The sequence below is a fragment of the Coleofasciculus sp. C1-SOL-03 genome, from assembly GCF_040220555.1.
In the GTDB taxonomy this organism is placed as follows: domain Bacteria; phylum Cyanobacteriota; class Cyanobacteriia; order Cyanobacteriales; family Coleofasciculaceae; genus Coleofasciculus.
The window spans coordinates 1-40,497 of sequence record NZ_JAVJUO010000029.1 but is presented as its reverse complement, the minus strand read 5'-3'; the positions used below and the strand labels follow the sequence as shown (position 1 = coordinate 40,497).

Below are 40,497 nucleotides of genomic sequence, written 5' to 3'. Positions count from 1 at the left end.
AAGGAAGGAAAGAAGACAAGGAGGAAAAACCGTACAAAATTAGGTTCGGTCAAACTCACTTCTAAAAGCCGAAACGCCCTATTTTCCGTTCTCACTCTTCCTTGTCTACTGGTCTACCTGTCTTCTAAGTCTTACCTAAACCCCCATTTTAAAAAACCTACCCTTGTGAGCCATCCCCCCCTCCTTGCTCAACGCCTGAATTTTTGAGAGAATTATAAGATAAATTAAGGGAACGTTTCCGCTTAATGCTGATCAACCAATTTTGCTGGCTTTGCTGAAAACCTTCCGAGAGATACTGGGACGATGGTGGTCGGAGTTTACTCTCCAGACCCGACTCATGGCGGCGGCGACCTTAGCCGTCTCCCTGATTATGAGTGGCTTGACCTTTTGGGCGGTCAACACGATTCAACAAGACGCCCGGGTGAACGACACTCGTTTTGGTCGGGATTTGGGTCTACTGCTGGCGGCGAATGTCGCCCCTCAGATTGCCGAAAATAATCTCACCGAAGTCGCTCGCTTTTCTCACCGTTTTTATAGCAGTACCTCTAGCGTGCGCTATATGATCTATGCGGATGAGGATGGCAGAATTTTCTTCGGCATCCCCTTTTCTGAATCGGAAGTCCACAATTCTCTCTCCATTCGACGCCGAATTCAGCTTCCCGAAGACTACGCCAAAAACTCCGACTTGCCGATGGTGCGGCAGCATGTCACCCCAGATGGAGAAGTGACGGATGTTTTTGTCCCCCTCACCCATGAAGGGAACTATCTTGGTGTTTTAGCCATTGGCATTAACCCCAATCCCACGGTTGTCGCCTCCTCGAATTTGACGCGGGATGTTACCATTGCTGTGTTTATCTCGATTTGGGTGATGGTGATTCTGGGCGCTGTATTTAATGCCTTGACCATTACCCAACCGATTAAAGAACTGCTCACGGGGGTGAAAAATATTGCCGCTGGCAACTTCAAGCAGCGCATTGACTTACCCCTCGGCGGAGAACTGGGAGAACTGATTTCCAGCTTCAACGATATGGCAGAACGCTTAGAGCGTTATGAGGAACAAAATATTGAGGAATTAACCGCAGAAAAAGCCAAACTGGAAACCTTGGTCTCTACCATCGCGGATGGTGCTGTATTGATTGATACCACATTGAACGTGATTTTGGTCAACCCAACAGCGCGGCGTATTTTTGGCTGGGATGGACATACCCTGGTTGGTGAAAATGTGCTGCATCATCTCCCCTCAGTGGTTACCTCTGAACTAACCCGCCCTCTGTATCAAATTGCTAGCGGCGAAACGGCGGCGGAACGGGAAGGCGAGGAGTTCCGCATTACGCTGAGTGAACCAACACCGCGTACTGTGCGGATTCTGCTGACACGGGTGTTTGACCAATATCGCGAGAGTATCAAAGGCATTGCCATGACGGTGCAGGATATTACCCGTGAGGTGGAACTGAATGAGGCAAAGAGCCAATTTATCAGTAATGTGTCTCACGAACTTAGAACGCCGTTATTTAATATCAAATCATTCATCGAAACCCTGCACGAATACGGCGAAGATTTAACTGAAGTCGAACGGCAAGAATTTCTAGAAACAGCGAATCGAGAAACTGACCGTTTAACTCGTCTGGTTAACGATGTTTTGGATTTATCCAGACTGGAAACATCCTGCCGCATTTATCATTTTGAACCCGTAGACATTTCTGGACCTGTAGAGCAAACCCTCCGCACTTACCAGCTTAATGCTAAGGATAAAGGGATTGAACTGGTGCAAGACATTGCCCCCCAATTGCCTCCTGTCTTCGGGCATTATGATTTACTGCTACAAGTCTTTGATAACTTGGTGGGCAACGCGCTAAAATTCACAGAATCCGGTGGACGAGTGGTAATTCGCGCTTATCTCCTAGAACCCAACCCTCATCATCCCGATGACGTTTCCCAAGTCCGGGTGGAAATCTCGGATACAGGGATTGGGATTGATTGGGAAGACCAAGAAAACATTTTTGACCGGTTTTTCCGCGTCGAAAACCGAGTGCATACTCTGGAAGGGACGGGTTTAGGACTTTCTATTGTCCGGAATATTGTTGAGAAACATCACAGCCGAGTCTATTTAGTCAGTGAAGTTGGGGTGGGTACAACCTTTTGGTTTAACTTGGATGTGTGTACCGACAAAGACCAATCAATTGAGCATGTCTCAGAAGACCACCTACTGACCCCAGAGACGGACGAAACCACCGCGACGGTGATGTAGGAGGTTGCTGAATAAGTAGGGGCTACTGAATAAGTCTGGTGGTGGGGTTAGAGAGCAGGGGAAGCAGGGGAAGCAGGGGAAGCAGGGGGAGCAATGGTACATTTTCGGTGATTCTATCGCCTTTTCCCGACACCCGAAACCCGAAACCCGAAACCCGAAACCCGAAACCCGACACCCGACACCCGACACCCGACACCCGAAACCCGACACCCGACACCCGAAACCCGACACCCGACACCCGACACCCAGTAGTACCCTCAAGTCCCTTGTTACCCCCTCAGTATTATACCCCTCATAAACCCAGAATTTCATAGGATTTTTCGACGACTTCATCAGGATCAAAGGGCTTCGTCATATACAAATCTGCTCCGGCTTGTTGCCCTTTCTCTTTATCAAACTCTTGCCCCTTTGCCGTTAGCATAATAATATAGACATCTTTAATGGCTAGATTATTTTTAACGGCACAACAGACATCAAAACCATTCATTTTCGGCATCATCACATCCAAAAACACCAAATCGGGTTTCTCCGTCTGAATGGTTTCAATTGCCTCTTCCCCATTTTCCGCAATTAAGACTTCTACGCCTTCGTCTTCCAGTTCCTCTAAGGTTTGTGCCATTAACAGGCGGATATGAGGTTCATCATCAACAATCAAGACTTTCTTATTCATCTTAATAGACCACTTCAAATACGTCTACGGGTTTTTTCTTGCCTTTAACTTGAACCGTGCCAACTTCCTTAAAGTCGAACAGATTATAGGTGACTTCATAAACACTGCGACACACCAGAATTTGTTCCCCTTTGGCAATGGATTGTAGACGAGAGGCAATATTGACCTTATCACCAATGGCAGTATAATCCATGTGCTGCGGAGAGCCAACATTTCCCACAATGACTTCCCCGGAACTGATACCAATTCCGGTAATAAAATTTTGTCGAATCCAAGGAACCGGAATTTCTTTGATCCGCCTTTGCATTTCAATCGCCGTTTTAATCGCACCTTGCTCACTGTAAACTAAGCGAGAGGGAGCGCCAAACATTGCCACAATCATATCACCTACAAACTTATTGACGGTTCCCCCATAGCTGAAGATTACATCAACCATGTGGGTAAAATACTCATTCAAGTATTCCACGATTAGTTCCGGAGGTAATTCCTCACATTTGGTCGTAAAATTTCTAATATCTGAAAATAAAATTGCAATATCTCGTTTAGCTGGCTCGAAAGAAAAATCATCTTTTTCTTCAAGGATGGCTTCAACGACTTTAGCAGAGACATAACGTTCTAGGTTACTTTTAATCCGCTCTTCTTTGAGCTTTTGTTCATGCAAAATTGCATTTTCAATGGCAGATGCCGCTTGAGAAGCTAGGGCAGTCAATAGCTTTAAGTCAGCCGCCGTATAATTAATTGGCTCTTGATGGCTAATATTAATCACCCCAATTATACCGTCCTTGGTTTGCAAGGGAGCGCAAATCAGAGAGTAAATTTGATTTTTACCTTCGACAAATCGCAGATCCGCTTGTACATTATTAATAATTTCAGCTTTACCTGTTAAAATTAAGTTTCCCGCAATTCCTTTCCCCAATGCCAAGGGCGCTTTCGGGTCATATTCTTGACCAATGGCGGCGATTAACTCAAACTCCCCCTTGTCTGGATTTAATAACATGAGTGAACCACTGGTCGCTTTAATTAATCGCGTGGCTTCATCAATGATTAGATTGGCGACTTGTTTGAGATCCAGGCAAGCGGTTAACCGTCCTGAGATATTATAAAGCATATTAATTTCTTTATATTTATCCAAGGTTTCCCGTGCCAACATTTTTTCCTGAAGTTCTTTATTGGCAATATAACTCAGGAGCGATGCCAACGATATTGCTTTTTTATTTCCTGTAATCCAACCAATGATATCATCAGCAAGCTTGACTGGATAATTTTCTAAACTGTCCAGTTCCTGTTGAGTGGCTTCACCAAAAAGGAAACGACCCTGGGTATCCTGAATCAGAATTGGTGTCTCCATGACCGCACTCATTTCCTTGATCAAAGATAAAACATCTTTTTTATTTAGTAATTTCTTCAGACTGATGGTAACCATCGGGCTTTTCATTCGCTAATAAGAGAAAAAATACATTTTCCAGCCCCTTCTCAAATCGCAGGGTTTTCACAATATTATACCGTTCTGACAGCTCAGAATTGACAATAATCATATCCGGTTTAACGGAAACGGCTTTTTCTTTAAAATCCTCCCCATCAAAGACCTCAATCACATTATATCCCCTGGCAGTTAAAACATCAGCCAGGGTTTTAACGGTGGATATATTTTCATCAACGACTAATATTTTCTTTTTGGAACTTCCTTGAGCAATCAACGAGTCAATTTCTTGAAGCAACTGTTCTGATTCAAAGGGTTTAGTGATATATTTATCAATTCCTAACCTATATCCACGTTCGTGATCTTCAATAATGGACAAGATAATAATCGGAATGTCCATGGTTGATGGGTCATTTTTTAAGACAGCAGCCACATCAAAACCATTCATTTCCGGCATCATCACATCTAGGGTGATTAGATCCGGTCGTTCTTGCTTGACGAGGGCGATCGCTTCTAAACCATCTTTAGCTTCCCGAACTTGGTATCCCCGTGACTCGAGTTCTTGTCGCAGCAGTTGGCGAATTAAGGCTTCATTATCGACAACGAGTACCGTTTTATTGGGAGTATTTTTAGGGGATGCGTTGGGGGTTTCTGTGACTTGAAGCTGCTTAACCAATGTGTCCATATCCATCATATTCACTTGAACAGGTATATGAGTATGGATGGGAAGCGTAAACGAAAATGTACTGCCTTTTTTTAGCTCGCTTTCGACCCAAATTCTGCCGCCATGATGTTCGACGATTTGCTTACATATTGGTAATCCTAGACCGGTTCCTTTCGGCTTGTCTGTTAGCGTATCCCCGACTTGCTTAAATTTCTCAAAGACTTGAGGCTGATCAGCGGGAGTAATCCCCATCCCCGTATCAATTACACTAATAATAATTTCGCTATGTCTTTTCGTCGCTCGGCAGGTTATCGAGCCTTTTTGCGTAAATTTAACCGCATTGGAAATTAAATTAATCAGGACTTGAATCAGTCGATCTTTATCGCCAGAGATTTCCGGAAGATCAGTTTCCACATCCTTAATAAACTTAACATCTTTATTATCAAACAGCGAAGAGGTCGCGGCGATTGCCTGTTCAATGAGTTCTTGCACCAACAACGGCTGCATGTTCCAATCAACTTTCCCAGCTTCCATTTTGGCAATATCGAGAACATCATTAATTAATGCTGTCAATCGTTCTCCTTCAGATACAATAATATTTACATTATCTTTGACTTGACGAACAGTCCGATTGATTTTCTTGTTCTCGGTCTGGATTTGGGGAAAAACGACATCTTCAAGTTTCTTCTTAATAATTTTTGTAAATCCCAATACAGAAGTCAGCGGAGTTCTCAGTTCATGGGAAACGGTAGAAATAAAATCTGTTTTCATCTGATCCACTTCTTTTTCTACGGTGATATCGCGAATCAGGATAACTGACCCCAGAAATTCCTCAACTGCCCCCTCAGCTAAAGCCACTTTATCAATGGCAGTGGCTACAGCTTTACCAATACGTCCCCCCGCTAGATCAATTTCTGCGGTAAAGACTTCCCGATGATGCTTTTGGGTTTGGGCGACTAATTCAACTAACTCATTATTTAATACGTCTTGACCATTTTTATCGGTGATATCCAGTTCCCCTAGACCTAGCATTCTCAAGAAAGCGGGATTAAACTGAGATATTTTTCCTTGGGTATCGGTAACCAGTAACCCATCAACTAAATTGTTAATAATAGCGGTTAAATGAGCGGTTCTTTCTTCCACTCGACCTTCAAGAACTTGATTAATACTTTCAACATGCTGGCGGGTATCAGCTTCGGTTTTTTGTAAACGCTTGGCTTCCGATTCGGCTTGTTTTAAAAATTGTTCACGGACGTAGACTTTAACCGCCATTGAGTTGAATAGATTTGCCAAACGCCCTAGTTCATCTTTGCGAGTATCATCCAATTGAATATTCAAATCCCCCGCCGCAATTCGTTCAGTTGCTCCCATCAACTCGAGTAAGGGATTCGTAATTTGGCGACGTAGGACAAAATAGAGAACTAAGAGTTCAAGCAGGAGGGCTACAATCCCTAACCCCAGAATAAATCCGGCTGTGTCCCGGGCGGGTTTGGCTAAGATTGACTGGGGGAAAACGGTGACTAAATACCAATCCGGTTCCTCAATTCTGGCGACGGCTAAGTATTCATTATCTTTAGTATTATCAATAATGGTTTGCTTAGCCGGTTTAGCTTTGACTAATTGAAAGATGCGCTGGAGGTGGGCGTCATCGGATTCGAGGATATTAAATTGTCCTTTTTTTTGTTTGATTTCCTCGATTTTATTGGGATGAACAATTAGACGACCATCCCCGCTAAAAAGAATATTGTAACCGCCCTCAAGGTGATCCTGAATCATCCGATCAATCAGTTGATTCAGAGTTAAATCATGTCCGATGGTGGCAATATGTTGACCGTCTAAATTAACGGGCGTTTTCACAGAGACAAGCCAATCTTTAGCCTGAGGGTCGTAGTAAAGCCCTGTCCATACCGTCTTTGACCCTGCATTGGATTGCGTTTTGCCACGATAGGCTTTTTTCTCGTTTTGCAGATTAAGTTCAGTAGACGCTCGTTGCACCCAGGGCGTTCCGGGCCAATAGATGGTGATAATATTGTCAGGGCTGGTAATGTAAGTATTGATAAAACGATGATGCCAGACTGAGCCATAGGTTGTGGTTAAGTTGTAAAAGGCGAGAACCCGCTGTCGAACCTCTGCATCAATGTCCAGGTTTTCATCAATATAAACTCCCGCCTGTTCGAGGGTATCGAATTTTTCCGGAGGCTGATCTTGGGGTCGATTGCGAATCACTCCATCAGACCACTCGACGAAGAGTTGATTAAATTGAGTGTAGGAATTAGAGTCCGGTTCTTGGAGGTGCTGGAGTAATTCTTGTTTGAGGAGAGTATGATTATCTACAGCAATAGAAAATAAAATCCGTTCCCGTTCACCTCGTTCATCTACATATTTCTTGACCCGCTCTAATGCTTCAGATTCAAAGAAGTATAACGTATGAAAGTAACTCCACGTCGTTAATACAACGATAACTCCAGCAATCCTCAAGGCTACATTAACCAGCGTTCGCCGTGTGATAGATTGTTGCCCAGAAAAGATAGGAAAAGCCATTTTAGCGTCGGTGAAGGTTTAAGACAGACGGTTTTAAGGTTGATGAGAGGGAAGGAGTGCAGGAAAGCAAGGGAGCAGAGGTGCAGGGGGCAGGGACGTAGAGGTGCAGGGGAGATTTAACCCGATGTTAGCAATTTTGAATACATTTTTATTTGAAGTTTCCCCTGACTCCCTAAGTTTTTCAGTTCCTGAATAAGATTCTGATGTTTCTTTAACAAGGATTTTTTAACAACGCAGAATCCGGCAAATTTATTAATATCTACATCATCTGGATCAGATATCCGGATGAGTAACCTGTTAAATCTATTTCACTCTCGTCCTCGCTAAAACCTGGACGCCTAGAAATTACGCATTGCCCGTTCCCTGTTCCCTGACAATCCCTGAGATAAGCTGAACAGAGGACGCGCCCCCCTGTTTTGGGTTAAATTAAGAAATAGAAAATTGGACGAGTGACAACGATTGCCGCCGCAGTGGGCGCAAGACTACGATGAAACGTTATTTATCCCGCCAAGTCTTACCTGTATTCCTCGCGATCGCAGGAATTATCTCATCTACCAGTATCTCTCATTCCCAGAGTGATTTGCCCTGCTACCTAGAAGACAGCAACGGCAATGTCATTGATCTGGGTCACCTTTGTGGTAGTGGTGACAGTACACCCTCAGTGATTCAAGTTCCTATCAAACGCCGATTGTCCGGAATTCCGGTCGTTGATGTTCAATTTAATGGCAACCGCCGCTTTGAAATGCTTTTCGATACAGGGGCGTCTGGAATTGCCATTACCCCTCCAATGGCACAAGCCTTAAACGTTGCACCCGAAGGCATCGTTACCACCTCCACGGCGGGTGGCAAAGTTGACGTTCCGCGAGGTCGGGTGAATTCTGTCGCCGTCGGCGGGATTGAAGTCACGAATCCGGAAGTTACGATTAATCAATACCTGGATATCGGACTATTAGGACAAGGATTTTTTGGTGTCTACGATGTGACGATTAAGGAAAATGTGATCGAACTTAGATATCGCTAGGGAGGAATGTTAAGGCAAGTAGGGGCGGGTTTAGGGACTTGTGTTTCGCTGTTGATCGTAACGTTGATTCAAAACCCGTCCCCATCAAGTGCGATAATTATGTGTTAAATGACCAATAACCAATGACCAATAACCAATGACAAAGGACAAAGGACAAAGGACAAATTACCAATGATGTGGCAATCTTTCTGGAGTCGTCGTGTCTGGATCGCTTTATTCAGCACATTAACCCTACTCAGCAATGCATGTAGTAATAGTGAGGCGGATACGGTTTCAAGTCCTACTCCGACTCAAGCCGCTAGTCCGGTTTCCACCCCTTCCGTTTCTCCCTCGCCAAAACCACAAGCCTCAAACCCCCAACCGTCGCCATCCCCTAAATCAGACAGTTACGCAGAAGCCATTGATGTGGCAACGAGTGCGGTGACGATTAGTCAATCGGCGGTGAGTCGAGAGGACTGGAAATTAGTGGCGAATCGTTGGCAAGAAGCCATTCAGTTATTAAAAGCTGTACCCGCTTCCAGTAAGCACCACTCAAACGCCCAACAGAAGTTATCTCAATACCAAAACCTGCTGGCGGATGCCAAACAGCGATCCACACCACCACCGCCGAAACCGACACAAGGGGATAGTAGTCCCCAGTTTTTCTCGATACCGATTAAAGGAAAGGTTCGAGGTATTCCCATTATCGAAGTCACCTTTAATGGTCAACGGGAATTTGAGATGCTGTTTGATACTGGGGCAACAAATACGCTAATCACCCAGACGATCGCGTCCTCACTAAACTTAAAACCGGTTGGGTTTAGTCAGATGAGTGTCGCCGATGGTGCGGTTGTGCAAATGCCAGTGGCAATCCTGGACTCCATAGAAGTTGATGGTCGTTTGAAACGGGATATCGAGGTGGCGATCGCACCACCATCCATGCCTGTTGGACTCTTGGGACATGACTTTTTTGACGGCTATGACATCACCATCAAAGATACTGTGATTGAATTTCGCAAACGTTCATAAGTGGGTTGTCCTTTGTCCTTTGTCATTTGTCCTTTGTAGATGACTATCGGATTGGCACAGGTCGTAACCGCTGGGGAGATTACAGCGCAACCACTATTGATCCGACTGATCCTTTTTCACCCAGCATCTGGGAGGCTCGGTTGCATATAGAAAAATTCAGTAAATCCTTTTTGGCTTCAGCTTCGTATTCCCTATGAACCGTTGTACTGATGAGGATTCTATGAGAGTTAAGTATCTGGCTACACTTGCTGCTGCTTCAATGCTGAGTCTGGGACTTGTTGCTGCTTGCTCTAACCCTTGCGCCGCCAAGACGAACGCTCCTGATGCACAGACGACCAACCAAGTCGATCCTTGTGCATCCAAAGCCAATCCTTGTGCTGCCAAAGAGAATCCCTGTGCGTCTAAAGCCAATCCTTGTGCTGCTAAAGCTCAATCGGTAGGAGGTCCCCTAGCTACAGAACTTCAGGGTAAACCCGTGGTAGTGGATGTGTTTGCGACCTGGTGTGCTGGCTGCAAGAATATTGCGCCCACTCTGACCCAATTGAAACAGGAATACAGCGATCAGGTTCACTTTGTCGTGCTAGACGTAACCGATAAAGCCACACTCGAAGAAACACAAGCCAAGGCGGAAAAATTAGGTCTGGGGAAATTCCTAGAAGATACTAAAAGTAAAACTAGCACCGTGGCAATTGTTGACCCAGCGACTGGCAACATTTTAGCGATGTTCAAAAATAATCCCAATCAGGATGACTACACCCAGATCCTCGACACGGCTCTAGCCGAAAATTAACTGAGGTAAGGAGAATGTCATGGCACAAATACCTCAGTCATCATCTATGAACAAGGCTTCTCGACGTTTTAAAGTTTCAAAACAATGGTTGATTTACGGGGGATTAGGATTACTCTCCCTAGCGTTGGTTATCACTCTAGGACCCGTCATCAGTCATCCAATCGAACGGGCGATATCCCTCGTTGAAAACCGCTATCAGCAGTGGTTCGACCAGCAAGATACTGCCAATCCCCTAGTGCTATTGCCCTTGGCATTTATTGGTGGATTGCTTGCCAGTGTATCTCCATGCATTCTGGCGCTGTTGCCCGTCAACCTCAGTTATATCGGCACGTTAAACATAAAATCCCGTTGGGATGCTTTTACCAAGGCTGGCTTATTTGTTTTGGGGGCTGTAACCATTTTGAGTCTGTTTGGCTTAGTCTCCTCCTTTGCGGGAGCCGTCATGGTGGAGTACCGAGGCTATATCAATGTAGTCGTGGGAGTGATTATGGCTGTGATGGGTTTGTGGTTGATGGGGGTAGTTACGTTACCCCTACCACAAATAGATGTGAATCTCCCCCAGGCTGGACCTTATGGGGTGGGGTTGACCTTTGCCTTGGTGAGTTCTCCCTGTGCCAGTCCGGTACTGTTTGCGGTGCTGGCAGCAGCGGCAGCTAGTGGCTCTCAACTCTTAGGCACGCTAACGATGGTTAGCTACGCTTTGGGTTACACCCTGCTGATTTTCCTGGCGAGTTTGTTTACCGGACTGGCAAAACAAAGCAAGCAGTTATTGAAACATTCCGAGGCAATTATTTACTTGGGCAGTGTGGCTCTGATTTTAACTGGAACGTACTACCTGTTTACTGGCACTCAATGGTTTTTGGGAAGCTAAGTTAGTGAGGGTAGAAAATCGGGTCATTATTGGCTCTGGCACGGGGACAACTGCCAAACAGTTGCATCGATTTATCAACCAACTAGGAGACAGAAAAATGTCAGATTCCACGAACAATATTTTTTGCGCTGGATACCAAGGACGAAACGCTCTTCAACAGTTGCAGCAAGACGTTGAAACACCGATTGTAGTTAAATTTGTTGCTCCTCACTGCCCTTCCTGCAAAACTCTTGCGCCCGTATTAGAAAAGTTGGTGACTGACCATCGTGGCAAGATTCATCTGGTCACAATCGATATGACAGAAGAACCCGATTTGGCAATGGAATTGGGTGTGCGGAGCGCCCCAACTGTTGTTTTATTGAAAGGAAAAACAGTCCTAGAACAGATTGCTGGATTAAAACCAAAGAAGTTGTATTCAGAAGCAATTCAGAAGGCTGTTTCAGCTAATGTACGTTAAAATTGCAAATTTTTGATTTTTCAGCGAGTCAATTTTCTCCGTTAACCTGCGGGCAGCGAGTGGTGCATCTGCAATCAAGAGCCAGCCACTTCAAACCCACTCCCAGAATATCTTAAAACAAGGTAGTCGTTATTGGGTTGGGAGATGAAACCTGTAAGAGAATTTTGTTTGTGTCTTTTCGATAAAGAGTTGATGCCGACAGCACTCAAGGTTTCTGTGGTGGTTGGTTCTATTTTGTTTGCAATTAATCACGGGTCAGCGCTAGTCAAAGGACAGATGAATCAACAACGATGGATTTCCGGCAGTTTGACCTACCTGGTTCCTTACGCTGTTAACATTCACGGTCAGTATATCAGTCGTACAAGGAAGCGCTGACAGACCTATTCGTCTCACAGGTTCAGCCACAATTCATCTGACTTTCAGCAAAAACTCATTTAGCTGATATTCAATACTGAAACAGCTTAGGTGATAAGTCTCGTGGACTGGGGCGATTCAGGAGCGCTTAGTCGGTTTGTTTAGCTGGCAAATTTTCACCAAGGGCTTTATTGACTCGATGATATGAACGATAATTCATATAAATCACCGTTCTATTCATCCCCAAGGGTGAAGTGAGTCATGAACTCGAAAAGCCTATCATCTCAATCCTTTTGCGCCCGTCGGCTGAAAGTTTTAGCAGACCCTACCCGTCTGGCTGTTTTAGAAATTCTCATGGAGGAGTCAAAACATGTTGGAGAACTCAACGCCCTTCTTGGTTTGGAACAGAGCCTGCTATCTCACCACCTTAAAGTCCTTCGCCAAGAGGGGTTCGTCAAAGCCACTCGTGACGGCAAAGCAGTCCTCTATTACCTCGCTCCAGGAATCGAGTCGAGTTCGGGTCGAGCTATCAACCTCGGCTGTTGTCTGCTCTCATTCGACGGACAAATCTGAAAAGAAATCAGTGCTTCTATGAAACCAATACCGTGCTATCTACTGGCGTTAGGCATCGGGTTAAGCCTATGCTCCTATGCCGTTGCTCAAGAAAATGATGACATCGACAGTCGTTTAGAGACGCGCCGCTTCGGGGAAAGCTCTCCTCAGAAACTTCCAGGGGAGCAAGCGTTTCTTCCATCCATAACACCAGAATCGTTAATTGAAAAAGAGAACATTTCCCTAACTCAGGAAAGTGATGAGGACATTCAGACTCAACTCCAAGACGCACCAGAACAATATATTGAGCGGGTGCAGGAGAACCTTAACCCGAAAGATGAGGGAAACATTCAAGTACAGCTTCAACCCTTACCCGAACAGCCAGTTCAACTGGCACAAGAAACCCTTTCTCAAATAGAAGAACAGGAAATTCGCCAACAACTACAGCAGTTACTCGAACGACAAGAGCAACTCGAAGCCGAAAATGCTCGCCTCAGAGAAGAGATACAACGCCTCAATCAGCGACTTAATGAATTAGCGCCTAGTGATGACATCGCCGACACGACTGAGGAACAGATTCAGCAAACCGTCGAAGACGTCATAACCGAACGCGAACAAAAACAACCCCAAGTTGGACTACGCCCAGGAGGAGGAGGTTTCTTCATCGCAGGCGAAAACTACGAGTTGCGTATCCTCGGATACGTGCAGGCTTTGGGGTCTTTATTTGACAGCGACTTGGAACGAGAAGATGGGAATGGGGATTTTTCCGTCCGTCGCGCCCGAATTGACTTTCTGGCTACACTCTTCGACGATTATCAAATCTTCATCGAGTTTGATGGCGCACCGGGTACAGCCCAATCGACTGACTCAGATTTTGCCTTAGTTGAAGCCCGTCTTAATTGGGAAATCACTGAGGAAGCCTTGCAAGTGCGAGCAGGCAAATTTACCACACCCTTTAGCACGGAAAACTTTCGCAGTTCCCGCAGCATTGACACCGTTGAGAGGTACTTGGCACTCAATAGTATGTTCTTGCTACCAGCGCTAGACGTGCAGTTTGGGGCAATGCTTCACGGCAAGCTAGGGGAGGAGCAACGGCTGGGATATTTCCTGGGATTGTTCAACGGCAATGGCAGCGCTAATGCTAACCTCTCAGACAATAATGATTCCAAAGAGTTTCAGACAAAACTCACCTATCGAGCAACGGATGAACTGAATCTGGGACTTGGTTTCGACTACAGCATTGAACGAGAGCAGACGTTGAGTCTAGTTGATTTGGGCTTTAACCGTTACGTGTCCGTGCCAATTGAAGGAGAGCGTTTTGGAGTCAGCAGCGATTTGTTTTGGGAAAAAGGACGCTGGAGTTTTCGGACTGAAGGATTGGCGTTTTGGTTTGATTCTCCCACAGGTAGCGATGTGGGTTTGTACGGTGGCTTCATTCAACCCGGGTATTTCCTTAGTGGCGATGCCAACGGCGGCGTACAGGCATTGTTGCGGGGAGAAGTCGCCCATCTTGATGCTGACACGGGTTCGGATGGCGATACCCTCTGGGCGCTTACCGCTGGCATCAATTGGTTTGTTAACCCGAATGTGAGGCTGCAAGTGAATGGCACGCTGCACTTTTTCAATGGTTCTTCCTCCATTCGGGGGTTTGATGACGACCAAGTTATTCCACAACTGCTCACAGAGCTTCAATTTAAGTTTTAAGGAGGATTTTATGCTAACTAATATCCGTTGGCTCAAGGCAATTTTTCTAGGAGTACTGACGTTAGTCACCATCGTTGCTTGTAATAGCCAGCCAGAGGTTGAGACGAACCAAAATGCCGCCAACGCACCTGCGTCAGACTTGACTGAATTGGAGTTTGGCGTTGGTCCCTATTTCCCAACTCCCAATGAGAATCGCAACCAGTTTGAGCCATTGTTTGAGGAATTGGCAGAGCAAGTAAATTTGCCAGCTAAGGTAACCGTTACGGAGGATTGGATTGGAATTTCTGAAGCCTTGCGATCGCGTACCTTAGATGTAGCCTGGTTGGGTCCGTGGGGATACGTGCTTGCCAATAACAATGAGCCGTCCATTGAGGCAATCGCTACGGTTAAGTATAAAGGCAAACCCACTTACTACTCTGTGTTAATGGCTCGCGCTGATGCCCCATTCGATACCCTGGAGGAGGTAATCGCTCAGAGTCAAGCAGGGGAAAAGCTGAAACTAAGTCTTGCTGATGTGGGTTCCACCTCTGGCTGGTTGATTCCTACCGCAGAATTTGAGCGTCGCGGCATCGATCCCAAAGAAGTCTTTGACTACAGTGAAGGAGCTAGCCATGCAGCGCAAGCGATCGCAGTCATTAGCGAACAGGTGGATATTGCCTCAGATTATGACCGCAACTTGGATGTGTTGGCAAGTGAGGGGCGGATTGATAAATCTAATCTCAAGATTATCTGGCAATCTGCGCCTTTACCCAATGACCCGATTGCGATTCGGGGTGGCTTACCAGAGGATATCAAAACTGAACTGCAAAATTCCTTGGTGAACCTATCCCCAGAGCAAGCGCAGGAATTATTACCAGAAAATTACACGGGTTTTGTGGCATCCGACGGCAGCAATTACGAACCGATTCGGGAAGCTGGTAAGTTGGTGGGCAAATTAGAATGACGAAACGAACACCATTAACTGTACACCAAAAGCATCACCCGTCTGACTACGAGGCGATTTGGCAAGCTGAACGTAACCGACGTGGCGGACTATGGCGCGTACTGCAACGCGGATTTTGGGGACTGCTAGCTATAGCAGTTCTAGTCGCCAGCCTCCAAACCGCCGAAGTCTCTGTTAAGGAATTCTGGGAGGGATTACCGCGCATGGGGGAATGGCTAACCAGGTTGTGGCCCCCCGATTTCTCGGAATTTCCGTCCTTTCTTGCAGCGACTTGGGAAACTTTAGCGATCGCAATTGTTGGTACAGGCGCAGCGATTATGGTTGCAGTTCCTTTAGCCATTTTAGTTGCCCGAAATATCACGCCCTTTCCATTACTCGCCACTCCACTGCGGTTTGTTTTAAATCTTTTGCGGGGAATTGATACGGCAATTTTTGCGCTATTCTTCGTTTCCATTGTCGGCTTGGGACCTTTTGCTGGTGTCTTGGGAGTTGCATTTCACACCACCGGTTCGATGGCAAAACTCTATGGGGAAGTGCTAGAAACCATTCCTGCTGAACCGATTGAAGCGATTGAAGCCACAGGAACTGACCGCATCCGCACCTTTGCCTTTGCTGTTTTACCTGAAGCCATGCCGGGACTGATTGGTATTAGCTTATATCTGTGGGAATTTAACGTTCGCTCCTCGGTAATTTTGGGCATTGTTGGTGCCGGAGGCATTGGTTACGAACTATTGGTTAGTTTGAAATTACTAGACTTTTCCCGCCTTGCCACTATTTTGATTTTGATTCTAGCGATGGTGAGTTTAATTGATGCCCTCAGTGCTTATTTGCGGAAACGATTGGCGTAAACAAGCAAAATTTATCGCTATACTGACAGAACCATGCCTGTTCAAACCTTGAATCTACAAGCCTTAAAAACGCAGCTAAACGCTCATTTGCAGCAAACTCACCCAGCCCTAGAGCCATGGGATTTGCAACTTTTAGCCCACGGAGAAGCCAATATTATCTATCGATTAAATCAAACCTCTCTGGTGCGAGTGGCAGTTAATACTCCCAACCAACGCTTTGAGGGAAAATTCAGCCATCTTACCCAATTCGAGCAGACAATTTTGCAGTACATTCAAGGCACGGGTATCGGTCACGAACTTCAAGGCGTGTTCCCAGAACCTAATGAATATTTTCCCTACAGTTATTTAATCACTAATTTCATCGAAGGCAGTCCTCTAAACTACAGTCGGGAACACTTAGAAAAATGCGCCCAGACGTTAGCAAAACTACACCGCCTACCACTTAATGCCGAGTATAGTATCGACCGCCTTACACCCAAAGTGCCTGTAATTAAGCAACCTCTAACCTTGTTTTACAATGAGTCAAAAACCTACGCTCAACCCTATTTGGACTCTCCCCAGGCAGAACCGGAAATCGTGGAAATGTTAGAGGCAGTTTTGGCGAAAGCGAAAGCGCGACTAAAGGCAGAAAAGCTGTTAGAAGACTATCCCTACCTCTGTCTCGTCCATAGCGACCATACTTATGATAACTGGGTAATGAATCAGCAAAACGCTCATTTGATTGATTGGGAGTGGGCAGAATTGAGTTCTCCAGCAGGCGATATTGGTCATTTTCTGTCTCCTGTGGTAATTCGGCGCACTCAAGGCTATAAGATGCCGCCATTAGACCGAGAATTTTTCCTGCGGACTTATTATAATGCTTTAGAAGATGAGCATTTAGCCACCACCATCGAGCGGCATTTTGCGGCATTTGGCGTTTACCCCGCCGTGCGATCGCTCTGTTGGACTGCTGGATACTGGATTACTGCTGTACGCTGGTATGAAGAGGATAGTCCTAGTGGTCACGATCGATTAGTTCGCTTTCAGGAAAGCCGCAACCAGTTCCCTGAGTTTTGGCAGGAAATCATGCAATGGCTGGATGCAGAACCCTAGTCATTTAAACTCCTGTATTCTTATGTTGTTCATAACTCCTCATTCAAATTATGGTTTTTAAAGAACGAAAATCCCGTGAAAAAGGTGTAATTGAAGAAGACAGACTGCTAGAACTGCACGTCTACCCTGGCAACTTTTGCAATCGGGACTGCTCATTTTGTACCGTTTTTGGCTCTCCTAAAGGTTGGTACACCGAATATACTATAGAGCATCTGGAAGCGACATTAAAAACGGTCTGTTTACATGAAAATGGCACCCTGAAGTTCTATGGTGGAGAACCAACGCTTAATCATGAAAATGTTATTTGGGCAATTCACTATCTCCGAGAAAAAGGATTTCGTGGTTCTGTGGTGATTTATTCCAATGGCATTCAAGCCGAACGGTTGCTGCAAATCTTGGACGCTGACCCCCTTGACAAAACAACGGCATCGTTGAATTATTCAATTGCCACCGGAGATGGCGCATCTCAAATGCCGAAGCGATCGCTCCAGATGCTCGAAGCCTACGAACTAGACCATCCTGGTACAATTGCGATCGGACATCCAGATATTGTGGATTCGGGTAGGGGTGTTAACCCTTTTACAGGAGAAGAAACACGCCCCGTCATTAATAGTAAATGTCCCCGTTGCTATCCCGTTTTAACCACTGAGGGGAAATTTCACGCCTGTCCTTTTGCCGTAGAAAACAAAGCGCCTCATTTTCAATTGGGTGACGCGATGGCAACTCCAGCGCAAATCTCGACAAACTTTAAAGCTTTTCTCAACTGGCTTGATACTGTCCACGAACCGTTTGCCGTGGAACATAATTTACCTGCTTGTACCGTTTGTCAGCAGCATCTTCATCAGCTTCCTGTCCCTAGTTTTGAGGGCAAGAAAGATTAATCTTTTCCTCCTCTTCTAGGGGATAATCCTCTACTGGAAAAGCCGACCATTCCCACATTGATCCAGCATAGTTTTTCACGGTGAACCCTAAATCCGTGAGAACTGAAGTTAACCATCCCGAACGAATCCCTCCGGTGCAATAGGCAATAATCTCAGCTTCTGATGTGACTTTATATTGTTGTAGAAGGGCAACAATTTCCCCACGGGGAAGTAGCTTGCCATCCTCACCTAGTAAGATTTTGTAATAGAGAGAGATAGCGCCCGGAATGTGACCACCTCGCTGTTCTCCATAAGGAGTTTCGCCAGCGTATTCACCAGGTTCCCTAGCGTCAACGATCGCTAAATTCTCACATCCCAGACAAGCTTTGAGTTCATCGCGCCCAATCTCCCCAGCCGTGGTGCGGCTGACGACAAAATCACCCCTAGTGGGTGGCTGATTGGCAACAGCCGTAACGGTAGGAATTCCCGCTTTGACCAAAGCTTGATCACCCCCATCGACGAGTACAGCGTTTTGATGACCAAGAGTGCGTAACATCCAGACAATCCGTCCGTCTTCACCACCCCCGTTCACTGGATCGCCAAAAACAATAACAGGTGTACCATTAAAAATACCAAAAGCCTGAAGCTTTTGAGTTAATAGCTGGTTATCCTCCAGCAATTTTCCTTGGAAGGGTGGAGATGCTTGAGAAAATTGCTCCCATCCTATTGGAACAGCTCCCTGTAGACACCCACTCTCCTGTAAAGCGGGTTCACGGGCATCAAGAAAGGTAGCGCCTTGGGCGAGTAATTGCTGGGCTTCATCTGCGCTTACCACCCATTTGCTGTAATGGATTTGGGGTTTAGAACTGTTGACCATTTCTTTAATTTTTGCTATAAAAATCATGCTTGCCATTGAAAACCTTACCAAGTCTTACAACCGTGGCGCACTCGCCCTCAAAGATATCAGCTTCTGTATCGAACCCCACACTTTTACCGCAATTTTGGGACCTTCTGGTGCAGGGAAAACGACATTGCTGCGGTGCATTCTCCAACTGGTGAAACTTGATGGGGGGCGAGTATGGTTTCAGGGACAGGATTTAACTAACTGTTCCGCCAAGGATTTGCGTAACAGCCGCACTCAAATTGCTACAGTCGCCCAGCAATTTAACTTAGTCCGCCGCCGCAGTGCTTTGGAAAATTGCCTTGGGGGACGCTTGCAGGAGTTACCCTTGTGGCGCTGTTTCCTGGGAGTTTTTCCCATCAGCTTGTTAAATGAAGCCATGGCAGCATTAGAGCGAGTGCAACTACTGGATGTCGCATTTCAACGCGCCGATCGCTTGTCGGGGGGACAGCAGCAGCGAGTCGCGATCGCTCGGGCTTTAACACAACGGGCGCGTTTAATTCTAGCAGACGAACCCATTGCTAGTCTTGACCCAGAAACGGCTCACATTGTTTTGGGTTTGTTGCGATCGCTGTGCACTCAGGAGGGACTTACCATTGTGTGCAATCTTCATCAAGTGGAACTGGCAAAACAGTATAGCGATCGCATTCTGGGTATTCAAGCCGGAGAACTCGTGCTAGATATGCCAACCCATCAGTTAAGTTCCTCGGATATCAACCGTATTTATCGGTCATGAAAGGACATCCTCTAACCTAAAAAGTCTTAGCAGTACAGTTAACTGGATCGAACTCAAATCGCTGTTCGTAGTTTGTTTCACCATACAGGTTGAAGCTAATTGTCGGTTCGTCACCAAGCGCTTCAACACGATGAATTACTCCACCTGAGTAAATCCTTTTGAGCGTCAGCCTCGTATCACTAATAAATTCAAGCTCAATAGGTTTGAGGTTTGAATCGAGCAAAAACGGCAGTCAATGACGCAAACTTATACTATGCTTCGGTTTTTAGGTCAAGACTAATGATTTTAAATGATGCTATCCAACCAAACGGATGCCGAGGTATTTCAAGCGTTGCGATCGGGGAACCTGTTAGCCTTGGGTATCCTTTACGAGCGCTATGGAGAGGTTGTTTACCGCACCGCTATGCGGATGTTAGGCAACCAACAAGAAGCTGAAGACCTAACCCAAGAAGTCTTTCTCGCCCTTAAGAGTAGGGGGACTTATGACTCAAAACGAGGTTCTATGCTCGTCTTTCTACTAACCTTAACCCGCTCAAAAGCAATTGACCGCCACCGTCAGATGCAAGCTCAGTGGCAGCGTCTTCAACGATGGACTCGCAGCCTTCCGCCTGAAAGTTGGAGTACATTGATGGATAAGGCTTCCTTTGAAGAAATGTCCTGCCGCATCCGCGAGGCACTTTCTGAACTGCCTTCCAATCATCGGCAGGTTCTGGAGATGGCTTACTATGACGGCTTAAGTCAATCAGAAATTGCCCAAGACTTGAATATGCCGATAGGAACCGTAAAAACTTACAAGCGCAAGGGCTTGTTAAAGCTCAGACAACTATTGCAAGATTTGGTGGAACAGCGATGGTAGACTTTCAAGACTCTGAAGAATTAAACGAACGATTAGCCAGCTACGTCCTTGGCGATTTGACTCCAGAAGAAGTGGCTTCAGTTAATCAGTTATTAGAATCTCATCCAGAATTAGCGACTGAAGTGAGCCACTTGCAGAAAACGTTGGCACTGCTTCCTTTATCTTTACCGGAAACTTCGCCTCCTGCAAGTTTAGGGTCTCAGATTTTGCAAGCGGCTAGAGATAGCGATACGAGTTTAACGGCAAAAGTATCAAAGCGAGTTCGCCCAAGACCAAACACTTGGCTTGGTGTTGCTGGAAGTGTGGCGGCTTCTGTTATAGTTGGACTCAGTATATACAGCTATCGCTTACATCAAGAGGTAATTGCTGCTCGTGCTGAACTATCGCGCTATGAAGAAGCGATCGCTTTACTTCGTCAGCCGAGTAACCGCTTGGTCTCGCTCAAAGGAACGAATGCAATCCCTCAAGCCTCTGGAAGTATGGTGGTTGTGCCAAGCTCTGAAGTTGCCGTATTAACGCTTCAAAATCTAGCTCCCCTACCCAAAGGGCAAATTTATCGATTGTGGGCATTTGCCAACGGGAAAAAAATTTACTGTGGTGAATTTAAGCCTGACCCTCAAGGAAAAGTATTCGTGGAACTCCCACTGGATAATGTCATGTCAGGTAACTCTTCAATTGTAGTGACTGTTGAGCCATCACAAAGATTCTCGCAGCCCACTGGAGAAACAGTAATGACCGGAGGCGGAGGTATGTCACTTTAATTTGGACTTTGGACAAACAAAAAATAAGCTTATCGCCTATCTAGGTGTCAAAACGAAAGCACTTTTTGTGGAAAAAATGGCTTGAAACTCTTGTAGTGTATAGTTTCCGCCTTTATGTGTCTTTACTCTCTGAAAATGCATTGGATTGTTCTACGTGAATATATGGATGTTTAGTTTCCGGCTCCGTTGAATTAGTCTAAACTCCAGAGTATTTGATGGACGATTTCTGTCCTGTTTCTTGACCAATGTCCTAGGCGCGATCGCAACCAGGTAACCAGTGAGAGAGCTAGCACGTTCCCTCAAAAAGAGCAAACATTGGGAGGACTGACTGGGCAAGTCGGCTGTGCGATGGGATTGTCGTCAAGGATAAGCCTCCTCAGATTGGTAAGTCCAGACAGAGGACGAACATCTGTTATTTGGTTATCGTTGAGGTAAAGCCAAGTCAAATTGGTAAGTCCAGTTAAACTTACATCTGTTATTTGGTTATCGCTGAGGTAAAGCCAATCCAGATTGGTAAGTCCAGACAGAGGACGAACATCTGTTATTTGGTTACCGCCGAGGCTAAGCCGCTCCAAATTGGTAAGTCCAGACAGAGGACGAACATCTATTATTTGGTTACCGCCGAGGCTAAGCCGCTCCAAATTGGTAAGTCCAGACAGAGGACGAACATCTGTTATTTGGTTATCGTTGAGGTCAAGTTCAGTCAAATTGGTAAGTCCAGACAGAGGACGAACATCTGTTATTTGGTTTTCGCCGAGGAAAAGATCAGTGAGATTGGTAAGTCCAGAAAGGGGACTAATATCTGTTATTTGGTTATCGTTGATCAAAAGCCAAGTCAGTGATGTAAGTCTAGAGAGAGGACTAATATCTGTTATTTGGTTTTCGCCGAGGAAAAGATTAGTGAGATTGGTAAGTCCAGAAAGGGGACTGAAATCTTTTATTTGGTTATCGATGAGACGAAGCGAAACCAGATTAGTAAGTCCAGAGAGAGGACTAATATCTGTTATTTGGTTATTGTTGATAAAAAGCACATTCAGATTGGTAAGTTCAGAAAGGGGACTAATATCTGTTATTTGGTTATTGTTGAGATTAAGCCACTCCAAATTGGTAAGTTTAGAGAGAGGACTAATATCTGTTATTTGGTTACCTCTGAGGTCAAGCCAAGTTAGATTGGTAAGTCCAGAAAGAGGACTAATGTCTGTTATTTGGTTATCGCTGAGGTAAAACTCAGTCAGACTGGAAAGTATTTCATCAGCTTGAGAACAATCACTTGTATCTGCTTCTACCAACAGCACCTCTACTGTTTTTCGCGTCTCGGCTGACAAACTGGATTTTTTCAGACACCACTCCCTAAAAGAACTCCCTAGACTGGGTGAGGCAGCTTGAGCTACCCCCCATCCCAATCCCCAGATACTTAAGAACAGTCCGGTAACACTAATCCATTTCATTGCTATCAACCTCTTTGAACTATCGCGATCATAAACTGGGAACCGTTGTCCGATATCGCCGAATCCTGCAATTGCCGTAATAATTAAAGCAGAACCAATTAATAAACGTGCTACCGAATTAGTAACAATAGGGTTGATACCTCCAGGGGTAATCATTATTCCACCTACCACAATGACAAATGCCCAAGTTAAGGCTCCCCACCGCATAATTCCTACCTCCTGATTACTAGGTGTGGGGTAAGCCGAGAAAACTTACCAGCTTGATTTTATTAGACTCGATGAGAAAATGTTCGACAATAGCTAATTCATTTTTGGGTAAACAAATAAACATCATCCTGCTGATAACTTAATTGAAATGTCGGTGTATTTTGTACCCGTTCTAACAAATGGTTGACCACCTCTGGACTACTTCCCCAACCCGGATGACGCTGATTCAATAGTACATAATCAAATTGCCCTAACTCAGTTGTTTCCGCACCGACGGTTACCAACTTAACCACAGGGCGGTGGGTTAAATGGGGAGCGACTTGGGCAGGAACTAAAACCCCACCTTTGGTTTGAATTTGAGCAATGGCTTCCCTTGTGGCTTGCCAAGTATCAATAGATTCCAAATATCTCGACCAAAAATAACCAAATTTGGCTAACGCTAAAAACGCAACCAATGACCAGATAATCATGCTTCGCGGGTGGCGTAACCATCCCTTTCCGGCGGCTAATGTAGAAATGACGGCTAATAAGAGAAAAGGCAGTGCTGGTAAAGAGTACTGATGAATTAAATCTTTTTGGGGTTGGTAGTCGGTGATTAAGTTTATTATCAAAGTAGGAACTGCTCCAACTAAAGGGGTGAGATGCTGGGGTGAAAGTCCCCAAATCAGAGGTGAGAACAGCAAAGCCAAATATTCTAGGTTAGGCAAGGTGAAAATTCTCCCCAATACTAACCCTGGTTTGAGGAACAGATTTTTGGCGATTTCTAGAACCGAGTCTCCTAAAAAAGCATAACGCCCGACAGCCTCAACACCATCGGGTCTAAATGTAGGAATAATCACCTGAGTAGCAATCAAAAACCAGGCAATTCCTGCCCCTAAAGCAATCCCACCACACCACCGCTTTTTCTCAAACACCAACAACCAAAACCCCATGGCGGCTACCGTCAGAGATAAAGCATCCCGACACGCCAAAATTAAAATAATTGCCCCACAAAACCAAATCTTACGATTCAGCCGCGCCGCCAAAACTGCACCTAAAAAAGCGGGTAAAGCGATAACTTCGGCATGGAAATCAAATAGATTGAGATTAAAAACTAATGGATACAGCAGATAGACGAGTGCCATTGCTGTTGCTTGGGACTCCTTTAACCCTGCTTGACGGGCAAGATAAAAGGTGGGTAAAGCACCGATAGCTAACGCAATGGCTTGCACCGCAAACAACCAATGGACATCGGGATGGATTTTGTACAGCAAGGCGAGTCCATAGAGAATCCAATCTGCGTGACCGCCCATAAAATGGTAACCCCAGAAGGAAACAATCGGGGTTTGTCCCTGGCTAATCAGGTAAGTCGCCTGGTCAAAATAGCCCAAATCCATAGCAGAGGATTGAAATAGGGCGTGTCGTAAGCTGCTGCATATCAATAAGATTAAAGCACTTACCGCGATCGCAGACCTAACCGTATTAAGAGACCGACTTGTTGCCATACTACTTGCAGGGAGTTAAAATTTACCTCACCACTATTCCCCTAGAAGGGCAGGTTTCGTCAAGTTATCGGACTTATCGGTCAAACCCGCCCCGATACAGCGCTTCCCGCTTTCCCCAACTCAAAATCCCCGAAATAGGATTAACCCAGTCTGAAATAAACCGATCACTACACCCAAAATCCCGCCTAAATTAACAATCGCTTGCAATTCATTTTTGACAATCACTTTAACGGCAACTTCTAAGGATTCTGGTGATGTACCTCTTACCCGCTCTACAATAAGCTGATCGATCGATAAAATGGGAATAACCTGCGTCACCAGTTTTTCTAAATCTTCTTCCAGATAACGCTCCAAAATTAATGCCAATTCTTGACTAATTAATTCCATTGAGCTGCTCATAATTGCCGACTCTCGCAATCGGTTTAAGATTAATACCGCGACCTTTTCCCAATCAATGGATTGACTTAAACCTTGCAAAAATTCACCGCCCTGCTCTCGGATATACGTGCGAACCGCATCCCGCATAGTTTTGCGTAACTGTCGCACCGTAGACACGGGCAAATTTTGTAGGGATAGAGTTTGCAGCCATAACTGTAACCGTTCACGGGCACCCAAGGCGGTCAATAATTCTTGCAGACGCGCATTGCTTTCCTCTTTCTCATCTAAGCAATAGGTTCGCAAACGGGTTAGCGTATTGCGTAGTCCAAATAAATTGGCGACAATCCAATAGGTGCCACTTGTCTTCTCGCGAAACCCTTCATCAATGATTTGGATATTGCGATCGGTTAAAAAATCAATAATCCCTTGACGCAGCACATCAGGCGGTAATGCCACTTGCAGAATCCACTGGGAAAGCTGTTGCGCTTGTTGCTCATTCAGTTGAAACTCCAGCAAAATTTGATCAAAAATTTGGTTAAGCTGGGCTTCTAAAAAATCCTCGCGACGGGCTAAAACTTTGAGTAAACGGGGCAATGATTCTCCTAATAAGTCGTGGAGAATAGCCGCAAGAATCTTCGCTGTTTTCTGTTCCTTATCTAACTGGACTTGTTGCAACGTCAGATTGAGCATCCACAGAATTGCCCCACGCACCCGTTCCCGATGCAGTAGACGCCGTGCTAGTCGTTGCATCTCCGACGGGGTTAACAAAGAACCCATGATGGTATCGGATACCCGTTTCGCTAAGCGTTCCTGGTTATCGGGAATTAAACCGGGTGTAAACGGTAACCGCCGCTTGCCAATGTAAATGGGGCGGTAGGGACGGAATAGCATTTTAATGGCTAAATCATTAGTGAAATAGCCAATAATTCCCCCCGCGATTGGAGGTAAGAATAGCAGCCACAGGTTCGATAAATTCAAAACAGCAACCGACGTAATACAGAATGGACAAGCAAGGATTGGTGGAAAGGGTTGACTTGGGCGTTTTATAATCCCCAATCCCTGATCCCCATTGTAGGCTCTACGGTTCAAGGGGCGTTTCATCCCTCGGATAAATCTCGAGGGCTTTCACCTTCGCTATTTTGTAAAAAAGCTAAACGACACCCGACACCCCCACACCCGACACCCGACACCCCTACACCCTGTCAATTCCTCAAGTCGTTTACCCACTCCGTCAAGACGCTACGGTTTCCGGACGACCAAAACGCCCATCATTCCCCCAGCGATGGGATAGTGCGTGGCGTGGCTAAATCCAGCCTGGTGAGCCAGTTCAACCTGCTGTTTTCCGGTGGGGAATCGCTCTAAGCTGGGAGTGATGTAGGCATATTCTTCCTCTAAGCCCAAGGATTTGGCACGGGGTACGACAATTGTGTCGAGATACCATTGCTGAAACTGACGTAGGGCTGGGTGTTGAGGACGATGAAAGTCTAGGATAGCCGCCTTTGCCCCCGGTTTGAGGACTCGGTACAGTTCTCGCAAACAACCGGGAATATCGGTAACATTCCGCAAACCATACCCCATGGTGGCACCGTGGAAAAAATTATCCTGGAAGGGTAAATCGAGAGCATCGGCTTCAATCCAGTGAAGGGTTAAGGGGGGATAATGATAAGTTGCCCTGGCTTTTGCGATCGCGAGTAGCCGAGGCGAAAAGTCAACTCCGTACACTTGACCCGTTGTGCCTACGTCTCGGGCGAGCAGTTCGGCTAAATCACCACTCCCGCAGCATAAATCTAAACCAATCTCACCTGGCTCTAAATCGCACCACTTCACCGCCATCTTTTTCCAGATCCGATGTTGACCTAAACTTAACCACTGGTTGAGTTGGTCGTAAACGGGGGCGATGCGGTCAAATAAATGGCGAATTTCTGAGGGGTCATGTGTCATTGGTTAGGGAACGGGGAACAGGGAACGGGGAACAGGGAACAGGGGAAGCTGGGGGAGATGAGGGCGGGTTTTGAATAAACGTTATCATCAACCGCGCCACAGAAATCCCTAAACCCGCCCCTACAGATTCAACCCTCAGCGACTGGTTGCGATCGCTAAACCAACCTGCTGGGCGGATAGGTGAATCAGTTTTAGCTCATCTTCACTCAGTTTACGCGCCTGTTGTTGCCATTGGAGGGAGAGTAGAGCTAGGAGTTCGCTGCGGTGGACAATTGGAATCAGCAGGTGGGCTTTTATGCCAATTTTCTGGTAATACTCTGTGGCATCTTGGGGAGTTGCACCGGGGGCGTTAATCCAGACTTGTAGTTGATGATTCGCGATCGCGTCTGGCAAGAGAGGATCAGAGTCTAGGGGGTTGACAAGGGATTCATCTTGGCTGTATTTACCTTTTACATCTATCAAATGATCGCCTTCTACTACTTGCAGGATACAGGTATCTGTGCCAAAGCTGTCACTAAATATTTTGGCGATTTGAGGCAAGCTAGTTTCTAGGCTGTCTGAATCTTGCGCCACTTGCACCAAGGTTTCCATGAGCGCCATTTGAGCATGGGCTCGCTGCAATTCTTCGGTGCGTTGCTTCAGGAGTTCGTAGGTTTGAACTGCCCGATCCACAACGGTTTTGAGTTCGTTTGGGTCCCAGGGCTTGGTAATATAGCGATAGACTTGTCCGGCGTTAATCGCTTCGACTAAGTCTTCCACATCCGTAAACCCGGTTAAGATAATCCGCATGGTATCCGGAAACTCGGGGACAGTTTTGCTCAAAAACTCCGTCCCTTTCATTTCTGGCATCCGCTGATCAGAAATAATCACGGCGACTTCTCCTTCATTGGAAAGGATAGAGAGGGCTTGAGCGCCACTTTCGGCTCTGAATACGTTAAACTGACGCCGGAAGGTGCGGTAGAGGAGATCCAGGTTATCGGGTTCATCATCTACCACAAGCATTTTCGGTTTTTGCGATCGCTCCAAACTCATGAACTGACGAGTGATAGTATCAAAATTAGGGTTCACCTTGTCCATAACACTACAACAAACTCCAAGCGAGTAAGTTTGAACTGGCGAGCCACAAGGGGAAGGCTATTTTGGTCTGTCCTGTTGCCCAATAGATGTAAACTGTCTTAACCTTAAGCTTTTTATCTAACCCTAGCGAGTTTTTGCTTAAATCTATTACTATTTAATCACGAGAAATTTGAGACATCTGATCACTCAAAAAATACGGCAAGCTTTTCTTCCCATTATGACGGAAATATCACCTGGAAATCCTCACCCTAATCCTCAAGCTCACTCAGAGACAGTAGATGCTGATGCACTAATTCAGTTGCTCAGGCGCAAAGAAAGTAACTGGGTGGAGTGGGGACAAGCGTGTCAACAACTCCAAAGTGCTGGCTATAGTTCCCAAGCCGTTTTTGAACAAACGGGGTTTGAGCCAATTCAACAGAATCAAGTCATTGTAGCATCTCAGGTCTATGAAACGTTAGTCAAAGTGGGCGTGTCGGAAGCCGTGCGATCGCGCTTTGATCGGACGGGGAGTGATATCCTCTATGAGTTGCGGATTCTCACCCAACCGGAACGAGCCGCCGCCGCTGAGTTTATTGTTGCCAGAAATCTGGATGCGGATGGTGCCCGTGAGGTGGCAAAAGCGATGAAAGAATTGTCGCGTCGCCGTACCCTACCGGAAGGATTTTCGGATCATCCAGGTGATGCTGTGGCGTACCAATACTGGAAACTTGCCCAACAACAGCAGAATTTACAAGAGCGATCGCGGTTAGTCGCACGAGGGTTAATGTTTGCTCATAGCCAATCGTCGCGAGAAGAAATTGAGCAGTTACTCACAGAACCTTTTGCAGGGAAACGCCGTCGAGCGCCCCGTTTGCCCTTCTATCGCGTGGAAGCGAGTGAACAATTACCGCGACTGATCCCAGTGGTGGGTGAGTTTCCGGTAACGACTGCTGAGTTCCAGCAAGTGGAGGCGGTGAAGACAAAGGGGGCGTTTCAGATTGTCGATTCTACCCATCAGCAACAGATTGTCGCCATTCCCGGTTGGCAAATCGTGGCAAAGGCACAAGAGCCTGTGGCAATTTTGGGTAATATTACTCAGCTTCCCAAACAAGAGAATGAAAAATCAGAAACGGTGTTGCTGATTGTTGACCGAAAAACACCAGAGTGGAATGCCGATAATTATTATATGGTTGATCAATCGGGAACATTAGCGATCCAGTGGTTTTCGGAACAACCCGATATACCGTTACTGGGACAGCTAATTCTGGTGTTGCGTCCCAAGAAAATTCTCGATGAACCGTTGAGTCGGGATCTATGGCAAATTGATGAGTAGGTTATTTGTCATTTGTCAGGGAATAGGCAATAGGTAATAGGCAATAGGCAACACCTCGGCTTCGCTCGGTGTGTCATAGGCAATAGTTAAGCAGGTAAGGTAGAGTTTTGAGTTAACTTACTCATCTTCTCCCATCTTCCCCATCTTCCCCATCTTCCCTCCCCCTGCTCCCAGACGTGCCATGGCACGTCTCTACATTGCTCCCCCATCTTCCCCTAAAAGTGATCGGTATCACTAAGCCGTCGGAGGGTTATCACTTTCTATTTGTAAAATTTGAGGAAAATTAACATAACTTGACTTGAGCGATGTTGTGCGGTAGCTGTCTATGCAATCACCTATTCTTCTTCCGGGCGCTCTCTCGGAACTCTTTGCACAAGCGACCAGTTCTGGTTACATGACGAAAGCTGACCGCTATGGACTGATGGCAGCGATTTTAGGCGAAGATCTCAGTACAGACGAGAAATGCGTTATCGATCGCCTACTGCGGGCGGTACGGCGAGGACGGCTGCATTTAGCAGATGAACTGTCTGCTGTGCTGACGGATTCCCATGTTTCTTTCTCAGCGATGGTTTTAGCGGGCGGACAAAGTTCTCGCATGGGTCAGGACAAAGCCTTGATTCCTATTCAAGGTATGCCGTTACTGAGACAGGTTTGTACCATTGCCCTTAAATGTACTCGTGAAGTGTTCGTCATCACCCCTTGGCCCGAACGATATCGAGATATTTTACCGAAAAATTGTCATCTTATCCAAGAGATGTTGCTGCTAGGAGAGGCTCAATCCCATGGTCCGTTGGTCGCATTTGCTCAAGGATTAACTCAAGTGAAACGGGATTGGGTGCTTTTACTCGCCTGTGACTTACCCCAACTTCAAGTTGAGGTTTTGCAAAATTGGGGTAGTCAGTTGACAAATACTCCCAAAGAGGTAATGGCTGTACTTCCCCGAAGTCCCAAAGGATGGGAACCCCTGTGTGGTTTTTACCGACGCCAATGCTTACCCCAATTAATCGATTATATTAATCAGGGAGGACGCTCCTTTCAAAAATGGCTGGCACAGCACCCTGTCCAGGAACTTCCAGTTCGCGATCGCCAGATTTTATTTAACTGTAATACCCCAGAAGATTTGAAAGTGATCAATTAGCCTCTGTCGGGCTGTCTGAGATAAGGGTCGCAGCGACTGCGATATGGTATTCAGTATTTATACGTATTGAGTTGATATCAAAACTACCCACTAAGTATCTACATATCAATTTTTCTGCTGTACTCATAAAGCTCAAGTACCCTCAACTTCCTACTGTTTCCCTTTTTCTTGGTTCTGTTCTCTTCACCTCAGTACACGACTTATTTCATTAATCCTTAACTGCGTGTTTATACGGAACTTTTTAAAATAGGTTGCCGTAGCTTTTTTTAGTGGACTATGCTGATACGCAAGCAAAACAAGAGGCTGTGTCACTAAAAAATAGAAAAGGACATGAAAAGATATTTATTTGCCAGTGTTATTATCGGGGCGTTAGCCTTGAGTGCAGGTGAGGCTAAAGCTGCCACGATTACAATTGACTCTTTTGAAGATGGGTTTCAACGGGTCTCGGCGGCTAGTGATACAACGTTTAATTCAACGATTCATTCCGCTAATCCAATCGTTAGGGGAAAACGCGATATCCGATTAACAATATTAGAAAATCCTTCCCCCAGTTGGCTAAATGCCGAAGTAGCCGTACTACCTTTACCGACTGAACCTGGAATTCTGACGATTAGCAATGATACAGGCGTTAAGAGTGAGACACTGATTACCTGGCATGGAGAGGATGAAAATGGTTTGAGTCTAGATGTAACCGGAGGAGGAATCAATAAATTCTTTCGTTTTAATGTACTCAGTGCTGATTTGGAAGCTGTCTTAACTCTTTCGGTGATGGATAATAACGGTACTGCCAGTCTAACCAGAACTCTATCTCCTAGTTTGAATCCTACCTCTGTTGTCTTCAAGTTCAATGAGTTTGATAATGTTGCAGCAATTGATTTGACCCAGGTTGATGCTATTTCCTTGGCAATTCGAGGAGAAGAAAATTTTGATTTTATGGCAACTTCTATTGTGGCGACTGTCCCTGAACCGCTTACCCTTTTAGGTTCAACTATAGCCCTGGGATTTTGGACAGTCCTGAAAAAAGAGTATGACAAAAAGCAGGCAAAAAGTCAGCCGAAACGTTAGGACATCGGTCAAGAAACCGGGTTTCTTTGGGTGAAAGCTTAATATTTCGTTGTCATCCTCACGAGAAACCCGGTTTCTCATAATACAGTACCGTTTTCTTTTGTCCGACTACTTACATACAGTCGTTTGGGGGAATCAAGCTGACTGATGGGTAAACTAACCGTCACTGTAGTGCCTTGATTCAGTGTGCTGTCTATGTGAATCTGACCATGATGATTGTCTACAATAGCTTTAGCGATCGCTAACCCTAATCCAGAACCTGCCGCCGCATCCTTAGTTCTGGCAGGATCGATACGGTAGAAGCGATCAAATATCAGGGGTAATGCGGTTTCAGGAATCCCAATACCATTGTCGCGAACTTGAACTTGAATCCAGGAAGAACCTTGTCGTCCACCTTTACTGGAACGATTGACCAATTCGAGTTTCACCTGCACCCATCCTTCCTCGTCTTTGTCTGTTTTCGGTGGCGTATATTGCACCGCATTACTGACAAGATTGGTAAATAAACGCGCTAACTGATTCCAGTCGCCCAGAATGGTAAACACCTCGTCGTCTAAGGGTTGTAGGGGGGGCTGGGAAGCGCTAAAGCGCTCACTACGAACGGTAGAATCAACAGATAATTCAGCCCTCGTATCGTTGTCGTCTCTATCAAAATCAGGGGTTTCTGGCAAATGCAGCGACAGAAAAATACCCTTTTGATCAGCAATTAATTGTTGTTCTTCAATCACTTCCATCAGCAACGCATCCAAGGGGACAGGTTGCCATTCGGGTTGTACCATACCACTATCAACCCGCGCCAAAAAGAGCAAATCATTCACCAATCGTCCCAAGCGCTGAGTTAATCGTTCCACTACCTTCAGTTGGTGGCGTTGCCATTGCGGTTCCATCTCTGGATCAGCTAGCGCCACTTGCACATTAGTTTGAATCGTGGCGATGGGATTTCTTAACTCGTGGGAAGCATCAGCAGTAAACTGTTTTAACCGTTGATAGGAATCGCGCACGGGTTTCATCGCGAGTTCGGAGAGTAACCAACCAATCGCGGCGGTGGAGAGAATCATTAGCGTTGTTCCCACCGTTAAATCGACGATTAACTGGCGGATAGGTTTGGTAACTTCAAACCAGGGATGACTCACCCGTAAATAGCCTAAAACATATCGTCCCAGTTCGACTCGCTTGGTAAACTGACGCAGCAGGTGATCCGGGGATAAATGGACAGTTTCCGCTGTTTGTCGGGGATGCAGGGGAATATCCAGGGGTTCTGATAGGGTTGACCAGAGTAACTCACCTGTGGGACTAAACCATTCTAAGTCAATGTGGTCATCTTCCACCGCTTCGGTATTGTCGCGAAAACTGGCTTCTACGTTAATCTGATAGGGAGTAACCGTCCCCTCACTGGGCTGAATCACTAGAGAGCGATCGACAACTTCTACCACATGCTTTAAGGTATCGTCCACTCGTTCGATTAAGGTGCTGCGGACATATAAATAAACCCCTGTCGCGAATAGTAATAATAAGACAGCCGTAACCGTTGTATACCAAAGTGCCAGACGGCGGCGAGTAGCTTGAAACATTGTATACAGCAGTTTGCTCTGCTATGCGGTACATTTTCGATCCCCCTAAATCCCCCTTAAAAAGGGGGACTTTGATCTACTGTACTTTATTACAGAATTCAGCGCTGTAAGTAGTGGCGTAGCACACCCAATTTGATGAATTAAAATCACGCCCCGAAACCGTAGGGGCGCAAAGACTTGCGCCCAATTCAATGGTAAAATCTATTCCACAATTTTAGCGGTGTCAGTCCAGTAGTGGCGTGGCAAACCTTATTTGATGAATTAGAATTATGCCCCGAAACTGTAGGGGCGCATGGCGTGCGCCCGATTCAATGGTATAGCACTACGCGCTAGGCTTTCTTGCAAGAGGCAATGGGCAATAGTGAAGAAAAACACTTACCTGACAAGGGATTGAGCGATTTAAATTTTTCTTATTTTGTCCTAACGTGTGTGCGTAGTGCTATAAAATCTATTCCACAATTTTAGTTTAACTCTTTGAACCCGTTTCAACGGGTTTTAGCTTTTAGCCCCAACTTTAGTTGAGGGCTTAAGTCTAGATGGACAATTTAATCTCTCAATCTCTCAATACCAAATGGCGCTGCGCGTCAAAGGCAATCTTCCCTTGCTGCTGTAACTGATTGAACAGTCGAGTAATCGTTACTCTAGTGGTGCAACAGGCGTTCGCAAAATCCTGATGCGTCAGGCGAACCGTTAAACGAATCCCATCTGATGTCGGTTGACCAAATTTCGCTTTCAACCAGTCTAGGAAACAGTGCAAACGGTCTGTTATTTGCCGCTTACCCGCCATGGCTAATAAAAAATCTGTCTGTTGTAACCGCTGATTAAGCAGAGGGAAAAGCCTCTGAGATAGTTGAGAAGAGGCGGCAATTTCAGTGCAAGAAATACTAATTAACTCTGCTGCTTCCGAGACAACAGTGGCTTCGTAAATCGGTAGAGAGGTCATGCTAGAACTGAAGGGCATGGATTCTCCGACTAATCCCACGATTATTTCATCACCACTTTCGCTAACTGTACTCAGTTTGATCACGCCTTGGCAGACGATCCAAATGATCTGGGGTTTGAGAGAAATTGTCTCGCCTTTATGATAGATATACCGAGGGCGATTTTGGTAAAGGTTGGTATTATTACAATAATTGTCTCCCCTCAGACCGGGCTGGCGATCGCGAATATCCTGTACTCTCCAGTGCAAACTGATCGGCTGATTGTCTAAATCACAGTAGGGACTTACCGTCAAAACCGCCTCCATGGGTTTACTGTGACGCGGCTGAATCTGAACGATCCATTCTTGTTGTAGGTTACGCTGCTGAATCTGGATGAGTTTAGCTGGAAACTTGCGGCGATCAGATTTAGGGAAGAAAATGTCTAGGGGTTTACCCACTAAAAACTGTTGCGATACATTCAGGAGGTTGGCAGTGGCTTGATTGGCGTCTATAATTTTCCCTTTGGTATCCGTCTCTAGGTAAGCATGGGGCAAAAACTGGAGTAGGTGTTGATAACGCTGGCGTTCGGCTGCTAATTCTACTTGCATCGCTGCCGATTCCTCCGCCTGTGCTAGAAGTTCCTCCATCGCCACTTGCAGTTCTTCTGAAGCCATGCCGAGTTCTTTAAAGGCTGAGGGTAGTAGGTGGGATTTTTCGTTTGCAGTATTGACACAGCGGTAAAGCCGATCTAAGCGTCCTTGTAATGCCTCAAGTTGCTGCATAAACCGCTTCAAGTCACTGTCAAACCTCCCAGCGCTCATTTTTCTGGATAAATATTCCCCCATAGATAGATTTTCAAGTGTCTTATTCAGTGTTTGGGAAGGATGAATTGATTCTGCCCTCCAAATACGTCTGTATTCACAGTAACAAAGCAACTTCATATAAGTCCCCATCTTTAGACAGACGTAAGAGTCTAGCAGGAATTGATATTCTACTAGATGTCAGTACAGTTAAGGATTTCAGCACCCTTCCAACTGACAGGAGGGATGAACAGGGTTCTAGGTTCATACCAGCTCAACTATTACCTGGCTAGGATTGCCAACCTCCCTGCTGACTCATCGCTACTTCAGACGCCCTTTACAGATAGATATGAATTCACCAACCACTTCTCATCAAACAACTTCCGCCGCTAAACCCAGCCAAACTATATCTAATAATCGCCAAAGTCTCTGTTGTTATACCAATCACACCAACTATATCCAAGTGATCCGACTGGTGAATCAATCCCATACCAATTGGCAACGGGTTATTTTTCCCGGTGAGCGTTTCCTGTTTGAAGCTGACTCCGAATCGAATTTAGAGATTATGGGAGATGAAGTCGTTTCTTCTCTAGTTAATTGTCAAAAGTTGCTAGTAAAACTCGAAGTCTGATTCTTTTGCAATTCATTTTTTCTGTTTGATTGGCACAGTAAACACTATTCCTCAACAAGAAGATCAGCATCATGCCGCAGAAAATCATCAATCTAACCTGTCTCCTTGTCATTCAAGAAGTAAAAGATATCTTGGCAACTTATCCAGAGACTCCTTATCAAGAGGCTTTTGCTGAGGCAGAATTATATAACCAGCTCATTAATCAGGTATTAAGTCGAATTCCGGATCAATCTTATACTATCCTGTACGAATCTGAAAAACTCCCCAAAAACCCTCGGCGCTTTTACGCTTCTATGGAAGAGCGAATGATGGTCGAAGAACTGATTCATCAGACTATTATTGCTCTACTGGAAACGCAGAGAAAAAAAACGTTACATTCCCCGGCGTCAGAAGATAACTGTTCTGCTAATGCAGCGATGACTTCCAACAAAAAAATCTATCGTTGGTTTGGCTATTAGGGTTTTGAGATCAGGATACAGTATCATCTCCTTTTGCCACGGCGATTGAAATCGCTGCTACACTTGCCAAAGTCCGCCTGCGCGGACTGGGTTATAAGGGGGGTAGTTCCGGTAGATCCCGGACTTCTGAATCCCATGCATTTAGGTAAGCAGGATTTCGACAAAGAAGTCGGGGATCTGGAGTGTAAGAGTACGATGAAAACGTTGGATGATACAATAGTCGCCAACGCCAAATCATGTCAGTTTTGGCTGAGTCAATCCAGGAGTCCCCCTTCACCTGATGTCCAGACGAATGGCGAACCCGGCTAATGTATTCAATCGAATTCCCGGACGCGCTTATCTGTTGATTGCGATTGTGATTTTCGCGTCAGCCAATGCGGTAATCCGGATGTTAACAAACTTGGGAGATCAAAATCTAATCGATGGCAGAAATCCCATCTCGTTCTGTAATGTTCTGTTTGCAGGAAATCTTTGTGCCTTAATCGCCCTCATCTTCATCTATGGCAAGCAGTGGAATGTTGAATCCTTAAAACGTCTCTCGTGGACAGATTGGCTGGGATTGACGGGGGTGGCAATATTATCTGGGGCATTGGCGCCGGCTTTAACATTTATGGCACTAGACTTAACAATGGTCAATAATGTTGTGCTAATTGGTCGCATTGAACCGCCCCTGATTCTGGCATTATCGATACTTTTGCTGGGAGAACGGGTGAATAAGTGGGTGATAGGGGGTGCGGTGGTTTCGTTCATTGGCGTTTCTCTGACTGTATTACTTCAGACTCCCGCCACGGATATGGTAAATATGGGGAGATTCCAGATTGGCACCGGGGAATTATTTGCCGCAGGTGGTGCTGTGGCGTTAGCCTTGTCCACGATTATTATTGACTTCTCCCCTGGTTAAAAACGCAGGGGATTCTAAGAGGATACTGCGGGACGGGCTAAAGCCGCGTCCCTCCGTTTCATCTTCTTAGAGTTCCAGAGTAAAAAGAAGTCACCCGCTCCCAGACGTAGCATGCTACGTCTCTACATTGCGCCCCATCTCCCCCTGCTCCCCCATACCCGACACCCGACACCCTACACCCCACACCCCACACCCAGTCTCTACCCATTACTCGGCGGTTGATATCCATTTTCATAAGCAAAACGAATAAGTTGAGCGCGGTTCCCCACCTTTAACTTATTGAGAATACTACTCAGGTGGGTTTGAACAGTACGTGGACTAATAAACAAGCGATTGCTGATTTGTTTATTCGTCAATCCTTGAATCACTTCCCAAAACACTCGTTCTTCTGCGGGTGTCAATGGTAAAGGTGTAGGAGTAACCGTTTCGTCGTTCTGAGGAGCTGAAACCTCATTCGCTTGAGCGGTTTTAGCTTGATCCGCTAAATCCTTGACGGCAGAACTGGCATTAAGCTGCATTAACTGAACAATCAGAGCATGGATGCGACGGGTTCTCTCTAGCTGAGCCTCGATTTTAGCCGCTAATTCTCTGGGATTAACGGGCTTAATCAAATAGTCATCTGCTCCAATGGAGTGACCGTGAATCCGGTCTTCTAGTTCTCCTTTGCCCGATAGAAAAATAAACGGCATCAGTTGACCAGATGGAGTTGCCCGCAGACGACGGCAAAATTCAATTCCATCCATCTCTGGCATCATCACGTCAGACACCACCAAGTCCGGTGGATTTTTGACACAAGCCTCCAAAGCCTCTGCCCCAGAACTCACCTGTTCAACCTGATATCCTATATTTTCCAGGGCGCGTGTCAAAGTAATGCGTAATGTTCTATCATCATCAACCACTAAAATTTTTTTCATCGTTGGTCATCAGTCATGGGTCAAAAGGTTGAAGGTTAGGGTGGTGAGACGCTTCCCCTCAGAACGTCCTTCCTTGGGCAAGAAGCGTCCAGGCAGGAGCAGGAATCAGGAACAAAAAATCAGTGTTGGTATTAGCCTAGCGACTTCAATAGCGTATTGCCACAACCCTTGAGCAGAAGCTAGCCAGAAGGCAGATGAACTAACCATCTGTCATCGGCTACCCTATCCCACAGTCAGGTTGACGCCGAGCTACGCTCTATCGAGTAACAGACTGCACCACGATAAGCCAACAGAGATGCTTTATTCCAGCATAATAGTTGAGTTCAGCGAGTGTCTAAACCCTAGACTATCGAGTCTAACCTTGTACCTGTACGGCTCAAGAGCGGGAGCAGGGGCGGAATGTAGAGACGTAGCCTGCTACGCCTGGGAGCAAAAGAGAAATTTTAGCCGATTTTTTGTAGCATAGGATACCTTTTCTGGGGAAGTCCGGCTTCCTCCATCAGCATGTCAGCAACTGAAGTGACACCTTTTATCAGGGGTAATGAGTAATGGGTAACTCATGAAATGTCCGTTATATTTGTTACCAATCTGTTGCCATTTTCGTCTTCATTTGACAACAATCTGCAAAAAAACTTAATAAAGTTTCCAGCCGCCAAGAGATCTGGTAACTTTTTCGGAGCATCAATAATCGTGATGCTGATTTTAACCTTAGCCAAAGAGTTTTATGTACGAAAAAATCACACCTCCAGATACCGGGTCTCGCATTACCTTCAAGGATGGCAAACCCATCGTTCCTGATGATCCGATTATTCCCTTCATTCGGGGAGACGGCACAGGGGTCGATATCTGGCCCGCCACCCAAAAGGTCATTGATGCAGCGGTGCAGACGGCGTATGGTGGGAAGCGGAACATTACCTGGTTTAAAATTTATGCCGGGGATGAAGCCTGCGACAAGTACGGAACGTATCAATATTTACCCGAAGACACCTTAACCGCGATTAAAGAATACGGCGTTGCGATTAAGGGACCGTTAACCACACCAATCGGCGGAGGTATTCGTTCTCTCAACGTCGCTTTACGCCAAATTAATGACCTCTATGCCTGCGTGCGTCCCTGCAAATATTACCCAGGAACACCTTCGCCCCACAAAGAACCCGAGAAACTCGATTTGATTATTTATCGGGAAAACACCGAAGACATCTACCTGGGAATTGAGTGGCGTCAGGGTTCCGAGATTGCCGACAAACTGATTTCTATTCTCAATCAGGATTTGATTCCAGCCACGCCAGAACATGGCACAAAGCAGATTCGCCTTGACTCAGGGATTGGGATTAAACCCATCAGTAAAACGGGTACTCAACGTTTGGTTCGTCGCGCCATTGAACGCGCCTTAAGCTTACCCAAAGCCAAGCAAAAGGTTACCTTGGTGCATAAGGGTAATATTATGAAATACACCGAAGGTGCGTTTCGAGACTGGGGGTATGAACTCGCGACCACAGAATTCCGGGCGCAATGTGTTACCGAACGCGAATCGTGGATTCTCAGTAATAAAGAACATAACCCAGATATCAGCCTCGAAGAGAATGCCCGGAAGGTTGAACCCGGTTATGATGCGCTGACACCGGAAAAACGGGCGGAAGCGAGGGCAGAAGTCGAAGGCGTTCTCAATGCCATCTGGGACACCCATGGTAATGGTCAGTGGAAAGAAAAAATCATGGTCAATGACCGGATTGCGGACAGTATTTTCCAACAAATCCAGACTCGCCCCGATGAATATTCGATTTTGGCGACGATGAACCTGAACGGGGATTATTTGTCCGACGCGGCGGCTGCCCTAGTGGGGGGTTTAGGCATGGGACCCGGTGCCAATATTGGTGACACCTGTGCCATTTTTGAAGCCACCCACGGCACAGCACCCAAGCACGCGGGTTTAGACCGTATTAATCCCGGTTCACTGATTCTATCTGCGGTGATGATGTTGGAATATATGGGCTGGCAAGAAGCGGCTGACCGGATTACACGGGGAATTGGTGGTGCTATTTCTAATCGCGAAGTCACCTACGACTTAGCCCGGATGATGACCCCACGGGTTGAGTCCCCGTTGAAGTGTTCTGAATTTGCCGACGCGATTATTAAACACTTCTAGCTCTATCAGGCAGGGCACGATGGTATCGTGCCCCTACCCAATCAATTAGGGTCTGCTGTAGGGAGTCTTGTGGTGGGGAGAGGCAATAGGCAATAGGCTTTCTGGCAATGGTTTCAACCCTCTGTCAAGGGATAATTGCCCCAATTATCCCTTCCGTTGTGGTAGGGGCACGGCAATGCCGTGCCCTATTATCAACATCGTAGTCTTGAGATTGGGGGCAAGGCGGGTTTCGTTGTCCAATTTGAGATCGGTCTCCTAATTTAATTCCTAAACCCGCCCCTACATGTTTGGGATGTACATTTAGAAGGTGCGATCGCGCTGGAAAACAGGGTTAACTAACAGTCCGTAAATATCTAGACAATTAGTGACATAACTGGTTTGATTGGATTGGTTAAATATAGTCGGATGTATGGACTATCCTCTGATGTGGCAGCGGCTCTGGCAATTGCCAGAAGAGGAATGCATTTGAGTGAAAGATTGCCGCGCTCTGTGTCCGCCTATCTCGGAGTGAATCCGAGAAAGCACGTATGGAGCGCTCTACATCAATTTAATAATTTTATTGGTCGATGCTCTGTAGTTAATCGTAGACACGATTACTACTGTGTCTCTAACTGGGAGCCATTGGTTAAGGCTGATATCGAGCAACAATGCCGGGTATCAGCCAAGCGTAAGCGTTAACGGTTATCGACCAAAAGTTACACCGTGGACTTATACCAAGGCAGAATTACTTGTGGGTAGGTTTGTCTAGGTTTTTAGAAGCGGTCAAAAACAAAGTAATCAGGGGTGCGGAAGATTTGCTCGTAGATATC

General features: G+C 45.9%; 36 protein-coding genes and 3 pseudogenes. 25 read left to right on the top strand and 14 right to left on the bottom strand.

Annotated elements, in window-relative coordinates; translation table 11 throughout:
- The first annotated feature begins 262 nt into the window (after positions 1-262).
- Positions 263-2,248: a two-component system sensor histidine kinase NblS gene (nblS, locus tag RIE73_RS04985; protein ID WP_446400141.1), complete on the top strand. Its 1,986-nt coding sequence runs from the start codon at positions 263-265 to the stop codon at positions 2,246-2,248.
- 22 nt (positions 2,249-2,270) lie between these two features.
- Here nblS and RIE73_RS04980 read toward each other — a convergent pair whose 3' ends face one another.
- Genes RIE73_RS04980 through RIE73_RS04965 form a run of 4 tightly spaced genes read right to left on the bottom strand, consistent with a single transcriptional unit; the run spans position 2,271 to position 7,543 of the window.
- Positions 2,271-2,486 (bottom strand): hypothetical protein, encoded by a 216-nt coding sequence (locus RIE73_RS04980; RefSeq protein ID WP_446400140.1) that lies wholly within the window; start codon positions 2,484-2,486, stop codon positions 2,271-2,273.
- A gap of 54 nt (positions 2,487-2,540) precedes the next feature.
- Positions 2,541-2,918 (bottom strand): response regulator transcription factor, encoded by a 378-nt coding sequence (locus RIE73_RS04975; protein ID WP_446400139.1) that lies wholly within the window; start codon positions 2,916-2,918, stop codon positions 2,541-2,543.
- Position 2,919: 1 nt separating this feature from the next.
- Positions 2,920-4,341, bottom strand: coding sequence for an adenylate/guanylate cyclase domain-containing protein (locus RIE73_RS04970; protein WP_446400138.1), 1,422 nt, complete (start codon positions 4,339-4,341; stop codon positions 2,920-2,922).
- Positions 4,307-7,543: a response regulator gene (locus tag RIE73_RS04965; RefSeq protein ID WP_446400137.1), complete on the bottom strand. Its 3,237-nt coding sequence runs from the start codon at positions 7,541-7,543 to the stop codon at positions 4,307-4,309. Before RIE73_RS04965 ends, RIE73_RS04970 begins: the two co-directional genes overlap by 35 nt.
- Positions 7,544-8,030: 487 nt before the next feature.
- Here RIE73_RS04965 and RIE73_RS04960 point away from each other — a divergent pair, with 487 nt between their 5' ends.
- The 12 genes from RIE73_RS04960 to RIE73_RS04905 all read left to right on the top strand — a co-directional run bounded on the left by RIE73_RS04960 (position 8,031) and on the right by RIE73_RS04905 (position 18,064).
- Complete coding sequence (locus RIE73_RS04960) at positions 8,031-8,564, top strand: retropepsin-like aspartic protease family protein (RefSeq protein WP_446400136.1); 534 nt, start codon at positions 8,031-8,033, stop codon at positions 8,562-8,564.
- A 171-nt stretch (positions 8,565-8,735) separates the two neighbouring features.
- On the top strand, positions 8,736-9,572 hold the full coding sequence (locus tag RIE73_RS04955; protein ID WP_446400135.1) for a retroviral-like aspartic protease family protein: 837 nt from the start codon (positions 8,736-8,738) through the stop codon (positions 9,570-9,572).
- Between the two features lie 220 nt (positions 9,573-9,792).
- Positions 9,793-10,362 carry a TlpA family protein disulfide reductase gene (locus tag RIE73_RS04950; protein WP_446400134.1) on the top strand — a complete coding sequence of 190 codons (570 nt, stop codon included), beginning with the start codon at positions 9,793-9,795 and terminating at the stop codon, positions 10,360-10,362.
- Positions 10,363-10,381: 19 nt separating this feature from the next.
- A complete protein-coding gene (locus tag RIE73_RS04945; protein ID WP_446400133.1) occupies positions 10,382-11,233 on the top strand; it encodes a cytochrome c biogenesis protein CcdA in 852 nt (283 codons plus the stop codon).
- Positions 11,234-11,237: 4 nt separating this feature from the next.
- A complete protein-coding gene (locus RIE73_RS04940; protein WP_446400132.1) occupies positions 11,238-11,690 on the top strand; it encodes a thioredoxin family protein in 453 nt (150 codons plus the stop codon).
- 144 nt (positions 11,691-11,834) lie between these two features.
- Positions 11,835-12,065, top strand: coding sequence for a nitrate/nitrite transporter NrtS (gene nrtS, locus RIE73_RS04935; protein ID WP_446400131.1), 231 nt, complete (start codon positions 11,835-11,837; stop codon positions 12,063-12,065).
- 240 nt (positions 12,066-12,305) lie between these two features.
- Positions 12,306-12,617, top strand: coding sequence for an ArsR/SmtB family transcription factor (locus tag RIE73_RS04930; protein ID WP_446396820.1), 312 nt, complete (start codon positions 12,306-12,308; stop codon positions 12,615-12,617).
- A gap of 18 nt (positions 12,618-12,635) precedes the next feature.
- Positions 12,636-14,300, top strand: coding sequence for a porin (locus RIE73_RS04925; protein ID WP_446400130.1), 1,665 nt, complete (start codon positions 12,636-12,638; stop codon positions 14,298-14,300).
- A 10-nt stretch (positions 14,301-14,310) separates the two neighbouring features.
- Positions 14,311-15,243 carry a phosphate/phosphite/phosphonate ABC transporter substrate-binding protein gene (locus RIE73_RS04920; protein WP_446400129.1) on the top strand — a complete coding sequence of 311 codons (933 nt, stop codon included), beginning with the start codon at positions 14,311-14,313 and terminating at the stop codon, positions 15,241-15,243.
- Positions 15,240-16,091 carry a phosphonate ABC transporter, permease protein PhnE gene (gene phnE / locus RIE73_RS04915; protein WP_446400128.1) on the top strand — a complete coding sequence of 284 codons (852 nt, stop codon included), beginning with the start codon at positions 15,240-15,242 and terminating at the stop codon, positions 16,089-16,091. Before RIE73_RS04920 ends, phnE begins: the two co-directional genes overlap by 4 nt.
- 33 nt (positions 16,092-16,124) lie before the next feature.
- Positions 16,125-17,183 carry a phosphotransferase gene (locus RIE73_RS04910; RefSeq protein ID WP_446400127.1) on the top strand — a complete coding sequence of 353 codons (1,059 nt, stop codon included), beginning with the start codon at positions 16,125-16,127 and terminating at the stop codon, positions 17,181-17,183.
- Between the two features lie 50 nt (positions 17,184-17,233).
- The gene (locus tag RIE73_RS04905) at positions 17,234-18,064 is read left to right on the top strand and encodes a radical SAM protein (RefSeq protein WP_446400126.1); all 831 of its coding nucleotides are present in this window, start codon (positions 17,234-17,236) and stop codon (positions 18,062-18,064) included.
- On the opposite strand, the gene RIE73_RS04900 is transcribed toward RIE73_RS04905, so the two are convergent.
- Complete coding sequence (locus RIE73_RS04900; RefSeq protein ID WP_446400125.1) at positions 18,039-18,956, bottom strand: sulfurtransferase; 918 nt, start codon at positions 18,954-18,956, stop codon at positions 18,039-18,041. The genes RIE73_RS04905 and RIE73_RS04900 overlap by 26 nt on opposite strands.
- On the opposite strand from RIE73_RS04900, the gene phnC reads away from it, so the two are divergent.
- Entirely contained in the window at positions 18,946-19,680 is a 735-nt protein-coding gene (phnC, locus tag RIE73_RS04895; protein ID WP_446400124.1) for a phosphonate ABC transporter ATP-binding protein, read from the top strand. The two genes, RIE73_RS04900 and phnC, sit on opposite strands and share 11 nt — an antisense overlap.
- Before the next feature lie 16 nt (positions 19,681-19,696).
- Here the strand turns inward: phnC and RIE73_RS04890 are convergent.
- Positions 19,697-19,816, bottom strand: a pseudogene (locus tag RIE73_RS04890) (cupin); the annotation flags it as partial.
- Positions 19,817-19,972: 156 nt separating this feature from the next.
- Between RIE73_RS04890 and RIE73_RS04885 the strand changes: the two are divergent.
- On the top strand, positions 19,973-20,536 hold the full coding sequence (locus tag RIE73_RS04885) for a sigma-70 family RNA polymerase sigma factor (RefSeq protein WP_446400143.1): 564 nt from the start codon (positions 19,973-19,975) through the stop codon (positions 20,534-20,536).
- On the top strand, positions 20,530-21,297 hold the full coding sequence (locus RIE73_RS04880; RefSeq protein WP_446400123.1) for an anti-sigma factor: 768 nt from the start codon (positions 20,530-20,532) through the stop codon (positions 21,295-21,297). Before RIE73_RS04885 ends, RIE73_RS04880 begins: the two co-directional genes overlap by 7 nt.
- Before the next feature lie 299 nt (positions 21,298-21,596).
- Here the strand turns inward: RIE73_RS04880 and RIE73_RS04875 are convergent, their stop codons facing one another.
- From RIE73_RS04875 to RIE73_RS04855, 5 genes are all read right to left on the bottom strand, one after another.
- Positions 21,597-22,952, bottom strand: coding sequence for a leucine-rich repeat domain-containing protein (locus tag RIE73_RS04875; protein ID WP_446400122.1), 1,356 nt, complete (start codon positions 22,950-22,952; stop codon positions 21,597-21,599).
- Between the two features lie 98 nt (positions 22,953-23,050).
- Positions 23,051-24,436 (bottom strand): DUF2079 domain-containing protein, encoded by a 1,386-nt coding sequence (locus RIE73_RS04870; RefSeq protein ID WP_446400121.1) that lies wholly within the window; start codon positions 24,434-24,436, stop codon positions 23,051-23,053.
- A gap of 120 nt (positions 24,437-24,556) precedes the next feature.
- On the bottom strand, positions 24,557-25,792 hold the full coding sequence (locus RIE73_RS04865; protein ID WP_446396846.1) for a DUF445 domain-containing protein: 1,236 nt from the start codon (positions 25,790-25,792) through the stop codon (positions 24,557-24,559).
- A gap of 261 nt (positions 25,793-26,053) precedes the next feature.
- Positions 26,054-26,755 carry a bifunctional demethylmenaquinone methyltransferase/2-methoxy-6-polyprenyl-1,4-benzoquinol methylase UbiE gene (gene ubiE / locus RIE73_RS04860; RefSeq protein WP_446400120.1) on the bottom strand — a complete coding sequence of 234 codons (702 nt, stop codon included), beginning with the start codon at positions 26,753-26,755 and terminating at the stop codon, positions 26,054-26,056.
- Positions 26,756-26,890: 135 nt separating this feature from the next.
- The gene (locus RIE73_RS04855; protein ID WP_446400119.1) at positions 26,891-27,832 is read right to left on the bottom strand and encodes a response regulator; all 942 of its coding nucleotides are present in this window, start codon (positions 27,830-27,832) and stop codon (positions 26,891-26,893) included.
- Positions 27,833-28,049: 217 nt separating this feature from the next.
- Between RIE73_RS04855 and RIE73_RS04850 the strand changes: the two genes are divergently transcribed.
- The 3 genes from RIE73_RS04850 (at position 28,050) to RIE73_RS04840 (ending at position 31,347) form a co-directional block, all read left to right on the top strand.
- Positions 28,050-29,144 carry a RuBisCO accumulation factor 1 gene (locus RIE73_RS04850; protein WP_446400118.1) on the top strand — a complete coding sequence of 365 codons (1,095 nt, stop codon included), beginning with the start codon at positions 28,050-28,052 and terminating at the stop codon, positions 29,142-29,144.
- Positions 29,145-29,679: 535 nt separating this feature from the next.
- The gene (locus RIE73_RS04845) at positions 29,680-30,282 is read left to right on the top strand and encodes a molybdenum cofactor guanylyltransferase (protein ID WP_446400142.1); all 603 of its coding nucleotides are present in this window, start codon (positions 29,680-29,682) and stop codon (positions 30,280-30,282) included.
- Between the two features lie 330 nt (positions 30,283-30,612).
- The gene (locus RIE73_RS04840; RefSeq protein WP_446400117.1) at positions 30,613-31,347 is read left to right on the top strand and encodes a PEP-CTERM sorting domain-containing protein; all 735 of its coding nucleotides are present in this window, start codon (positions 30,613-30,615) and stop codon (positions 31,345-31,347) included.
- A 77-nt stretch (positions 31,348-31,424) separates the two neighbouring features.
- Here the strand turns inward: RIE73_RS04840 and RIE73_RS04835 are convergent, their stop codons facing one another.
- Positions 31,425-32,918, bottom strand: a complete 1,494-nt coding sequence (locus RIE73_RS04835) for a sensor histidine kinase (protein ID WP_446400116.1) — start codon at positions 32,916-32,918, stop codon at positions 31,425-31,427.
- Between the two features lie 553 nt (positions 32,919-33,471).
- Entirely contained in the window at positions 33,472-34,683 is a 1,212-nt protein-coding gene (locus RIE73_RS04830) for a PAS domain-containing protein (RefSeq protein ID WP_446400115.1), read from the bottom strand.
- Positions 34,684-34,987: 304 nt separating this feature from the next.
- Here RIE73_RS04830 and RIE73_RS04825 point away from each other — a divergent pair, with 304 nt between their 5' ends.
- The 4 genes and pseudogenes from RIE73_RS04825 to RIE73_RS04810 form a co-directional block, all read left to right on the top strand.
- Positions 34,988-35,269: a DUF1830 domain-containing protein gene (locus tag RIE73_RS04825; RefSeq protein ID WP_446400114.1), complete on the top strand. Its 282-nt coding sequence runs from the start codon at positions 34,988-34,990 to the stop codon at positions 35,267-35,269.
- 71 nt (positions 35,270-35,340) lie between these two features.
- Entirely contained in the window at positions 35,341-35,727 is a 387-nt protein-coding gene (locus RIE73_RS04820; protein ID WP_446400113.1) for a hypothetical protein, read from the top strand.
- A 135-nt stretch (positions 35,728-35,862) separates the two neighbouring features.
- Positions 35,863-36,036 (top strand): hypothetical protein, encoded by a 174-nt coding sequence (locus RIE73_RS04815; RefSeq protein ID WP_446400112.1) that lies wholly within the window; start codon positions 35,863-35,865, stop codon positions 36,034-36,036.
- Positions 36,008-36,607 (top strand): annotated as a pseudogene (locus RIE73_RS04810) (EamA family transporter); the annotation flags it as partial. The gene RIE73_RS04815 and the pseudogene RIE73_RS04810, both read left to right, overlap by 29 nt.
- A gap of 221 nt (positions 36,608-36,828) precedes the next feature.
- On the opposite strand, the gene RIE73_RS04805 reads toward RIE73_RS04810, so the two are convergent.
- On the bottom strand, positions 36,829-37,542 hold the full coding sequence (locus RIE73_RS04805) for a response regulator transcription factor (protein ID WP_446400111.1): 714 nt from the start codon (positions 37,540-37,542) through the stop codon (positions 36,829-36,831).
- A 724-nt stretch (positions 37,543-38,266) separates the two neighbouring features.
- Here RIE73_RS04805 and RIE73_RS04800 point away from each other — a divergent pair.
- Together RIE73_RS04800 and RIE73_RS04795 are read left to right on the top strand one after the other, a co-directional pair.
- Positions 38,267-39,688: an NADP-dependent isocitrate dehydrogenase gene (locus tag RIE73_RS04800; protein ID WP_446400110.1), complete on the top strand. Its 1,422-nt coding sequence runs from the start codon at positions 38,267-38,269 to the stop codon at positions 39,686-39,688.
- A 372-nt stretch (positions 39,689-40,060) separates the two neighbouring features.
- Positions 40,061-40,366: pseudogene (locus RIE73_RS04795) on the top strand (hypothetical protein); the annotation flags it as partial.
- Positions 40,367-40,497: the final 131 nt, after the last annotated feature.

Excerpts from the sequence above, each read along its gene's own strand:
- nrtS (WP_446400131.1), top strand. The coding sequence starts at position 11,835 with ATGAAACCTGTAAGAGAATTTTGTTTGTGTCTTTTCGATAAAGAGTTG.
- RIE73_RS04825 (WP_446400114.1), top strand. The coding sequence starts at position 34,988 with ATGAATTCACCAACCACTTCTCATCAAACAACTTCCGCCGCTAAACCC.
- RIE73_RS04910 (WP_446400127.1), top strand. The coding sequence starts at position 16,125 with ATGCCTGTTCAAACCTTGAATCTACAAGCCTTAAAAACGCAGCTAAAC.
- ubiE (WP_446400120.1), bottom strand. The coding sequence starts at position 26,755 with ATGACACATGACCCCTCAGAAATTCGCCATTTATTTGACCGCATCGCC.
- RIE73_RS04870 (WP_446400121.1), bottom strand. The coding sequence starts at position 24,436 with ATGGCAACAAGTCGGTCTCTTAATACGGTTAGGTCTGCGATCGCGGTA.
- RIE73_RS04800 (WP_446400110.1), top strand. The coding sequence starts at position 38,267 with ATGTACGAAAAAATCACACCTCCAGATACCGGGTCTCGCATTACCTTC.
- RIE73_RS04960 (WP_446400136.1), top strand. The coding sequence starts at position 8,031 with ATGAAACGTTATTTATCCCGCCAAGTCTTACCTGTATTCCTCGCGATC.
- RIE73_RS04965 (WP_446400137.1), bottom strand. The coding sequence starts at position 7,543 with ATGGCTTTTCCTATCTTTTCTGGGCAACAATCTATCACACGGCGAACG.
- RIE73_RS04970 (WP_446400138.1), bottom strand. The coding sequence starts at position 4,341 with ATGGTTACCATCAGTCTGAAGAAATTACTAAATAAAAAAGATGTTTTA.
- RIE73_RS04885 (WP_446400143.1), top strand. The coding sequence starts at position 19,973 with ATGCTATCCAACCAAACGGATGCCGAGGTATTTCAAGCGTTGCGATCG.
- RIE73_RS04880 (WP_446400123.1), top strand. The coding sequence starts at position 20,530 with ATGGTAGACTTTCAAGACTCTGAAGAATTAAACGAACGATTAGCCAGC.
- RIE73_RS04875 (WP_446400122.1), bottom strand. The coding sequence starts at position 22,952 with ATGCGGTGGGGAGCCTTAACTTGGGCATTTGTCATTGTGGTAGGTGGA.
- RIE73_RS04930 (WP_446396820.1), top strand. The coding sequence starts at position 12,306 with ATGAACTCGAAAAGCCTATCATCTCAATCCTTTTGCGCCCGTCGGCTG.
- RIE73_RS04830 (WP_446400115.1), bottom strand. The coding sequence starts at position 34,683 with ATGGGGGAATATTTATCCAGAAAAATGAGCGCTGGGAGGTTTGACAGT.
- RIE73_RS04815 (WP_446400112.1), top strand. The coding sequence starts at position 35,863 with ATGCATTTAGGTAAGCAGGATTTCGACAAAGAAGTCGGGGATCTGGAG.
- phnC (WP_446400124.1), top strand. The coding sequence starts at position 18,946 with ATGCTTGCCATTGAAAACCTTACCAAGTCTTACAACCGTGGCGCACTC.
- RIE73_RS04850 (WP_446400118.1), top strand. The coding sequence starts at position 28,050 with ATGACGGAAATATCACCTGGAAATCCTCACCCTAATCCTCAAGCTCAC.
- RIE73_RS04805 (WP_446400111.1), bottom strand. The coding sequence starts at position 37,542 with ATGAAAAAAATTTTAGTGGTTGATGATGATAGAACATTACGCATTACT.
- RIE73_RS04950 (WP_446400134.1), top strand. The coding sequence starts at position 9,793 with ATGAGAGTTAAGTATCTGGCTACACTTGCTGCTGCTTCAATGCTGAGT.
- phnE (WP_446400128.1), top strand. The coding sequence starts at position 15,240 with ATGACGAAACGAACACCATTAACTGTACACCAAAAGCATCACCCGTCT.
- RIE73_RS04820 (WP_446400113.1), top strand. The coding sequence starts at position 35,341 with ATGCCGCAGAAAATCATCAATCTAACCTGTCTCCTTGTCATTCAAGAA.
- RIE73_RS04955 (WP_446400135.1), top strand. The coding sequence starts at position 8,736 with ATGATGTGGCAATCTTTCTGGAGTCGTCGTGTCTGGATCGCTTTATTC.
- RIE73_RS04855 (WP_446400119.1), bottom strand. The coding sequence starts at position 27,832 with ATGGACAAGGTGAACCCTAATTTTGATACTATCACTCGTCAGTTCATG.
- RIE73_RS04925 (WP_446400130.1), top strand. The coding sequence starts at position 12,636 with ATGAAACCAATACCGTGCTATCTACTGGCGTTAGGCATCGGGTTAAGC.
- RIE73_RS04975 (WP_446400139.1), bottom strand. The coding sequence starts at position 2,918 with ATGAATAAGAAAGTCTTGATTGTTGATGATGAACCTCATATCCGCCTG.
- RIE73_RS04920 (WP_446400129.1), top strand. The coding sequence starts at position 14,311 with ATGCTAACTAATATCCGTTGGCTCAAGGCAATTTTTCTAGGAGTACTG.
- RIE73_RS04905 (WP_446400126.1), top strand. The coding sequence starts at position 17,234 with ATGGTTTTTAAAGAACGAAAATCCCGTGAAAAAGGTGTAATTGAAGAA.
- RIE73_RS04840 (WP_446400117.1), top strand. The coding sequence starts at position 30,613 with ATGAAAAGATATTTATTTGCCAGTGTTATTATCGGGGCGTTAGCCTTG.
- RIE73_RS04945 (WP_446400133.1), top strand. The coding sequence starts at position 10,382 with ATGGCACAAATACCTCAGTCATCATCTATGAACAAGGCTTCTCGACGT.
- RIE73_RS04835 (WP_446400116.1), bottom strand. The coding sequence starts at position 32,918 with ATGTTTCAAGCTACTCGCCGCCGTCTGGCACTTTGGTATACAACGGTT.
- RIE73_RS04900 (WP_446400125.1), bottom strand. The coding sequence starts at position 18,956 with ATGGCAAGCATGATTTTTATAGCAAAAATTAAAGAAATGGTCAACAGT.